Source organism: Streptomyces sp. NPDC096132 (genome assembly GCF_044763345.1).
In the GTDB taxonomy this organism is placed as follows: Bacteria; Actinomycetota; Actinomycetes; order Streptomycetales; family Streptomycetaceae; genus Streptomyces.
The window spans coordinates 37,883-93,502 of record NZ_JBIWGA010000024.1; the positions used below are offsets into that span (position 1 = coordinate 37,883).

Consider the following 55,620-nt stretch of genomic DNA (forward strand, 5'->3'; position numbering starts at 1 on the left):
TCCGGGGCGAGTTCCTTCCGTGCCGTAGGCGGAGGAGCCCGGGCCGGTCGCGGGTCGGCTTCCCTCGGTGGCGTATGCGGAGGAGCCCGGCCCCGACCCAGGACGGGTTCCCTCCGTGCCGTAGGCGGACGAGCCCGGTCCGGGGCGAGTTCCTTCCGTGCCGTAGGCGGAGGAGCCCGGGCCGGTCGCGGGTCGGCTTCCCTCGGTGGCGTATGCGGAGGAGCCCGGCCCCGGTCCGGGACGGGTTCCCTCCGGGCCGTACGTGGGGGCGCCGGTGGCGGTCGTGGGGTTCTGCCCGGGTCCGGTAGCGGCTCCGTGCGTCGGCGCAGGACCGTACCCGGGGGCGGTGGGTGTCTGTGGCCCGCGCGCGGGGTCGGGGGCGGGCCGGCGTACCGGATGGGCGGCGCCGAGCTGCCCCTCCCCCGCACGCCGGTCCAACTCGGCCATGCGGTACCGAAGTTCGGCGCAGCGGGCGACGGCGCGTTCATGGTCGTCGTGGGCCCAGGCGAGATCGAGGCGGATGGCCTCGGCGTCCTCCTGGGTGGCCGCAGCGGCGAGCAGGCGGCCCAGTTCGGCCTGGCGTTCGGCGGCGTAGCGCTGTTCGCGGAGCATGACGTCGAGGCGGTCGCCGAGGGCGTCGCGGCCGCCGGGACGGGCGTCGTAGGCGGTGAGCGCGCCGGCGTGGAGGGACCGCGCGCGGTCCGCCTCCTGGACGGCGGTCGGGGTGCCGTACTCGGCGGCGAGGTCCTGGAGCAGGGCCTCCACGACGTCCCAGGGCGGCACCTCACGCCCGTCGAGGCAGGCCTGCATGCCGTCGGGATCGCGCTGCCAGAACACCGCGCACCATCCGGCGCCCTGATCGAGGCGCGCCAGCAGTCCGTTCAGGTAGTTCGCGAACTCCCGAACCCGGCCCGGGAGTTGATCCACACCCATCGCTCGACTCCCGCCCGACCGGAACACTCCGGTCCGTAGAAAACACCAGCCGTGTTACGGCTGGGCTACGACGAGTTTTCAAAGGGGACGCGGTACGCACCTTGCTCGATCTTGACCTGAAAGCGCCTACCGCCCCCGAGCCCCCGTGGACGGCCTCACACGACGGCCAACGCACACCGCCCGGCCAGCTCGTCCATGGACAGTCCGAGCGCTCCGGCGAGCGCGGCGACGGTGAAGAACGCCGGGGTCGGGGCCCGGCCGGTCTCGATCTTGCGGAGGGTCTCGGCGGAGATGCCCGCGCTCGCCGCGACGTCGGTCATGCTCCGGCCGCCGCGCGCCTCACGGAGCAGCTGCCCGAGCCGCTCGCCGCGCTCACGCTCTTCTGGGGTCAACGGGGTACGCACCATGCCGTCATTCTAATACCGGTATAGTAATTGGCATGGTGGAACTGAAGACGAAGGCGTCGATCGACGCCATGTACGAGGCCGGCCAGGTCGTCGCACGGGCCCTGACGGCGGCACGCAAGGCCGCCGACGTGGGCGTCTCCCTGCTGGAGCTGGACGAGGTGGCGCGGGACGTGCTGCGGGAGGCGGGCGCGGACTCGCCCTTCCTCGGTTACCGGCCGGCGTTCGCGCCGACCCCGTTCCCGGCGGTCATCTGCGCCTCGGTGAACGACGCGATCGTGCACGGCATCCCCACCCGCTACCGGCTGCGCGACGGCGACCTGCTCTCCGTCGACTGCGGCGCGCTGCTGGGCGGCTGGGCCGGCGACTCCGCGATCAGCTTCACCGTGGGCAGGGCGCGCCCGGCGGACGTCCGGCTGATCGAGACGGCGGAGCGTGCCCTGGCGGCCGGCATCGGGGCGGCGACCGTCGGCAACCGCATCGGCGACATCGCCCACGCGATCGGCGCGGTCTGCCGCGCGGCCGGCTACGGCGTCCCCGACGGCTTCGGCGGCCACGGCATCGGCCGCCACATGCACGAGGACCCCCCGGTCCCCAACGAGGGCCGCCCCGGCCGCGGCCTGCGGCTGCGTCCCGGCATGGTGCTGGCGATCGAACCGATGCTGATCGCGAGCGGCAAGGACGGCTACCACGAGGCCCCCGACGGCTGGACCCTCAAGACGAACGACGGCTCGAGGGCGGCCCACGCGGAACACACGGTGGCCGTCACGGAGGAAGGGCCGAGAGTACTGACCGAGCGACGCTAGGGCGGTACCGCCCCCGCAGGACATGCCGCCCCCCAACGAACGTGCAATCGTGGTGTAGCCCGGCACGGACAGGGCACCCGTCGGCACCGGCACCTGCACGTCGATCGATCGGAACGCCATGACCAGCGGCTACACCGGCCCGGAGGGCTACGGCGACCCCTTCGGTGAATTCCTGGCCCGCTTCTTCGGCGGGCCCCGCCCCGGCCCCCGCCAGATCAACATCGGCCAGCTCCTCAGCCAGCCCGCCAGGGAGCTGGTCCAGGGCGCGGCACAGTACGCCGTCGAGCACGGCAGCCGCGACCTGGACACCGAGCACCTGCTGCGCGCGGCCCTCTCGGCGGAGCCGACCCGCAGTCTGCTGAGCCGGGTCGGGGCGGATCCCGACTCCCTGGCGGCGGAGATCGACAAACGGTCGGGCCCGGTCCAGCACCCGCCGGGCGAGGCACCGCCGCCGACCTCGCTGTCCCTCACCCCGGCCGCCAAGCGCGCCCTGCTGGACGCGCACGAGCTGGCCCGCTCCCGCGGGGCGGGGTACATCGGCCCGGAGCACGTGCTCAGCGCCCTCGCCGCGAACCCGGACTCCGCGGCCGGGCACATCCTCAACGCGGCCCGGTTCGCGCCCACCGGCCTCCCGCCCGAGGCCCCGGAGACCGCGCAGGCCCACCCCGAACGGCAGCGCCCCACCGGCACGCCCACCCTGGACAAGTACGGCCGAGACATCACCGAGCTCGCCCGGCAGGGCCGTATCGACCCGGTGATCGGGCGGGACGACGAGATCGAGCAGACCATCGAGGTGCTGTCCCGGCGCGGCAAGAACAACCCGGTGCTGATCGGGGACGCGGGCGTCGGCAAGACCGCCATCGTGGAGGGGCTGGCCCAGCGCATCGCGGACGGTGACGTGCCGGATGTGCTGGACGGCCGCCGGGTGGTCGCCCTGGACCTGCCCGGGGTGGTCGCGGGCACCCGCTACCGCGGCGACTTCGAGGAGCGCCTCAACAGCATCGTGGGCGAGATCCGCGCCCACTCCGACCAGCTGATCGTGTTCATCGACGAGCTGCACACGGTCGTCGGCGCGGGCGGGGGCGGCGAGGGCGGCTCGATGGACGCGGGCAACATCCTCAAGCCGGCCCTGGCGCGCGGCGAGCTGCACATCGTCGGCGCGACGACGCTGGAGGAGTACCGGCGGATCGAGAAGGACGCGGCGCTCGCCCGCCGCTTCCAGCCCATCCTGGTGCCCGAGCCGTCCGTCGCCGACGCGATCGAGATCCTGCGCGGACTGCGCGACCGCTACGAGGCCCATCACCAGGTCCGCTACACCGACGAGGCGCTCGTGGCGGCGGTGGAGCTGTCGGACCGCTATCTCACCGACCGCAGGCTGCCCGACAAGGCGATCGACCTGATCGACCAGGCGGGGGCCCGGGTGCGGCTGGGCGCGCGCACCAAGGGCACGGACGTACGGGCCATGGAGCGCGAGGCCGAGCAGCTCGCCCGGGACAAGGACCAGGCGGTCGCCGACGAGCAGTACGAGCAGGCCACCCAACTACGGGACCGTATCGTCGAGTTGAAGAAGCGCATCGCGGACCAGACCGGCGAGGAGGCGCCCGAGGAGGGGCAGCACCTGGAGGTGACCGCGGAGGCCGTCGCCGAGGTGGTGTCCCGGCAGACCGGCATCCCGGTCGCGAGCCTCACCCAGGAGGAGAAGGACCGGCTGCTGGGTCTGGAGGAGCATCTGCACCAGCGGGTCGTGGGCCAGGAGGAGGCCGTACGGGTCGTCTCGGACGCGGTGCTGCGCTCACGCGCGGGGCTGTCGAGTCCGGACCGGCCGATCGGCAGCTTCCTCTTCCTGGGCCCGACCGGCGTCGGCAAGACCGAGCTGGCCCGCGCGCTCGCGGAGGCCCTGTTCGGCAGCGAGGAGCGCATGGTCCGGCTGGACATGAGCGAGTACCAGGAGCGGCACACGGTCAGCCGGCTGGTGGGCGCCCCGCCCGGGTACGTCGGCCACGAGGATGCCGGGCAGCTCACCGAGGTGGTGCGCCGGCACCCGTATTCGCTGCTGCTGCTCGACGAGGTGGAGAAGGCACATCCGGACGTCTTCAACATCCTGCTGCAGGTCCTCGACGACGGGCGGCTGACCGACTCCCAGGGCCGGACGGTCGACTTCACCAACACGGTGATCGTGATGACCAGCAACCTGGGTTCGGAGGCGATCGTCCGGCGCGGTGCCGGCATCGGCTTCGGGTCGGGCGGTGCGCAGGCGGACGAGGAGGCGCGGCGCGAGCAGATCCTGCGGCCGCTGCGGGACCACTTCCGGCCGGAGTTCCTCAACCGCATCGACGAGATCGTCGTCTTCCACCAGCTCACCGGCGACCAGTTGCGGCAGATCACCGACCTGTTGCTGGAGAAGACGCGGCGGCTGCTGCACGCACAGGGCATCGGTGTCGAGTTCGCGGCCGAGGCGGTCGACTGGCTGGCCGAGCGCGGCTACCAGCCGGAGTACGGCGCCCGTCCGCTGCGCCGCACCATCCAGCGCGAGGTCGACAACCAGCTGTCCCGGCTGCTGCTGGACGGCCGGGTCAAGGACGGTGACCGGGTGCGGGTGGAGGTCGAGGACGGGCGGCTCGCGTTCCGCACGGAGCCGCCCACCCCCGTCGCGGAGCTATGACGCGGGGTACACCACCTGCGCCGAGCCGCCGCCGCGCCGTACGGTCTCGGCGGCGGCCAGCCACTTCCCGCCCGGCAGCCGCTGTACGCCCGTCGCCGCGCCGATCTCGGCGTTCAGCCTGAACGAGTGCCCGATCGCCTCCAGTTGCGACCGCAGGCTGCCGCTGCTCGTGTCGTTGTAGAGGGCGGGTTCCATCTCCGTCTGGGCGGCGTTGCGCTGGCTGACGCGCGGCGCGGCGATCGCGTCGACGAGCGGCAGGTCCCGGTCGAGGAACTCGGTGAGGGTCTGCAGCACGGTGGTGATGATGGTCGCGCCGCCGGGCGAGCCGAGCGCCACCACGGGCTTGTCGTGGCGGTCGAGGACGATCGTCGGGGAGATCGAGGACCGCGGCCGCTTGCCCGGGCCCGGCAGGTTCGGGTCGTGCACGGCCGGGTTGGCCGGGGCGAAGGAGAAGTCCGTCAGCTCGTTGTTGAGGAGGAAGCCACGGCCGGGGACGGTGATGCCGCTGCCGCCGGTCTGCTCGATGGTGAGCGTGTAGGCGACGACGTTGCCCCACTTGTCGGCCACCGTCAGATGCGTGGTGTTCTCGCCCTCGTACGTCGTCGGCGCGGCCGTGCCGCCGGTGGCGCAGGCGGCCGGGTCGCGCGGGTCGCCGGGCGCCACGGGGCTGGTGAGCACCGCGTCGTCCTTGATGAGGCAGGCGCGCGAGTCGGCGTACCTCTGCGACAGCAGTTGCTTCGTCGGTACGTCCTCGAAGGCGGGGTCGCCGACCCAGCGCCCCCGGTCGGCGAACGCGATCCGGCTCGCCTCGATGAAGTGGTGCAGGTACTGCGTCTCGCTCGCCTTCGAAAGGTCCGTGTCCTCAAGGATGTTGAGGGCTTCACCGACCGTCGTGCCGCCGGAGGACGAGGGCGCGATGGAGTAGACGCCGAGGCCCCGGTACGTGGTCTTCGTGGGCGCCTGGAGCTTGGCGCGGTAGGCGGCGAGGTCGTTGGCCGACAGCTTGCCGGGGCGCGCCTTCCAGCCGGAACCCGGGTCGACCGGCGGGTTGTTGACGGTGTCGACGATCTCCTCGCCGAGGTCGCCCCGGTAGATCGCGGAGACGCCCTTCTTCCCCAGTTCCGCGTAGGTCCGCGCGAGGTCGGGGTTCTTGAACGTGGAGCCCACGACGGGGAGTTGGCCGCCGGGCAGGAACAGCTTCGCCGTGTCCGGGAAGTACCGGAAGCGGGTCTCGTTGGCGGCGGTCTGGGAGCGGAAGGTGGTGTCGACGGTGAAGCCGTCGCGGGCGATGCGCTCGGCCGGCGCGAGGACCGTGCCCAGCTTCTTGCTGCCCCACTTGTCGAGGGCTCTCGCCCAGGTGGCGGGGGTGCCCGGGGTGCCGACGCCGAGGCCGCTGCTGACGGCGTCGGCGAAGGCGAGCGGGGAGCCGTTCTCCAGGAAGAGACCCGAGTCGGCGGTCAGCGGGGCCGTCTCACGGCCGTCGATGGTGTGCACCGTACGGGACTTGGCGTCGTAGTAGACGAAGTAGCCGCCTCCGCCGATGCCGGAGGAGTAGGGCTCGGTGACGCCGAGGGCGGCGGCGGTGGCGACGGCCGCGTCGACGGCGTTGCCGCCCTTCCTCAGCACCTCGATGCCGGCGGCGGAGGCGTCCGTGTCGACGCTGGCGACGGCACCGCCGTAGCCGACGGCGACGGGGACCTTCTCAACGGCCGTTCTCTGTGCGGCGGGTGGCGCTGCCGCCCCCACCGTGACCACGGCGGCCGAGACCGCCAGGACCGACAGTTTCCGCGCGACAGGGCGACGCATCCATACCTCCAGTCCAGGACCGTCCGCGCAGCGTAACCACATTCGGGGGGCCTCGACAGGCACCTTCCGGGCACTGTCATACGACTGCCACACCTCGAACACGGGTACGTCAAAGGCGTGCCCGACCGCTACCATGCGCGGCCATGAACGACGACGTGCGCAACATCGTCCTGGGGGTCATCGCGACCGGTCTCAGCGCCGTGCTCGGCTGGGTGGCCCGCACCTATCTGTGGCGGCGGAAACTCCGGCGCAAGCAGGCGTTCTTCGGGCTGCCGGAGAACTCGGAGTGCCTGCTCGTCGTCAACCGCGACGCGGGCAGCCCGGACCTCGCGGTGCACCGCCACGACGTGTTCGCGCTCCTGGAGCTCGCCGCGCTCATCAAGGACTGCGGGGCGGGCGCCGAGGTGGTCACCCAGGACGCGGCCCGGCAGGGGTTCGGGGAGCGGACGGAGTTCTGCGTCGGCGGCCCGGGGTCGAACCGGCGCATGGCGGCGCACCTCCAGGCCATGCTGCCCGGGGTGCGCGTCAACACCGACCGGGAACCGGGCCCGGACCGGCTGGCGTTCCAGATCGGCACCGAGAACTACCGCATGGACACGGGCGTCACCGAGTACGTGCTGCTGGCCCGGCTCACCGCGGGTGCGCGGCGCGCGGGGCGGCCGGTGTTCCTGTTCTGCGGGCAGCGCGCCATCAACAACCAGGCCGCCACCCGCTATCTCGTCCGCAACCACGAGCGGTTGGCGCGCAAGCACGGGAACAACTCCTTCGTCCTGCTCCTGAAGGTGATCAACTCCCAGGCGTACGGCCCCGATGTCGTCGAGCTGGTCGAGGACGTGACGCGGGCCGCGCAGGCGCCCCTGCCGGGCACCACAATCGTTACTGCCACGTAACTTACCGACGGGTTACCTCCGGTAAAGCCACGCGGTTACCGTCGGGTCACTTTGCATTGGCGCACGTCGAGGAGTGACCCGTGGGACTTCAGCACCGCATGGCCCTGCGTACGACCGCCGTCGGCGCCGTCTCCGCGACCCTGATCGCCGGCGGCGTCCTCGGCCTCGCCCCCGCCGCGCGGGCCGCCGGCAACGGCGTCCGGTTCGTCGACATCGCCGGGGACGGCGGCACGGTCCTCAAGGCCAACGTGGTCACCCCCGCCGGCGCCGACGGCACCCGCCGCTACCCGCTGATCGTGCTCCCCACCAGCTGGGGCTTCCCCCAGGTCCAGTACCTCGCACAGGCGCAGCAGCTCGCCGACGACGGCTATGTCGTGCTCAGTTACAACGTGCGCGGCTTCTGGCAGTCGGGCGGCGAGATCGACGTGGCCGGTCCGCACGACGTGGCCGACGCCGCCAAGGTCGTCGACTGGGCACTCGCCAACACCCCTTCCGACGCCCGGCACATCGGCATGGCGGGCGTCTCCTACGGGGCCGGGATCAGCCTGCTGGCCGCCGCGCACGACCCGCGCGTCAAGGCCGTCGCCTCGCTCAGCGGCTGGGGCGACCTGATCGACTCGATCTACTCCGGCCGCACCCAGCACCTCCAGGCAGCCGCCGTGCTGGACACCGTGGGCACGGTCGCCGGGCGGCAGAGCGCCGAGTCGCGGGAGGTGTTCTCCGCCTTCTACTCCTCCGACCTGTCGAAGGAGAAGGACGTCGTCGCCTGGGGGAAGAAACGTTCCCCCGCGACCTACCTGGACCAGCTCAACAAGAACGGCGCGGCCGTGCTGCTCGCGGGCGCCTGGGGCGACACGATCTTCCCGCCCAACCAGTCGGCCGCCTTCTACGAGAAGCTGACCGGCCCCAAGCGGCTGGAGCTGCGCCCCGGCGACCACGCGACCGCCGAGCTGACCGGCCTGTTCGGGCTGCCCAACGACGTGTGGACGGACACACGGCGCTGGATGGACCACTACCTCAAGGGCGTGGACAACGGCATCGACCGCGAGCAGCCCGTCCGGGTCAAGTCCCGTTCCACGGGCGGCTACGAGGGCTACCCGGACTGGAAGTCGGTGGGCGCGACCCGCGAGAAGATCGCCCTCGCCGGTACGGCCACGGTCCACACGAACGTCGACTCGGGCGCCGACGGCGGGATCGTGTTCCTCTCCAGCATCCTCGACCAGATCGCCCAGGCGCCCCCGGTCGCCGCGATCCCGCTGCTCCCCCGGTACTGGGCCGCCGTATGGCAGTCGCAGAAGTACACCACGGCCCAACAGGTGCGCGGCACGGCCCGGTTGCACACCACCGTCACCCCGACCGCGGAGAGCGGCACCCTCGTTGCTTATATGTATGACGTGGGCCCGCTCGGGCTCGGCAAGCTGGTCTCCCACGCGCCGTACACCTTCCACGGACGTACGCCCGGAAAGCCGTTCGGTCTCGACCTGGAGCTGTTCTCGACGGCTTACGACGTCCCGGCGGGGCATCGGCTCGCCCTGGTCGTCGACACGGTCGACCCGCTCTACATCGAGCACAACCCGTCCGGCGCGCGGCTGACCTTCTCCTCGCCGGCGACCGACCCGTCGTACGTGTCGATCCCGCTGCGCGAGCAGTGATCTCCGACCGGCGCCGGCCGGGTAGGGCTCTTCGACTGCCGCCCCCTACGGCCGGGTTGCCGCGGAGGGTCCCCCACCACCTGGCAGCAGCGTCCCCGGTTCTGCCGCGGCGGCGGTCGCGACCCCGGTTTCGGGGGATGAACGGCCCATTCTAGTCGCCCCCTTCAATGCTTGAGAATCTTGGACAGAAAGTCCTTGGCCCGGTCGCTGCGCGGGCTGGTGAAGAACTCGTCGGGGGTGCGGTCCTCGACGACACGGCCGTCGGCCATGAACACCACGCGGTTGGCGGCCGACCGTGCGAAGCCCATCTCATGGGTGACGACGATCATGGTCATGCCGTCCCGGGCGAGTTGCCGCATGACCTCCAGCACCTCGTTGATCATCTCCGGGTCGAGGGCGGAGGTGGGCTCGTCGAACAGCATCGCCTTGGGCTCCATGGCGAGGGCGCGGGCGATCGCCACGCGCTGCTGCTGACCGCCGGAGAGCTGGGCGGGGTACTTGTCGGCCTGGTCGGCCACGCCGACGCGGTCCAGGAGGGCGCGGGCCTTCTCCTCCGCCGCCTTCCTGTCCGTCCTGCGGACCTTGATCTGGCCCAGCGTGACGTTCTCCAGGACGGTCTTGTGCGCGAACAGGTTGAACGACTGGAAGACCATCCCGACGTCGGCACGCAGCCGGGCCAGCTCCTTGCCCTCCTCCGGCAGTGCCTTGCCGTCGAGCAGGATCTCGCCGGACTGGATGGTCTCCAGCCGGTTGATCGCCCTGCACAGCGTCGACTTGCCCGACCCCGAGGGGCCGATGACCACGACCACCTCCCCCCTGCCGACGACGAGATCGATGTCCTGCAGAACGTGCAGCTCACCGAAGTACTTGTTGACGTCTCGCAGCTCGATCAATGGATCGACGGCCATCGGCAGCCCTACTCACTCTCAGCTGTGTCGTGGTTGCCGCAAACTATCCAGCGCGGCCCGAACCCAGGACACGACACGCACCGTTCGGACATAAGCCGTATTTACGTCGAGCTTATGTCCGCTGCGTACGAGGCTCAGGCTTCCGCCACCTCGCCGTACAGCTGGGACAGTTCGGGAACACCGTTCGCCGCCCACTCGTGGCCGGCCGTCACGACGTCGAACTCCCGCCCCGACAACAGCCGGACGACGGGCTGCCCGTCCGCCCGGAAGTCCCACGCGGCGCCGGGCACGGTCCGCACGATGACGGTGCCCAGGTAGAGCCCGGCGTCGTTGCCGAGCCAGGGCAGGACCTCCTCGTCGTCGCGCCAGCGCGGCACGAGCTGGTCCAGCGCCTCCAACGAGGCTGCGGTGTCGTCGAGTCCGATCCCCGCCCGGGCCGCCTGAGAGCGCAGCAGCTCGCATTCGGAGAGGAGATCGGCGACCCCCTCGGGGTCCGCGGCCAGGACCGCTTCGCCGTGCTTCTTGCGCCTGTTGCCCAGGAAAGGGATGTTCATACGTCCAGCGTGTCATTCGCACCGACGTACGCACCACAGGCGCGCTGGCCCGCGCTTACGGTCGAATTCACGCCGCCGCCACGCATGGCGCGTTGACCGGCGCGCGGCCGGTGCCTAGCGTCGCGAGGCGCTGTTGGCTGCCGGTGTGCGGGAGGAGTCGGGACGTGCGCCGACGTGTCCGGGTGTTCCCCCTGGTCCTCGCCCTGTGCGGGCTGTTCCTCGCGCCCGCGCGGGCGGCGGCCCTGCCACCGCCGCCGGTGCCGCTTCCGCTGGAGGCGCTGTACGACGGCACGGCCCTGGCCGACCTCGACGGTACGGGCGCCCATCTGCCGGCGTCGGACCTGGCGGCCGCGGGCTGGACGCCCGGCCGGGCCCTGACCGTCCAGGGCGCCCGGCTGACCTGGCCGAACCGCCCGCCGGGCGCCCCCGACAACGTCCGTGCCGCCGGGCAGAGCGTGCGGGTCGGCGGGCGCGGCGACGCCCTTGCCTTCCTGGTCACGAGCACGGGCGGCCGGGAGGCGGGCGGCGCGGGCAGCGTCACGTACGCCGACGGCTCCCGCTCCCCGTACCGGCTCACCGCCCCCGACTGGCGCACCGGCCCGCTGGCCACCAAGGCGCTCGCCCTGCCGCACATCGGCACCCCCGACGGCCCGCTCGCCGAGCGGGCCCGGCTGTACGTCGTGACGGTCCCGTTGGCGCGGGGGCGCGAGGTCGCCGCGGTGCGGCTGCCGACCGCCCCGCGTCTGCATGTGTTCGCGCTGGCCGTGCGGAACTCCTCGCCGGGCTGGACGGGGACCTGGGCGGCGGCGACGTCCGGGCGGCCGGCGGTGGGGCCGTGGACCGACCGGACCCTGCGGCTGGTGGTGCGCGTCTCGGCGGGCGGCCGGTGGGTGCGGCTGCGCTTCGACAACGCCTTCGCCTCGGCACCGGTGCGCGTCGGGGCGGCGACGGTGGCGGTGCGGTCGGCGGGCGCGGTGGCGCTGACCGCGCCGGTGCGCCTGTCCTTCGGGGGCGCGCGGGACGTCGAGCTGCCCGCGGGGGCGCAGGCGGTCAGCGATCCGCTCGCCTTCGCGGTGCCCGAGGGGGCGGATCTGCTGGTGAGCCTCCATCTTCCGGGCACGGTGGCGTCGGTGCCCTGGCACGGGCTCGCGGTGCAGCGGTCGTACCTGAGCGGGCCCGGTGACCACACGGCGGACCCGGACGGGGCGGCGTACACCTCCACGATCGGCTCCTGGCCGCTGCTGACCGGCGTGGACGTGGGCGGCGGGCCCGGCTCCGTGGTGCTGCTGGGGGACTCGATCACCGACGGCGACCGGTCGACGGTGGGCGCCGACCGGCGCTGGCCGGACGCCCTCGCGGCCCGCCTGCGGCGGCAGCACGCGGTGCCGCGCTACGGCGTGCTCAACGCGGGGATCGCGTCGAACCGCGTCGTGAGCGACCGCTACCCGGGCGACGGGCTCTCGACGGTCGGCGGCGGGGTCAGCGCGCTGCACCGGCTCGACCGGGACGTGTTCGCGCAGACCTCGGTGCGGACGCTGGTCGTGTTCGAGGGCATCAACGACCTGCGCGACGGCACCGCGGCCGTCGAGGTGATCGCCGGACTGCGGGAGATCGCCGACCGTGCGCGGGAGCGCGGGGTGCGGGTGCTCGGGGCGACCCTGCTGCCGTGCGGGGGCTCCGCGCGGTGCACACCGGCCGTCCAGGCCGAGCGGGCCGCGGTGAACGCGTGGATCCGGGACGCTGGAACGTTCGACGGCGTCCTCGACTTCGACCGCGCCCTGCGCGACCCCGCCGCCCCGACGCGCATGCTGCCCGTGTACGACAGCGGGGACCATCTGCATCCCGGGGACGCGGGGTACGCGGCCCTCGCGCAGGCCGTGGACCTCCGGCTGCTGTGAGGGCTCCGCGGGCGGTGCGGGCTCCGGGAACGGTGAGGGCTCCGGGGGCTACACGTCCAGGTCGACGACGACCGGCGCGTGGTCCGAGGCGCCCTTGCCCTTGCGCTCCTCGCGGTCGACGTAGGAGTCCTTGACGGCCTTCGCGAACGGTGCGTTGCCGTAGACCAGGTCGATGCGCATGCCGCGGTTCTTGGGGAAGGCCAGCTGGCGGTAGTCCCAGTACGTGAACGGGTGGTCGTACTTCAGGGGCCGCGGGACGACGTCGGACAGGCCGGCCTCACGCAGGGACGTCAGGGCGGCGCGCTCGGCCGGGGTGACATGGGTGAGGCCCTCGAAGGCGGCCACGTCGAAGACGTCGTCGTCCGTCGGGGCCACGTTGTAGTCGCCGAGGACGGCGAACGGGCGGCTGCCCGCCGCGTCGCCCGCGACGGCCGCCTTCAGCGCCTCGAACCACTGCAGCTTGTAGGCGTAGTGCGGGTGGTCCACCTCCCGGCCGTTCGGCACGTACACCGACCAGACGCGGACCGGGCCGCAGGTCGCCGAGATCGCCCGGGGCTCCTCGGAGCCCTCGTAGCCCGGGTCGCCGGGCAGGCCCTTGACGACGTCCTCGATGCCGACGCGGGAGATCACCGCCACGCCGTTCCACCGCCCGGTGGCGTTGACCGCGGCCTCGTAGCCCAGCTCGCGCAGCTGGTCGAACGGGAACTGCGCCTCGGCCAGCTTGGCCTCCTGCAGGCAGAGCACGTCGGTGCCGCTGCTCTCCAGCCAGGCGAGCAGCCTCGGCAGGCGGGCGGTGATCGAGTTGACGTTCCAGGTCGCGATGCGCATGCCTCACAACCTACCGGGCGCCACTGACACTCACAGTGCCGTGCTCTCCCCCGGCGCCAGCCGCAGGTGCTCGGAGCCGCCGAGGGCGCCGATCTGGCGGTCGTAGATGGGGCGGGCGAGGTCGGTGAGAAGGGCGTCGTGGATGTCGTAGGCCCGCTGCGGCTTCACCTCGCGCACGTAGTCGATGACCTCGGAGATCTTGTTCCAGGGGGCCATGACCGGGAGCATCAGCGTCTCGACGGCGTGGCCGGGGACGGTGAGGGCGTCGCCGGGGTGGAAGACGCGGCCGCCGTCGATCAGGTAGCCGACGTTGGTGATGCGCGGGATGTCCGGGTGGATGACGGCGTGCAGTTCGCCGTGGACCTGGACGTCGAAGCCGGCGGCGGTGAAGGTGTCGCCGTGGCCGACGGTGTGGACGCGGCCCGGGAAGGCGGCCGAGAGCTTCTCCGCGACCGACCTGAGGGTCCAGATCTCGGTGGCCGGGTCGGCGTCCATCGCGACCCGCAGCCGCTCCTCGTCGAAGTGGTCGGGGTGTTCGTGCGTGACCAGGATCGCGTCGGCGCCGGCGGCCGCGTCCTCCTCGCTGAATCCGCCCGGGTCGAGGACGAGCGTGCGCCCGTCCTTCTCGAGACGGACGCACGCGTGCGACTTCTTCGTGAGCTTCATGGTCGTCATGGGATCCATCCTGCCCCCGGGCGACGGGCCGGCGCTCACTCGGTCGGGGTGGTCTCCTCGCGGATGATCCGCTGCGCCACCCGGAAGGCGCTGTTCGCCGCCGGCACACCGCAGTAGACCGCCGCCTGGAGCAGCACCTCCTTGATCTCGTCCGGGGTGAGGCCGTTGCGCAGGGCGGCCCGGGTGTGGAAGGCGAGTTCGTCCAGGTGGCCGCCGGCGACCAGCGCGGTGAGCGTGACGCAGGAGCGGGAACGCCGGTCGAGGCCGGGACGGTCCCAGATCTCCCCCCAGGCGTAGCGGGTGATGAACTCCTGGAAGTCCCCCGAGAAGTCGTCGGCCTGCGACAGCGCCCGGTCCACGTGCGCGTCCCCGAGGACCTCGCGGCGCACCTTCAGTCCGGCGTCGTACGGGTCGGGACGGCCCATGACCTGCGGCGGCTCGACGACGGGCGCGGGCGCGATCTCGGCGATGGGCACCGCCTGCGGGGGCGCGGTCACGACCGCCCGGACGGGGATGCCCGGGACGGCCGTCTGTCCGGTGCTCGACTCGTGGGCGGCCTGCCAGGCCGTGGAGAAGTGCCGCACCAGCAGGTCGGTGACGGCGGCGGGCTGCTCCACCGGGACCAGGTGGGAGGCGCCGGGTACGACGGCCAGGCGGGCGTCCGGGATGCCGGCGACCAGGGTGCGCGCCTCGGCCGGGCCGGTCACCTGGTCGTCGGAGCCGACCAGGACCAGGGTGGGGACGCCGACCTGGCCGAGTTCGGCGCGCACGTCGAACGCGGCGAGCGCCTCGCAGGCCGCGATGTAGCAGCCGGGGTCGGTGGTGCGCACCATCTGCACCGCCCACTCGGTGATCGCGGGCTGTGCCGCCGCGAACCCGCCGGTGAACCAGCGGTCGGGCGAGGTCCGGGCGATGGGGTCGAGCCCGTTCGTCCGGACGATCACCCCGCGCTGACGGAACTCGTCCGCCGTGCCGAACCGCGGCGAGGCGGCGATCAGCGCGAGCGAGGCGACCCGCTCGGGACGGCGCAGCGCCAGCTCCACGCCCACCGCGCCGCCGAGCGCGCAGCCCGCGTAGCCGAAGCGCTGCACGCCGAGGCCGTCGAGCGTGGCCAGCAACCGCTCGGCGAGATCGGCGACGGAGCCCGCCGGGTAGGCCGGAGCGCCGCCGTGGCCGGGCAGGTCGTAGCGGAAGATCCGCCACTGCTGGGCCAGCTCGGGGACCTGACGGTCCCACATGTGCCAGGTGGTGCCGAGCGAGGGGCCCAGGATCAGGACCGGGGCGTCGTCCGGGCCGTCGAAGCGGTACTGGAGGGGGGCGGGGCTCTGCGTCTCACTCACCGCTCCACGCTAACCGTCCTTTCTCACACTCCGGTCACGGGCCCCCGCGTCTGCCCGCGTGGCACCCCGACATCACCGGCGAACTCTCACACCGCCTTCACCGGATGCCGTACCACGGCATCGAACAGATGGCCCTGGGTGTTGTGGACGGTGGTGTAGGGCTGCGTACGGCCCGCGCTGTGGGTCCCCCGCGCCGGCAGGGTGTACGCGCCCGGCGTCGGCGGCCGCCAGTCGGTGGGCCAGCGGACCCGGCCCGGGGAGGGGACCGGGACGCGTACGGGGTGGCCGTGGTCGTACGGCAGCGGCTCGCCGTTCATCCTGCGGCCGGCCCGAGGTAGGCGGTTCGGGTGATCGGAGTTCGCCGCTGGGGCTGATCTGCGTGTGTGATGGACGCTGATCAGAGTTCGTTGTTGCCGCCCAGCCCGGTCAGGGCGCCCACCGGGTCGGGGTCGGGGGTGCCGCGCGGCCACCAGTCGTCGTGGCCGGGCTCCGACTCGTACGCGTACCACAGGCCGTCGCGGCCGAGGCGGAGCTGGACATGGCCCCGGGGGTGGGTGAGGTGGTTGCGCCAGGGGCGGAAGGCGGGGAGGTCGGCGGCGAGGAGCTGCGGGCGGGCCCGGTCGAAGCGGCCCGCCGGGGGATCCCAGGGCTCCTCCAGGACGGTGAGGCCGTCCGGGCCGCCCTGCCGCCAGGCGGCGACCGCGCGCGCCAGCTCGGACGGGGTGCGGCCGGCGGCGGAGGCGAGGGAGGCGTAGAGGGAGCGGGTGCCGGCGGTGAGCCCGGAGCCGGGGCGGGCGGCGGCCAGCCGTACGGCGTCCTGCCAGAGGGTCAGTTCGCCGATCTCGTCCCGGCCGGTGGCGAGCAGGGCGTGGGCGCGGGTGGCGGCGTCGGTGGCGAGCTGGTCCAGGGCGAAGGAGTCGGGGCCGTTCGGCACGGACGGGTAGGCCGGGGGCTGCCCGGGGTGCGGCGGGGCGGGCAACGGGGGCGGCAGCGACGGGAGTCGGGCGTCGCGGCTCAGGGCTACGGCCTCGGAGGCCCGGATGCCCGGCAGGGGTGCCGGTTCCTGCTCCTGGGCGGCGCGGGCCGCGCGGGTGGCGTTGCGGCGGGACAGCGCGTCCAGCAGTTCGCGTTCGCCCCGGCCGCGCAGCAGGAGCAGTACGAACGGGTCGGCGTCCAGCAGACGCGCGGTCTGGTAGCAGAGGGCGGCCGCGTGCTTGCAGGGGTGGCCGCGGTCGGGGCAGCTGCAGTGCGGGTCGAGCTCGCCGGGGCCGGGCAGCAGGGGCACCCCGCAGTCGGCGAGGGACTCCGGCATCTCCTTGTCGAGCAGCGCGGCGATGTGCGCGGGGCGCTCCACCGCGGCGTCCAGGAACCGCTCCCAGTCGTCGTCCTCCAACGTCCGCAGCCGCACCTGCACGCGGTAAGGCCGCGGACGGCTGCCCTGCACGTACGCGAGGACGAGCCCGGGCGTGACGGTGATGGCGTCCACATGCCCCTGCTGGGCATACCCCCGCCCACGCGCCAGCCTCTTGACGTCCAACGCCCCCTCCTCCAGCGCGGCCACCCAGGCATGGCCCCACCAGGTCTCCGCGAACCGGGCGTCCGCGTCGCCGCCCGCACCGGGGAGGGGCGGGAAGGCCGGGAAGGTGCGGCGGTGGTCACCGTCGCGGGAGGGGGCGGCCATGGAGCGGGGGGAGGGGTGGGAGGTGGAGGTGGAGGTGAGCCGTGACTCGTCCGGGAGGGCACGGGCAGGGCTCGGGCCGTCGGGGGCTCGGTCGGCAGCCGGGGCAGGCACGTCTCCGTGCTCTGCGACGGCGTCGGCTGTGGTCGGAGCGGTGGACGCAGGCGCGTCGTCCTCCGAGGGCATGCGGAAGGCACCGGCGAGGAACTCCCGTACGTCGCGAGCGCGTTCGCGGGCGGCGCCCCGGTCCAGCGGGCCGCTGCGGCTCCGGCGCGTGAGGGTGGGGTCGGTGCCGGCGGCGGGGATGCGTCGCCCGGCGGCGCGGGGTGAGGCGCGGCCCGGCCCGGCGTCCGGCCCCGCCGCGTCGGCCTCATCCTGCCGCGCCTTGGCCCGGGCGGCCCGCAGAGCCTCACGAGCGATGTCCGCCGGGCGGGCACCCGGAGCGGGGGGCTTCGGCGCAGGGGGGCTCGACGTGGGGGTGCCGGACGTGGGTGTGCCGGGGGTGGGAGTGTCGGAGGCAGGTGTCCCGGACGTCGGTGTGCTGGACGTGGGTGTGCCGGAGCTGACTGTGCGGGAGGCAACTGTGCCAGACGCCGACGCGCCGGAGACAGGGGAACCGGAGGTGGCGCTGCCCGACGTGAGGGTTCCGGGCGTGGCGCTGCTCGGCGTGGGAGGTCCCGGCGTGGCCCTGCCCTGCGTAGAGGTTCCCGGCGCGGGTTTCTCGGGCCCCGAAGGGGCTGGAGCGGAAGCGGCGGCGCCGAGCGCTCGCCGCAGGGCCGCCCGGGCGGCGTCGGCGGGCCTGGGGGCGGCGCCCTCGCTCGGCTCGGGCCCAGAAGTCCTGAACCCGGGCTCGGCGTGACCGGACGGCTCGGGCCCGGCCTCTGCGTGACCGGACAGCCCGGACACGGTCTCCGCGCGACCGGACAGCCCGGACACGGTCTCCGCGCGACCGGACAGCCCGGACACGGTCTCCGCGCGACCGGACAGCCCGGACACGGTCTCCGCGTCGTCGGGCGAGGCATCGGCGGGCGAGGCATCGGCGCACTCGGCCTCGGAGGCGTCGGAGACGGCTACGTCAGGGACGGCGACGTCGGGGACGCCACCGCCTCGTCCGTGCCCGGCACGCGCCGACCGCCCCGCGGGCACCTCCCCGGCACTCCCCGACACCCCCTCGCTCCGACTCCCCCGCTCCCGCGCCGCCCGCAGGGCACGCCGCACCACGTCGGCAGGACGCTCGCCCTCGTCTCCGCGCCGCGCCCCGGCCGTCTCTTCGCCTTCCCTTCCCTGCGCCCCGGACCGCGGTACGGCCGCTGCCGCCGCCCCGGAGGCCGAGGCGGTCCCGCCCCCCGCGGACTCCTCCTCCCGTGGCACCGGCGTCTCCTCACCTCCGCCGACCGCACGCTCCCCCGCCGAACCAGCCCCCTCAGCCCCACTCACCGCACCCTCCTCACCCCCACCGACCGCGCCCTCCCCCACCCAACCCACCGAACCAGCCCCCTCAGCCCCACCCACCGAAGCCCCTTCAGCACCGCTCGCCGTGCCCTCCCCCGCGCAACTCGCCGCGTCCGTCCCGGCCGACCCCTCCGGCGTCGGGTCCTCGGCCCCGTTCGCCCGTGCCCGCTCTTCCCGCGGAGCGTCCATCACGGCTCCCTCCGCAGGCGCACCAGGTCCGTCAGTTCGCGGTTGGTGAGTTCGGTGAGGGCGGACTCGCCGGAGCCGAGGATCGCGTCGGCCAGGGCGCGCTTGGATTCCAGCATCTCGGCGATGCGATCCTCGACCGTGCCCTCGGTGATGAGGCGGTGGACCTGGACGGGCTGGGTCTGGCCGATGCGGTAGGCGCGGTCGGTGGCCTGTTCCTCCACGGCCGGGTTCCACCAGCGGTCGAAGTGGACGACATGACCCGCTCGGGTGAGGTTCAGGCCGGTGCCGGCGGCCTTGAGGGAGAGGACGAGGACCGGGGTGGCGCCGCTCTGGAAGCGGTCCACCATGCGTTCGCGCTCCGGGACCGGTGTACCGCCGTGCAGGAGGTCCACGGGGATCGCGCGGTGGGCGAGGTGGGCGGCGATCAGGCGGGCCATGCCGACGTACTGGGTGAAGACGAGCGCCGAGCCGTCCTCGGCGAGGAGGGTGTCCAGCAGCTCGTCGAGGAGGGCGAGTTTGCCGGAGCGGGCGGACAGGCGCTCGCCGACGGGGGCGGTGTCCTCCTTCAGGTACAGGGCGGGGTGGTCGCAGATCTGCTTCAGCGCGCCCAGCAGCTTCAGTACCAGGCCCCGGCGGGCGATGCCGTCCGCCGTCTCGATGGCGAGCATCGACTCGCGCACCACCGCCTCGTAGAGGGCGGCCTGTTCCCGGGTGAGCGGCACCGGGTGGTCGGTCTCGGTCTTGGGCGGCAGCTCGGGCACGATCCCGGGGTCGGACTTCTTGCGGCGCAGCAGGAACGGGCGGACCAGGCGGGCGAGGCGCTCGACGGCCTCCGCGTCCTCGCCGTTCTCCACGGCGCGCGCGTGGCGGGCGCGGAAGGACTTCAGGGGGCCGAGGAGGCCGGGTGTCGTCCAGTCCAGCAGGGCCCAGAGCTCGGAGAGGTTGTTCTCGACGGGGGTGCCGGTCAGGGCCACGCGCGCGGGGGACGGGATCGTGCGCAGGGCCTTCGCCGTCGCCGAGTACGGGTTCTTCACGTGCTGGGCCTCGTCCGCGACGACCATGCCCCACGGCTGTCCGGCCAGCGTCGCGGCGGCGGAACGCATCGTGCCGTACGTGGTGAGGACGAAGCCGCCGTCCAGGTCGGCCAGGCTGCGGTCCTGGCCGTGGAAGCGGCGGACGGGGACGCCGGGCGCGAAACGGGCGATCTCGCGCTGCCAGTTGCCCAGGAGGGAGGCCGGGCAGACCACCAGGGTCGGTTCGGTGCGGGCCCGCTCGAGGTGGAGGGCGATGACGGTGATCGTCTTGCCGAGGCCCATGTCGTCGGCGAGGCAGCCGCCGAGGCCGAGGGAGGTCATGAGGTCCAGCCAGGCCAGGCCCCGGAGTTGGTAGTCGCGGAGGGTGGCCCGCAGGCCGGCGGGTGGTGCCGCGGGGCGTAGGCCCGCCGTGAGGCGGTCGCGCAGGGCGGCAAGGGCGCCGACGGGGACCGCCTCGACGGTCTCGCCGTCGACCTCGGCGGTGCCGGTGAGGGCGACGGACAGGGCGTCCACCGGGTCCAGCAGGCCCAGTTCGCGCTTGCGGGCCTTGCGGACCAGGGCCGGGTCGACCAGGACCCATTGGTCGCGCAGGCGTACGACGGGCCGGTGGGCCTCGGCCAGCGCGTCCATCTCGGCCTCGCTGAGCGGGTCGCCGCCGAGCGCCAGCTGCCAGCGGAACCGGAGCAGTTCCTCGCTCTCGAAGAAGCCGGTGCCGTCGGTCGCCGAGCCCGGAGCGGGGCGTACGACGGCGGCGGCGCTGAGGTCCTGTGCGAGGTCCCTCGGCCAGTGCACGGCGACTCCGGCCGCCGCGAGCCGGGTCGCCGCCACTCCGAGCAGATCGCTCAGCTCGTCCTCGGACAGGGCCAGTACGTCGGGCGCGTCCTGTTCGGTGAGCCGGGCCAGCGGCGGCCACACGCGCGCCGCGCGCCGCACGGCGAGGGCCGCGTCCACGCGCGCGCGGGGACCGAAGGCCGCGTCCGCCTCGCCCGCCCACAGGGCCGTCGCGTCGGTGACCAGCGTCGGGTCGGCGAGGCTGTGCGCCTGGACGATCGCGGCACCCGCGCTGCGCACCCGCTCGCCGTCGTCGGACACGTCGAACATGTCGTACGCGGACAGGTCGAGGCGCAGTGAGATCCGCACGCCCGCGTCCATGCCGGCGGCGACCTCCGCCGCCCACTCGTGCGCGCCGGGCAGCCGCTGGGGCCGGCGGTCGGCGAAGGGTTTCCCCGAGGCGTGGGGCGCGGCGGGGGTGCGGGGCAGGGTGTCCGCGACGGCGTCCAGGAAGGCGCGCATCAGGGCCTCGGGCTGCGGCAGCCGGAGCGGGCCGGGGCCGGGCAGGGGGACGGCGTGGCCCTCGTACGGCAGCGCGGCGGCGACGGCGCGCAGGTGGGCGACGTCCTCCGGGTCCAGCGGACCGGCCCGCCAGGCGTCGTGGCCGGCCGGGGTCAGACCGGGCAGGAGGCGGCCGCGGGCGGTGAGCCGCAGCGCGTGCAGCGCGGCCGCTCCCCAGCAGGCCGTGGCGGGGTGGGCGGCGGGGTCGCGGCGGGCGCGCACGAGCAGCGGGAGCGCCCGGTCGAGGGGCAGTGCCAGGGCCGGGGCCTGCCTGCGGCGGACCGAGGCGCCGTGCGGGCGGACGACGGTCAGCTCCGTGGGCTCGGCGGCCGGCGCGGCGGGCAGCGGGGCGTCCTGCGGGTCCCAGAAGGCGATGCGGCCGTCACGCGGGAGGGGGGCGGGCAGGAAGACGGCGGCGAGGCGCACCGGGACGCCCACCTGTTCCACCGGAGCCGTGTCGCTCATACGCCCTGTCCACCTCCCGCCCGCGTGTCGGATCACTCGTCTTCGACTCTACGGGCGGGGTCTGACAATCGGTCCCGGTGCCGCGTCCCGGGCCGTACTCCCGGGCCACGCTCCCGGGACGCGGCCGCCCGGTCAGGGAACCGTGCGCGAGACGACGTAGACGAAGGGGTACGTCGGGTTGCCGTAGTTCACGACGACGTCCAGGGTGGGCGTCGGGTTCTTCTTCTCGCGGACGATGCCGAAGAACTCGCCCGTGCGGGCACCGGGGCCCTTGAACCGCCAGCCCGTGATGTCCTGGTCGCGGGCGCTGATGGTGATGTCGCCCTGCTTCAGGTCGTCCCGGCTGACGCCGATCTCCGCGAGGAACTGGTCCAGGCCGGCGTGCGTGGTCTGGAACTGCACGTAGAGCCGGCTGGTCTTCCAGTTGTTCGTCTCGTAGTAGGCGACCTGGTTGGACGGGTGCGGGACCGGCACCTGGTAGAGGCGGCGCTGGACCTTCGAGGGCCAGCCCTCGGTCAGGCCGGTCGCGGAGTACTTGGCCTCCTTGTCCTTGCCGCTGTCCCGGCTCTGGTTGGCGGAGATCACCAGGTAGCCGGCCGGGACCCCGATGAGCAGCACGATGATCAGCAGGGTGAGCGCCCTGCGCCGGATCACATGGCGGCGGTCCTCCGGCGGCCGGGACGGCTCGTCGGGGGGCGCGGCCTGGCGGGGCAGCGAGGCCGTCATGCGGTGTCCCTGGTCGTACTGGTTGTGCCGGCCGTGCAGGTCGCGCGGGGTGTACGGGTCGTACTGGCCGTACGAGTCGTGCGGGGTGGCCAGGTCGTACGGGTCGTGCCGGGTCGCGCCGGGGTCATGCCGTGTCCTGGGTGCGGCGAGCCGCGTCCGTGAACCGTTCGAAGCGCTCGTACCGCTCGACGCGGCGCCGCTTGGCGCGCCGGAAGCGGCGGGCGACCAGGCGCGCGAGGTCGGCGGCGCCGACCATGCCGGCCTCGGGGCCGAGCTGGGCGCGGACGATCCGGGCCTCGGGGCGGTAGCCGCGGCCGGTGAGCTGGCGCTTGAACGCGTCCCGCGCGGGGGCGATCAGCAGGTCGTCGGCGGCCGACACCCCGCCGCCGATCACGAAGCAGGACGGGTCGAGGGCGGCGGCGAGGTTGGCGATGCCGACGCCGAGCCACTGGCCGATGTCCTGGAGCAGCTCGATGCACATCGCGTCGCCCTCGCGGGCCAGCTCGGTGATCATCGGGCCGCTGATGTCACCGATCTGCCCCTTGACGTGCTCGATGATCCCGTACGCCACCGGGGAGTCGGCGGCGGCCAGCTCCTTGGCCTCTCTGACCAGGGCGTTTCCGGAGCTGTACTGCTCCCAGCAGCCGCGGTTGCCGCACGGGCAGCGGTGGCCGCCGGGCACGACCTGCATATGGCCGAACTCGCCCGCGACGCCGTACTTGCCGCGCTTGACCTGGCCGTCCTCCAGGATCGCGCCGCCGATGCCCGTGCCGAGCGTGATCATGACGAGGTGGTCCTCGCCGCGGCCGGCGCCGAAGCGCCACTCCGCCCAGGCGGCGGTGTTGGCGTCGTTGTCGACGAGGACGGGCACGGAGAGCCTGCCCGAGAGGCGGTCCCGCAGCGGTTCGTTGCGCCAGGACAGGTGGGGCGCGAACAGGACGCGGTTGCGGTCGGCGTCGACCCAGCCGGCCGCGCCGATGCCGACGGCGTGCACGTCGTGCCGGTCGGACAGGTCCAGGACCAGTTCGACGATCGTGTCCTCGACGACCTTCGGGCTCTTGGACTTGTCCGGGGTCTCCGTGCGGACCTTCTCCAGGATGTTGCCGTCGGCGTCGACGACGCCCGCCATCACCTTGGTGCCGCCGATGTCGATGCCCACCGTCGGCACGCGGGGTGCCGTCAGGTGTGAGCGGCGCTCGCGGGTGCCCACTGTCCGCAGGGCGGGGGCACGCCTGGAGCCGATGGGGGCGCTGAAGTTGCCGTAGGTGCTCATCGTCGCCGATTCTGCCTCACGGTTGCGCCGGGTGCCGAGCGGGGCAGAAACGGGGTGGTTCCGGACGCCGGTGGCTGACAGCATGCCGTCGCTTTGTACGGACAATGCGACGCCCGTCCGCACCCCTCAAGGGTGCGCTCAGGACCTCACGAGCAGCTGGAACTCGAACGAATAGCGGGTCGGACGGTAGATGTGGTCGCCGAACTCGACCGCGCGGCCGGTGTCGTCGAAGGTCGTGCGCTGCATGGTGAGCAGGGGGGCGCCCGCCTCCTCGGCGAGGCGCTCGGCCTCGGCGGTGGTGGCGGCGCGGGCGCCGATGGACTGGCGGGCGCTGTGCAGGGTGATGCCGGCGGCTCGCATCAGGCGGTACAGGCCGGTGGCCTCCAGCTGGCCGGTGTCCAGGTCGAGCAGGCCGGAGGGGAGGTGGTTGCACAGGTACGCCATCGGCTCGCCGTGCGCGAGCCGCAGCCGTTCGACCCGGTGCACGTCGCTGCCCTCGGCGACGGCGAGGGCGGCGGCGACCTCGGCGGACGCGGGGACGACCGTGTTGACCAGGACGGTCGTCGCGGGGCGCTGCCCGGCCGCCTCCAGGTCGTCGTAGAGGCTGCTGAGCTCCAGCGGGCGCTTGACCTGGCTGTGCACGACCTGCGTGCCGACGCCCCGGCGGCGCACCAGCAGGCCCTTGTCGACGAGCGACTGGATCGCCTGGCGCACGGTGGGGCGGGACAGGCCGAGCCGTGCGGCGAGCTCGATCTCGTTGCCCAGGAGACTGCCGGGGGTGAGCGAGCCGTGCTCGATCGCGGCCTCGAGCTGCTGGGAGAGCTGGAAGTACAACGGCACCGGAGAGCTGCGGTCCACTCGGAGGTCGAGCTGCACGGTCGGGTCCACTTCTGGTTTCGGCACCCGCCGAGCGTAGCCCCGTGCGCTGTTGACGGGAAGTTGTGTAGTTCGGTTGTCCGGACATACGCATTGACAGCGCCCGTGCTCCGACGCCACTTTGTTTTCATGCGCATCGGGGTCATCGGGACGGGCCGCATAGGCACCATTCATGCGAACACACTGAGCCGTCACCGCGAGGTCGGATCCCTGATCCTCACGGACGCGGAGCCCGCGCGGGCCCAGGAGCTCGCGCTGCGGCTGGGCGAGACGGCCGCCCCCGGCGTGGACGAGATCTTCCGCTGGGGCGTCGACGCGGTGGTGATCACCACGGCGACCTCCGCCCACGCCGAACTGATCGGTCGGGCAGCACGCTCCGGGCTTCCGGTGTTCTGCGAGAAGCCCATCGCCCTCGATCTGGCGGGGACCTTACAGGCGATCGCGGAGGTCGAGGCCGCGGGAACGATCCTGCAGATGGGGTTCCAGCGCCGCTTCGACGCGGGCTACACGGGGGCCCGGGAAGCCGTACGGTCCGGTCGGCTCGGGCGGCTGCACACCGTGCGGGCGCTGACCTCCGACCAGTCGCCGCCGCCCGCCGAGTGGCTGCCGGTGTCCGGCGGGATCTACCGGGACGCCCTCATCCACGACTTCGACTGTCTGCGCTGGGTGACCGGGCGCGAGGTGCGGGAGGTGTACGCCGCCGGGTCCGACGCCGGTCCCGCGATGTTCCGCGCGGCGGGGGACGTCGACACGGCGGCTGCGGTCCTCACCCTCGACGACGGCACCCTCGCCACCGCCACCGCGACCCGGCTGAACGGCGCGGGCTACGACGTCCGCATGGAGCTGGCCGGGGAGCTCGACCAGATCGTGGTCGGCCTGGACGACCGTACGCCGATCGCCTCCACCGAGCCCACCGGTCCGCCGGCCGCGGACAAGCCCTGGGGCGGCTTCCTGGAGCGCTTCGGCCCCGCGTACGAGGCCGAACTGGTCGCCTTCGTGGAAGTGCTCCGGGGCGAGCGCGCCAACCCCTGCGACGGGCGGGAGGCACTGGAGGCCTTCCGGATCGCGGAGGCGTGCGACGTGTCACGCCGGGAGCGCAGGGCGGTGTCGCTGGCGGAGATTCCCCGGGGGTGATGCGCCCGGCCCGCCAACGGCCCCTGCCCTTACCTCCGGCAGCCGTGCTACCAGCGCACCGGCAGGCTGCGCATGCCGCGCATCAGGGTGCCGGGGAGCCATTCGCCGGGTGGGCCGTCGAGGGTCAGGGCGGGGGCGCGGTCCAGGAGGGTTCGTAGCGCGGTGCGGGCCTCCAGGCGGGCCAGCGGGGCGCCCAGGCAGTAGTGGATGCCGTGGCCGAAGGCGAGGTGGCCGCGGGTGTCGCGGCGGATGTCGAAGCGGTCGGGGGCCGGGTAGCGGTCCGCGTCGCGGTCGGCGGCCATGAGGCCGATCATCACCGGCTCGCCCGCGGCGATGGGCGTGCCGCCGATCTCCAGGGGCTCGGCGGCGAAACGGAACGTGGCGTTCTCCACCGGGCCCTCGTAGCGCAGGGCCTCCTCGACCGCGCCGTCCAGGAGGGCCGGGTCGGCGCGCAGGGCGGCGAGCTGGTCGGGATGGGTGAGCAGGGCGTGCACGGCGTTGGTGATGAGGTTGACCGTCGTCTCGTGGCCGGCGATGAGCAGGACGAAGGCCATGCCGCGCAGCTCGCCGGGCGAGAGCCGGTCGCCGTCCTCGGCGGTGGTGCGGATCAGGTCGCTCAGCAGGTCGCCGCCGGGGCCCGCGCACCGCTTGTCCTCGATCAGCTCGGTGAGGTACTCGGCGAGCCGCACGAACGCGTCGTACTCGCTCTCCGCACTGGTCGGCGCGACGGCCTCGGTGGACAACTTGCGGAACTCGGCGCGGTCCAGCTCGGGGACGCCGAGCAGCTCGCAGATGACCGTGATGGGCAGCGGGTAGGCGAGCGACTCCACCAGGTCGGCGCGGCCCTGCGGCAGCATCGCGTCGAGCAGGTCGTCGGTGATGCGCTGGATCCTCGGCCGCAGTTCCTCCACCCGGCGCATGGTGAAGGCGCGCGAGACCAGCGCGCGCAGGCGCGTGTGCTGCGGCGGGTCGGCGGTCAGCAGGTACTTGCCGATCAGTTCCTCGTCGAGGAACGTGAACCCGATCCGGCTGCCGTCCTTGGACAGCCGGGGATCGGCGAGGGCGGCGCGTGCCTCCGCGTACCCCACCACGAGCCAGGTCTCGTGGTACCCGTCGGGCACGGGCAGCCGTACCCGGTGCACCGGGCCGCGCTCACGCAGCCGCGCGTACACCGTGTGCGGGTCGCTCCGGAACCCGTCGCCGAACTCCCCCAGGTCGATGACCGTCGTCATGGAATTCCCCTCCCCGTCACCGCGACAACGCACGGGGGCCGCGGCTAGTGCCCGTCTTCGTCGAGGAGGCCGGCGTCGTACGCCAGGAGGGCGATCTGCACGCGGTTGTTGAGGCCGAGCCGGGCCAGGACGCGCGAGACGTGGGCCTTGACGGTGGCGACGCTCATGAAGAGCGCGGCGGCGATCTCGGCGTTGGACAGACCCCGGCCGACCGCGACGGCGACCTCGCGTTCGCGCTCCCCCAGGGCGGCGAGCCGCTCACGCGCGCGTGCGCGGCGGGTGTCGGCGGCCGAGCCGGCCGCGTGGTCCATCAGCTGCCGGGTGACGGTGGGCGACAGCACGGGGTCGCCGGCCGCGACCCGGCGCACCGCGTCCAGGATCTCGGCGGGCGGGGTGTCCTTGAGGACGAACCCGGCGGCGCCGGCGCGCAGCGCGCGCAGCACCTGTTCGTCGGCGTGGAAGGTGGTGAGGACCACGACCTGCGGGGCGTCGGGGCGGCCGCGCAGCCGCTCCGTGGCGGTCAGACCGTCCACGGCCGGCATCCGGATGTCCATGAGGACGACGTCGGGGCGGGTGCGGTCGACGAGCTCCTCGGCCTGAGCGCCGTCGGCGGCCTCGCCGACGATGTCGATGTCGTCGGCGCCGCCCAGCATGAGGGACAGACCGGCGCGCACCAGGGGATCGTCGTCGACGAGGAGGAGTCTGATCGCAGTCATGGCCCTTACGTAATCACGGTTCGCGGCACGGGAGTTGTCCGGACGTCACACGGTCGGCGGCCGTCAGAGGGCCCCCGGCCACGGCAGCCATCCCCGTACCTCGAACCCGCCGTCCGCCCGGGGCCCGTGCTCCAGTCGTCCGCCGGCCAGGGACGCCCGTTCGGCCAGGCCGATGAGGCCCTGGCCGGAGCCGGGGACGTGCGGGACGTCGCCCTCGGGGGCGGGGTTGCGCACCATCACGGTGAGGCCCTCGCCGGGTCCGCCGCAGACGGTCACCGCGGCCTCCGTGCCGGGGGCGTGCTTGCGGGCGTTGGTGAGGCACTCCTGGGCGATGCGGTAGGCGGTGCGGCCCACGGAGGCGGGCACCGCGCCGGCGTCGGTGACGCGCTGGTCGAGGGTGACCTTCATACCGGCCTCACGGGACTCGGCGACCAGCGCGTCCAGGGCGGCCAGCGTCGGCTGCGGACGGCCGCCGTCGTCGGGTTCGCCGGCCCGCAGGACGCCGATGATCTCGCGCAGGTCCTGGAGTGCCTCGTGGGCACTCTCCCGGATGACCCCGGCCGCCCGCACGATCTCCTCGCGGGGTGCGTCCGGGCGGAACTCCAGCGCGCCCGCGTGCACGCTGAGCAGCGTCAGCCGGTGCGCGAGCACGTCGTGCATCTCGCGCGCGATGGCCTCACGGGCCAGCCGCTGCGCCTGCTCGGCCCGCAGGTGCGCCTCCGTCTCGGCGCGCCGCGCCCGGTCGCGCAGGCTCAGCATGAGCTGCCGCTTGGACCGTACGAACATGCCCCAGCCGATGACCGCGAGGGTGAGGAGCGCGGTGAACAGCACGGCGGCCGGGTACGCCAGGTCGGGTTCCGGGCGCAGCCAGAAGAACACGGGCATCAGCGCGAGGCCGGCGCCGCCGACGCAGGCCACGTACCGGAAGGGCCGGTGCACGGCGAGGGTGAACAGAGCGACCAGGCCGGCGCCGCCCGCGGTGTTCGACACGAAGCCGACGGGGATCATCGCCACGGCGAGCCCGAGCGGCCACCGGCGGCGCAGCCAGACGGCGGCGCAGGCGAGCGCGCCCACGAGCTGGTCGGCGACGGCGAGGGCGTGCGGGAGGTCCGGGTCGTCGCCCAGGCTGTCGGCGGCCAGCAGGCCGGTGACGACGGCCAGCAGGAAGCAGGTGAAGTCGACGGCCCAGTCGCGCGCGGTACGCCGGGGCCGCCGCCCGGACCCCTCGGTGTCCGGGTCGAGCTCGGCGGCCAGCGCGGACGGCAGCAGCCACCGGCGCCGCACGAGCCCCGCGGGTGTCCGTACCGCGACGTCGTCAGCCCTCATGGCCGACCAATCTACGCAGCGCGTGGCGGCCTTACCTCCCTGCCGACGGGACTCCCTACGAAGGTCGCGCCACCGTCTACTTTCGGCGCGGCCGGCCCGGCGGTTGCGCTCCTTCCGTCGGTCGCGCCTCGCCCCGCGGCCGATGCGGGCAGCGTTGCGGCGGGGCGAGGGTCGTCATCATGAAGGAACTCCTGGAGGTACTCGGTTTCCTCGCCCTCGTGCAGGGCGTGCTGGGCCTGGTGCACGAGTTCGCGCACTGGCGGATCGGACTCGTGCAGCGGATCGGCTTCCTCGACGGCTACGAGGTCTACGCGAGCGTCGCGCTGGTCGTGCTGGCGTTCGCGCTGTTCGCCGCCGCGGAGAGCCGGAAGCCGGGGTGAGCGGCGCAGGCGCGCGCCGGCTCGAACGGCCTGATGGAGACGCCGTTCGCCAGGTTAACTTCCCGAAAACTCATCGGACTTGACGGGAAAATCTCCGGAGTTGTCATTGACATGCCACACTCTACGCGCGTCATCATGAGGTCATGAGATTCCCCCCACGTGCAACACGCATCGGCGCCGCGGCAGCCCTTGTGTCCGCCCTCCTGGTGGGCGGCACCGTGGCCGCGACCCCGGCGGCCGCCGCGGTCGGCAGCATCTGCTACAGCGATCTGCCCTCCCAGGCGTACGACACGCTCGAACTGATCGAGGAGGGTGGCCCCTTCCCGTACTCGCAGGACGGCTCCGTCTTCCAGAACCGGGAAGGCGTCCTGCCGAGTCAGCCCACCGGCTATTACCACGAGTACACCGTGAAAACGCCGGGCTCCTCCACGCGCGGTGCACGTCGCATCGTGACTGGCGAGGAGTACGAGGAGGACTACTACACCTCCGATCACTACGCGTCGTTCGACCTGATCGACTACGACTGCTGATCCCCCCACGGATCAGTCCGAGGAACAGCGCAACCCACTGACCGGGTCCAGCCGCAGAGCCCCTTGCCCCGCGTACCCCCCACTTCGTTCCTGGACGCGGGGCAAGGCGCATTCCGCCTCACGGCAGCGTCCTCGGTTGCCCGCTAGTCGTTGTTCGGGAGTACGTACGAGCCGTAGCGGGGCCGGCCCTCCAGGTCGTACGTCTGGATGGAGACGCCGGCGGCGGTGACGCGGCCGCCGGTGTGGCGGAAGGCGGTCGGTACGGCGCCGTCGGCGAAGAAGCGGCGGCCGGTGCCGAGCACGACCGGGAAGCTCAGCAGGTGGAGCGTGTCGACGAGGTCGAGGGCCAGCAGGGACTGGACGAGGGCGCCGCTGCCGTGCACCTGGAGCTCGCCGTCGGTGCTCTCCTTGAGGGCGGTGACCTCCTTGCCGAGGTCGCCGCCGATGACCGTGGTGCCGGCCCACGCGGGGTCGGTGAGGGTCGACGAGGCGACGTACTTCGGCAGCGCGTTCAGCTTGCCGGCGACCGGGTCGCCCGGGTCGGTCACCTTCGGCCAGAACGAGGCGAAGATGTCGTAGGTCCGGCGGCCGAGGAGGAACGCGCCGACCTTGCCGAAGACCTCGTTGATGAAGCCGCCGAAGTCGTCGTCGCCGTACGGAAAGCTCCAGCCGCCGTGCTCGAAGCCGTCGCGCGTGTCCTCCTGGGGGCCGCCGGGCGCCTGGTAGACGCCGTCGAGGGTGACGAAGATGGTGGAGACGAGCTTGCCCATGGCGGGTGCCTGCTTTCTTGAGCGGGGTCCGTTGTCATCAGCTCAGACCCCGCAGGCGCCCGCAACTCATCGGTGCGGCGGCCTCAGCCGACGTTCGTCGAGAACAGTCCGCCCGTCGGGCCTTGCTTGTCGCCGCCCTGGGCCTTCTTCAGGGCGTTGGCGAGACTCTCGATGGTGAGGGACTGCAGGATGACCCGGCCGTTGCCCTCCAGGGTGGCCAGGGACAGGCCCTCGCCGCCGAACACCGCGTTCATGATCCCCTGGCGGTTGAGGCCGCCGACGCGCTGGACGCCGTACTGGATGCCCTCCTCGAAGGCGACCACGCAGCCGGTGTCGACCTCGATGCGGCCGCCGAAGTCGGCCGGGTTCAGGTCGATGAAGTTGCCCGCGCCGGCGATGATCACGGTGCCGTACCCGGTGAACTTCTCGAGGACGAAGCCCTCGCCGCCCTTCATGCCGGTGCGGCCGCCCTGGAAGGCGATGCCGAAGTCGACGGTGGACTCCGCGGCCACGAAAGCGTCCTTCTCGGCGAACCACGCGCGGGTGCCGTCCAGCTCCAGGGCGCGCATCTCGCCCGGGAGCACGCCCGCGAAGCCGACCGTGCCCTCGCCGCCCTGCGCGGTGAAGTACTGGAACGCCAGCGACTCGCCCGCCAGGGCGCGCTGGCCGACCTGCATGGCGGTGCCCATGGCCTGGCGCAGCATGCCGCCCATGCCGCCGCCGGCGCCGCCGCCGCTCTGGGGCTGTTGGCCACCGCTCGACGGGCCGCTCAGCCGGGTCTCCATGGTCACGTTCGTCGTCTTGAACAGGAACTTCCCGGCCTCGCAGTACACGGTCTGGCCGGGGCCCAGGTTGACGACCGCCATCTGCATGGCGTTGCCGACGATCTCTTGCTTAAGGGTCACAGGGGGAGAACGCGGGAGGTGGAGCGAAGAGTTCCGCCTCCTTCGCGCGGGTCCGAGGTCGGTGTCCGTCGGCCGCCGGCACGCGCGTGTGCCGGCAGGTGGGATGGAGCCATGACAACGACCCATGGACCCATGACAACGACCCGCGGAACCCTGGACGGCAAGGTGGCCCTGGTGACCGGCGGCGGCCGCGGCATCGGCGCCGCGACGGCCCTGCGGCTGGCCCGGGAGGGCGCGGACGTGGCGGTGACCTACGTGAACGGCAAGGAGGCGGCCGCGGACGTCGTACGGGCCGTGGAGGCCCTCGGACGGCGGGCGGTGGCGCTGCGCGCCGACTCCGGGGACGCGGCGGAGGCGGCGGGCGCCGTGGAGCGCACGGCGGAGGCGCTCGGCGGTCTCGACGTGCTGGTGAACAACGCGGGCGTGGGCGTGCTGGGGCCGCTGGAGGGCCTCGGGCCCGCCGATGTCGACCGGGTGCTGGCCGTGAACGTGCGCGGGGTGTTCCTCGCCTCACGGGCGGCGGCCGGGCGGATGGGGGCCGGGGGCCGGATCATCACGATCGGCTCGTGCATGGCGCAGCGGGTGCCGGGGCCCGGGGGGACGCTGTACGCGATGAGCAAGGCGGCCCTGGTGGGGCTGACGAAGGCCCTCGCCCGGGAGCTGGGGCCCCGGGGGATCACGGCGAACCTCGTCCACCCCGGTCCGATCGACACGGACATGAACCCGGCCGACGGGCCGTACGCGGGCGCGCAGGCGGCGATGACGGCGCTGGGGCGGTTCGGGGCGGCGGACGAGGTGGCGTCGACGGTGGCGTATCTGGCGGGGGCGGACTACGTCACGGGTGCGGAGTTCGCGGTGGACGGCGGACACGCGGCATGAGCCGTCCCTGGGCGAGCCGAGCCCCGATGTCAGCAGGCGAGCCGGGCCCCTCTGTCAGCCGCCCAGTTCCTGGTGGTGGGCCGCCAGACTCCTCGCCCCCTCCTCCGTCAGGGAGCCGAACAGGCGCAGGCGCGAGATGCCGCCGTCCGGATAGATGTCCACGCGCGCGTGCGTGCCGACGGCCGGGGCCGGGAGGACGAAGCGGTGGTTGGTGTCGGGCTGGAGGCGGGTGCGCGGGAGGATCTCCGTCCACGTGCCCTCCTCGCCGTCCCGTACGGAGACCGACGCCCAGCCGGCGCTGTTGCCCTTGAGGTACGCGGTGTCGATCTCCAGGGCGCGGATGTGGGACTGGGCCACCAGCCGGTAGCGGATCCAGTCGTTCCCCTGGTCGCGGCGCCGGCGGGTCTCCCAGCCGTCGTCCATCTTGCGGGAGCGGCCGGGCTGGATGGTGTTCGACGGCGGTGAGTAGAAGCGGTTCGACGCGTCCTCGGCACGGCCGCCGTTCTCCAGGGCGACCACGTCGAAGGTGCCGAGCACGGCCAGCCAGGCCGGGTCCGGTACGACCTCGCCGTACACGCGCAGGCGGGCGATGCCTCCGTCGGGGTGCTGGTTGACCCGCAGGTGGGTGAAGCGCTGTTCGACCGCTATGGAGAAACCATTCTCCGCGTGGCCGCCGACCGGGGTGCGCGGGACCAGGGTCGTCCACTTGACGTCGTCGCCCAGCAGTTCCTCGGGGGACGGGGAGCCGGGGACCGAGGCGCCCTCGACCGAGACGGCCTGCGGGTAGTTGCCCCGGAAGTGGGCCGTGTCGACCACGATCCCGCGGATCACGCCGGGGGCGCCGAGGCGGACGAGCGCCCAGTCGTGGTCGTCGGCGGCCGGCCAGGGGTGCTCGGCCCGGACGCCGCGACGGCGGCGGGTCTCCCAGCCGTCCATGATCTTGCCCTTGTGCCCGAAGTGCTCGGGGTCGAACTCGGCGCGATGGGGCAGCAGCAGGTTCTCGCGCTGGGCGAAGAACTCGTCGTTGGCGGCGATGACGGCGGCGCCGAGCCGCCGGTCGGCGAGGTTGGCGTGGTGCGTGAAGGGCAGGTCGGCGGAGCGGTAGTCCGCGTACGGGTCGCCGCCGCCGTAGGGGTTCGCGTCGCCGGTGAAACGAGCCGGGGACGAGTGCTGCTGCGCTGCCACGAGGTGTGCCTTTCGTGAGTCGGCCGGTGCGGGTGGTCTCAGGGGGTACGGGTGAGCAGTTCGCCCTTCGGTGCGGTGAACTCGCCGTCCGCGACGATGCGTTGGCCGCGCAGCCAGGTGGACTTCACGACGCCGTAGAGGGTCCGGCCGGCGTACGCCGTGACGCGGTTGCGGTGCTGGAGGGCCGCCGGGTCGACGGTGAAGGTCTCGTCGGGGGCGAGGACGGCGAAGTCGGCGTCCCGGCCCGCCTCGATGGCGCCCTTGCGGCCGTCGAGCCCGACCAGTTCCGCGGTGCGCGTCGACATCCAGCGGACCACGTCCTCCAGGCCGTGGCCGCGTCTGCGGGCCTCCGTCCAGACCGCCGCGAGGCTCAGCTGGAGGCCGGAGATGCCGCCCCAGGCGGTGGCGAAGTCGCCGGTCTTGAGGTCGGCCGTCGACGGGGAGTGGTCCGTCACCACGCAGTCGACGGTGCCGTCGGCCAGGGCCTGCCAGAGCAGGTCCTGGTTGGCGGCCTCGCGGATGGGCGGACAGCACTTGAACTCGCTGGCGCCGTCCGGGACCTCCTCGGCGGTGAGGGTGAGGTAGTGGGGGCAGGTCTCGACGGTGATGCGGACGCCGTCCGCCTTGGCCTCGGCGATCAGCGGCAGCGCGTCACTGGAGGAGAGGTGCAGGACGTGCACGCGCGCGTGGAGCCGCTTCGCCCGGGCGATGAGCGACACGATGGCGCTGTCCTCCGCCTGGCGCGGGCGGCTGGCCAGGAAGTCGGCGTAGCGGGGGCCGCCCTGCTGCGGGGCGGTGTCGAGGTGGCGCGGGTCCTCGGCGTGCACGATCAGCAGACCGCCGAAGCCGGCGATCTCCACCAGCGAGCGGGCCAGTCCGTCCTGGTCCAGGTGCGGGAACTCGTCGACGCCGGACGGGGACAGGAACGCCTTGAAGCCGAAGACCCCGGCGTCGTGCAGCGGGCGCAGGTCCTTGACGTTGTCGGGCAGGGCGCCGCCCCAGAAGCCGACGTCGATGTGCGCCTTGTCGACGGCGACCTCCCGCTTCGTCCGCAGGTGCTCGGCGGTCGTGGTCGGTGGGAGGGAGTTGAGGGGCATGTCGACGAGGGTGGTGATGCCGCCGGCCGCCGCCGCGCGCGTGGCGGTCCAGAAGCCCTCCCAGTGGGTGCGGCCGGGGTCGTTGACGTGGACATGGGTGTCGACCAGGCCGGGCAGCAGGACGTCGTCGCCGAGGTCCTCCAGGCGGGCCCCTTCGGGGACGGGGGCGTCGTACGGCAGGACGGCGGTGATCTTCCCGGCGGACACGGCGACCGAGGCGGCGCGTGTCCCTTCGGGAGTGATGACCCGCGTCGAGCGCAGCACCAGTTCAGCGTCGGACACCCGGACCCCTCTCTCTGCCGCCGTTCACTTCCGCGCAACGGGATTCGCTGCCGTGAAACTTCCACGTAACGGAATTCAACGTTCTGTTGAAGGAGTCTCACCCTCCCGGCGCACGCCGTCAAGGGCACACTCCCTCAGGATGCGCCCACACCCGGCACTCTGGACGTTTCCACGAAGCGGAATTAGCCTTCCAGCAAGCAGAACGTAGCTACGCACAAGCGGGGAGTCAACCGACCGCCGGGTAGGCTTCAGCTCTTCCCGCCAGTCTCTTCCCGCCAGTTTCGAAAGGAACGCGCCGTGCCGACGTCGAGCGCCAGCACCCCCGACTCCGCCAAGTCCGCCGGCGGCGGGGTCCAGTCCCTCGAGCGCGCCTTCGACCTGCTCGAGCGGATGGCGGACGCGGGCGGCGAGGTCGGCCTGAGCGAGCTGTCGGCGAGCAGCGGGCTGCCGCTGCCGACCATCCACCGTCTGATGCGCACCCTCGTCGTCTGCGGATACGTCCGTCAGCAGCCCAACCGCCGTTACGCGCTGGGCCCGCGGCTGATCCGGCTCGGCGAGTCCGCGTCCCGGCTGCTGGGCACCTGGGCACGGCCGTACCTGGCGCGGCTGGTCGAGGAGACCGGCGAGACGGCGAACATGGCGCTGCTCGACGGGGACGAGATCGTGTACGTGGCACAGGTGCCGTCGAAGCACTCGATGCGGATGTTCACCGAGGTGGGCCGACGGGTGCTGCCGCACTCCACGGGCGTGGGCAAGGCACTCCTCGCGGGCTTCCCGGACGCGGAGGTGCGCGCGCTGCTGGCCCGCACGGGCATGCCGGCCGCCACCGAGAAGACCATCACCACGCCGGAGGGTTTCCTCGCGGCACTGGCGGACGTGCGGCGCGCGGGCTACGCGGTCGACGACAACGAGCAGGAGATCGGCGTGCGCTGCCTCGCGGTGTCCGTCCCCGACTCCCCCACCGCGGCGGCCATCTCCATCTCCGGCCCCGCCGGCCGGGTCACGGAGGCGGCGACGGAGAAGATCGTGCCGGTGCTGCAGCAGGTGGCGGGCGAGCTGTCGGAGGCGCTGGCCAGTACCGGGGCGACGGCCTGACACCTAGCCTGGGAGCAGGGGATCGCAAGCACAGCGAGGTGGTCGCCATGCTGCAGGAGAGCACGCACTGGTCCTCGGGGAACTGGCAGGTCAAAGAGGGACACGCCGATGAGTTCGTCGAACTCTGGCAGGAGTTCCTGACCTGGACGAAGGACGCGAGCGAAGGGTTCCTCGGAGCCCGTCTGATCCGGGACCTCCGCAGCCCGGATCACTTCGTCTCCTTCGCCGCCTGGCAGGATCTCGACTCGATGCGCGCCTGGCAGGGCTCTCCCGAGTTCGCCGAGCGTTTCAAGGCCGTCCACGCCCTGTGCGACGACATGCAGAGCGGAGGCTACGAGGTGGCCTGCGAGATCTGAGCGGCCGGCGCTTCAGCGGCGCGGCGGTTCGCCGAACAGGTCCACCGCCTCCCGCACCTGGGACAGCCCGCGCGCCAGCGCGCTGACCGAGCCGATCGCGCCCGCGATCAGCAGCAGGGAGCGGCGCAGGTGGGGTATCTCGGGCGCGCCCCCGGCGGCCATGGCGTCCAGGGCGGCGAGTTCCTCCTCCGCGATGTCCCGGTCCGGGAACTCCGCGGGATGTGCGGCGAGTTCCCGGCGCAGACGGGACACGGCGGAGCGCAGCTCCACCACCCGCGGGTCCTTGTCGCTGCCGGTCACAGGCCTCTGCTCCACGCTCCGCAACACAGTCCTCCCCCCTCGCACCCCGTTGTGCGCGTGCATGTTCCCGCGCCGGGCGTCGGTCGGGCGCCCGGTCGGTGCGGGCGCCCAGTTAACGCCACCTCGGCCCATGGGCGCCAGTCCGTTGCGTCACCAACTTGCTGCACAGCGTGATCCAGTCGGTGTCGGCGGCGTGCGGTATGCAGGATCCATGACGCACACACAGGACGAGGTCGCCGGTCTGCTGCTCGCGGCCGGTGGCGGGCGGCGGCTCGGCGGGCGCCCGAAGGCGCTGCTCACGCACCGGGGACGGCCGCTGGTGGAGCACGCGGTGGGGGTGCTGCGCGCGGCCGGCTGCGCGCGCGTCCACGTGGTCCTGGGGGCCGCCGCCGACGCCGTACGGGAGCGGGCGCGGCTCGAGGGGTGCGTGGTGGTGGAGAACGCGGCGTGGGCGGAGGGCATGGGCACCTCACTGCAGGCCGGGCTCGCCTCGCTCGCCGGGACGGGCGCGCGGGCGGCGCTGGTGTCGCTCGTCGACCAGCCGGGCATCGGCCCGGAGGCGGCGGCCCGGATACGCGCCGCCTTCGAGGACGAGGAGTCACTCGTGGCGGCCTCCTACGACGGCGTACGCGGCCATCCGGTCCTGTTCGGCGCCGCCCACTGGGCGGGCGTCGCGGCGAGCGCGAGCGGCGACCAAGGGGCGCGCGCCTATCTGAAGTCGCACGCGGCCGCGCTCACGCTCGTCGAGTGCGGGGACGTGGCCCGGCCTCAGGACATCGACACGCCGGAGGATCTCGCGCACCTCGAGTGACGGCGCCGGCATCTGGCGTCGACGTCCCTCGACCCGGAGAATCTCGACATCAACAAACCATTGAACTTCCACGATGAGGAAACTAGTATCCACTTTTGCAAGGGCACCCGGTGCCACGCTCGCTGAAGGAAGTGACAGCTGATGTCCGCACCAGCGCCGTCCCCGCTGGCCATCGTCGACGCCGAGCCCCTGCCGCGGCAGGAGGAGGTCCTCACCGAGGCGGCTCTCGCCTTCGTGGCCGAGCTGCACCGGCGGTTCACGCCGCGCCGTGACGAACTCCTCGCCCGCCGCGCGGAGCGCCGCGCCGAGATCGCCCGCACCTCCACGCTCGACTTCCTCCCGGAGACCGCCGCGATCCGCGCGGACGACTCCTGGAAGGTGGCCCCCTCCCCCGCCGCCCTGGACGACCGCCGGGTGGAGATCACCGGTCCCACCGACCGCAAGATGACCATCAACGCCCTCAACTCGGGTGCGCGGATCTGGCTCGCGGACTTCGAGGACGCCTCCGCGCCGACCTGGGAGAACGTCGTCCTCGGTCAGATCAACCTCGCCGACGCCTACACCCGGAACATCGACTTCACCGACCCGGGGTCCGGCAAGTCGTACGCCTTGCGGCCGGACGAGGAGCTCGCGACGGTCGTCATGCGCCCGCGCGGCTGGCACCTCGACGAGCGGCACCTGGTCGACGCCGACGGCACCAAGGTGCCCGGCGCCTTCGTCGACTTCGGGCTGTACTTCTTCCACAACGCGCAGCGGCTGCTCGACCTGGGCAAGGGCCCGTACTTCTACCTGCCGAAGACGGAGTCGCACCTCGAGGCCCGCCTGTGGAATGACGTGTTCGTCTTCGCGCAGGACTACGTCGGCATCCCCCAGGGCACCGTCCGCGCGACCGTCCTGATCGAGACGATCACGGCCGCGTACGAGATGGAGGAGATCCTCTACGAACTCCGCGACCACGCCTCCGGGCTGAACGCCGGCCGCTGGGACTATCTGTTCTCCATCGTGAAGAACTTCCGCGACGGCGGTCCGAAGTTCGTCCTCCCGGACCGCAACCAGGTCACGATGACCGCCCCGTTCATGCGCGCCTACACCGAACTCCTCGTGCGCACCTGCCACAAGCGCGGCGCGCACGCCATCGGCGGCATGGCGGCCTTCATCCCCTCCCGGCGCGACGAGGAGGTCAACAAGGTCGCCTTCGAGAAGGTCCGCGCCGACAAGGACCGCGAGGCGAACGACGGTTTCGACGGATCCTGGGTCGCCCACCCCGACCTGGTTCCGATCGCCATGGAGTCCTTCGACAAGGTCCTCGGCGACCGGCCGAACCAGAAGGACCGCCTCCGCGAGGACGTCCACGTCGAGGCCGCCGACCTGATCGCGATCGACTCGCTGGACGCCGCGCCGACCTGGGCGGGTCTGGTCAACGCCGTCCAGGTGGGCATCCGTTACATCGAGGCCTGGCTGCGGGGCCTCGGCGCGGTCGCCATCTTCAACCTCATGGAGGACGCGGCGACCGCCGAGATCTCCCGCTCCCAGATCTGGCAGTGGATCAACGCGGGCGTCGGGCTCGACCACGACGGGAAGACCGTGCCGGTGACGCCGGACGTGGTCCGCGCGATGGCCTCCGGGGAACTCGCCGCGATCCGCGCGGAGATCGGCGAGCAGGCCTTCGCGGCCGGCCACTGGCAGCAGGCCCACGACCTGCTCCTGGAGGTCGCGCTCGACGAGGACTACGCCGACTTCCTCACCCTGCCCGCCTACGAGCAGCTCAGGGGCTGAGTCTCACTCGGGTCGGTCCGAGTGGCCCAGGGGCTTCCCCGGGGCCACTCGGTCGCGTACCAGCCGCTTGACCGCCGTCGGCTCCGGGAAGCCCTGCTCGCGGCGGTCCCAGACCACCTCGTCGTTCACCCGGACGACGAAGACCCCGCCCTTGCCGGGCTTCAGCACCAGCTCCGTCAGCTCGGCCTCGAAGGTCGTCAGCAGTTCCTGCGCCAGCCAGGCGGCACGCGGCAGCCAGCGACACCGGGTGCAGTACTCGATCTCCACGCGCCGGATGTCGCTCATCCCAGGTGCACCGACCAATCCTGTTCCGCGGCCGGCTTGCCGTGCAGGTCGGGGACCCGCTTGAGCCAGCTCGGCCGTCCTTGTTCCGTCCTCGCCGCGCGCAGGGCCTCCTCGGCGGCCAGTTCCTCCCGGCTGGGGAAGTCCGTGGGCAGCCAGGCCGCGGAGGCCCGCACGCGCGTGTGGAGGAAGTCCACGTACGCCTCCCGGGCCGCGTCCGGTGTCGCGAAGCCCTCCTCGGCGGCCAGCCAGGCGTCCGGGACCTCCGCCACGATGTCCCGCAGCAGTTCCCGCGTCACCTTCGGCGCCAGCTCGGCGTCGGCCGCGCGCACGTCGGGGCCGTAGTGGCCGAGGGCATGGTGGCGGAAGTCGTAGGCCTTGGCCGGGTCCGCGCCGTCCCAGCGGTGGTGGAAGACGAGGGCGGCGCCGTGGTCGATGAGCCACAGCCGCGGGGGCACGGTCCCGAAGGTGGGCCAGACCATCAGGTTGGAGCTGTGGACCGTACGGTCGACGTTCACGGTCAGGGCGTCCAGCCAGACGATCCGCCCGGCCTCCAGCGGGTCCACCCGGAAGGACCTGGCCACCTCGGGCGTGAAGTCCTTCGCTCCCGGCAGGTAGTCCATGCCGAGGTTGAGGCCCGCGCTCGCGCTGTGCAGGTCCCGCACCTCCTGGTGCGGCTCGTGGTCGGCGACGGCCGGGTCGAAGTGCACGAACACCAGTTCCGGGAACCGCAGCCCGAGCGCGCGCGCCAGCTCACCGACGATCACCTCGGCAACCAGCGCCTTGCGGCCCTGCGCGGAACCCGTGAACTTCACGACGTACGTGCCCAGGTCGTCGGCCTCGACGACCCCGGGAACGGAGCCGCCGGACCTCAGCGGGTTCACGTATCGAACAGCAGTCACATCGCGCAGCACACCGGCCAGGGTAGATCAGATCATCCACCGGACAGCGGGTTCGGCAGCGGCAGGTAGCGGGCGTCCGCGCCGTCCGCGCCGGTCCAGCGCAGCAGCAGGTTCGTCTTGCCGGGCAGGGTGGGCGCGGTGAGCAGGGCGTGCGCCTCGGGCAGGTCGTGGCGGGCCAGCTCACGGCGGGCGGCCGGCCAGGGGTCGAAGCCGGGGTGCCGCTCGGCGAGCGCGGCGGCGATCTCGGTGAGGTGGTTGACGACCAGGCAGTACACCAGCCGCTCCCAGCCCGCGGCCCGCTCCACGTCCGGCAGCAGCTTCACGCCCTCGGCGTCCCGGAACAGCGCCTGCACCGGCGTGCCCGACGCGTCGACGGCGATCAGCGTGTTCTGCGCGTGCGCCTCGAGGACGACGCCGTGGTCGGCGAAGACCGCGAGCGCCGGGGGGACGACAGCCGTGAGGTACGCCTCCCACCAGGCTCCCGGACGGGTCGTGGCGGCGAGCGGGCTGCCCGGGAAACCCTCCGCCAGGCCGGCGGCGAGCAGCGGGGTGGCGCCGGGCAGGACGGGACCGCGCAGACCGTCGCGAACGAGGACGGCGAGCTCCTCGAAGGCGAAGGACGCGGTGCGGTAGCCGCGGTCGCTCAGCCAGGCCGCCGAGCCGCCGACCGCCTCGAAGGCCTTGGCCGCCGCGTCGTCGGTGCGACGGAGTTTCAGCAGGTCGTGGCGCCACAGCCGGCGGATGTCGTTGGTGATGCGGACGTCGAGGCTGAACTTCAGGCACAGGTCGCGCTCGGGCGCGTACAGCGTGCGCACGGCTGCCGTCGGCCAGACCTCGAACGCGGTGGTGCCGAGCCGCAGCAGCCGGCCGTCGGCGAAGGCAGGGGCCAGGGCGGGGCCGGTCAGGTCGAGCTGCCAGGGGTGGGCGGGCAGCAGGCGGTAGCCGGGCGGGGCCGTGCCGAGCGCGTCCAGCGCGGAGGTGTCGCCCTCCTCGACGACCAGGTCCTCGCGCACGGCCAGCAGGGTCAGCGGGAAGCGGGCGCAGGCCTCCGGGGCGTACGGCAGCCAGCTCGCCGCCGGGCCGCCGCCGCGTGTCTTGGGGGCGGGGTGGTGGGGGTGGCCGGTGATCAGGGACTGCTCGGAGCGCAGGTAGAGGCCCGTGGGCGGGGTGGCCCGCGCGCGTGCGGCGAGCAGCGCGGCGACGACGTCCCGGCTGTCGGTCATCTCGGCGGGCAGCGCGTCGTTGGCGCGGCCGGTGTGCCGGCGCGCCTCCTGCGCGACGAGGCCGACCAGTTCGCCGTACCCCAGCCGGTGCCAGGCCCCGTCCGCCCGCGCCTCGGGCTCGGCGGGCCGCCGGGTGCCGCGCACCCGCAGCAGCCGCCCGGTGCCGAGCAGCCGGTACACGCGGTGCCCGTCCGGCGGGGCAGGCGATCCGTGCGGTTCGGACAGTGGCTCGGCCAGCTCGCGCAGGAGACAGTTGAGCAGGGGCGCGGCCGCGTAGGCGTCGGCCGTGCCGACGGCCGCGGGGCCGTCGGCGGGCCCCACGGCCTCGGTGGGCGGGGGGATGAGGTCCAAGCGATCCACTCGTTCTCTACGGTTCTTCCGGCTCTACGGTTCTTCCGGGCGCGGACGATCAGTATCGCTGGCGTCGCGCCCCCTTCGTGACCGACGTACCCGCACCCCGAGGAGCCCATCCGTGCAGTGTCCCCCCACCGTCGAGACCGAGGTGGCGGCCGAACTGGCCGCCGTGCGCCCCGCCCTCGGCCCGCGGTTCACCGCCGCCCTGCCCGGCGCCCGGGCGGCCGTGCTGACCCGGCTGTGGCGGGCCCTGGTCCACGATCCGCTGCCCTGGATCACCCGGCGTGAGCCCGGCCGGGAAGGCATCACCCTGCACCTTCGGGACGGCCGCCGGCTGCACGGCCCCCACGCGGACCCCTACGCGACCGCCGGGTACGTGACCGAGGTACGGCTGGACGGGACGGCCCACGACGATCCCGCGCGGCTGATGACCCTGCTCGGCGTGCCGCACGGCATCGACTTCGCCGCCGAACTCGCCCACAGCGCCGCCTCGTTGGCGCTCTCGCGGGCCGCGCAGGAGCCGACCGCCTCGGACAAGTGGCCGACGCAGGACTGGGAGTGGGAGCAGCGGGTGGTCGACGGGCATCCGTTCCATCCCAACTGCCGTTCCCGGCCCGGCTTCTCGGTGGCCGAGCAGCTGGCGTACGGCCCGGAGCACCGGCCCTCGGTCACGCTGCGGCTGCTGCCGGTGCCGGCCGGCGAGTGCCTGGTGTCGGGTGAGTGGCCGACGGAACTGCGAGACGGGTCAAGGCTGTTGATCCCGGTGCATCCGTGGCAGGCGGAGCACGTCCTCAAGCGGTCCGGCCCGGCGGGACCCGAGGCGCATCCGCTGATGTCATTGCGCACGCTCGCACTGTCCGGCGACACGCACGTCAAGACCGCGCTGAGCGCCCGGCTGACCTCCTCGGTGCGGGACATCTCCGTCGGGTCCGTCGCCGCGTCCGCCGCCCTGTCGGACTTCGCCCAGACGCTGGCCGGGCACACCGGCGGACTGCTGCACTTCACCCGCACGTTCGGTGCGGCCACCGCCGACTCCCCCGATCTCGCGGCGGTGTTGCGCGAGTCGCCGGCGGTGTACGCGGGTCCGGGTGAGCACGTCGTCCCGGTGGCCGCCCTCGCCACCATCGAGCCGGCCACATCCCCCTCTTGGCGGGCGGAGTTCGCACGGCTGGCGCTCACGGTCGGGCTGCGCCTGCTGGAGGCGGGCGTGGCCCTGGAGGCGCACGGCCAGAACCTCCTCGTCGTGCTGTCGGCGTCGGGCGCGCCGCTGCGGCTGGTCTACCGCGACCTCGCCGACATCCGCGTCGGCCCCTCCCGGCTGGCCCGGCACGGCGTCCCGCTGCCGGAGGACCTGCCCGCGCGCATCCTCACGGACGACGTGAGGGCCCTGCGGCGCAAGCTGTACGGCTCGCTGGTGGCGGGGTCGCTGGCGACGGCGACGGGGAGCCGTACGGCGCTGCGGGCGGCGCTGGAGACGGCCGTACGGGACCTGCCGCGCACCCCCGACCTGGTGGCGCTGTGCGAGGAGCCGGTGCCGGCGAAGGCGCTGACGCTGATGCGGCTGTCACCGGAGGTGTCCGGGGACCAGTGGGCCGAGCTGCCCAACCCGATGGCGACGCACGGGGACCGACCCCGGTTCCGGCGCTGTTCGCGATCCGTTGCCCACCCCGTTTTGTGGCGGGACACCCCTGATCAATAAGATCCGCCGATGATCAGAACACAACGGCTGGCGGCGGGCGTCTGCGCCCTGCTCGCCGCGCTCACGGCCGGGCTCGCGTTCCCGGCCGGAGCGGTGGCCGACGAGACCACCGCCCTCGCGCCCAAGGTCGACCTGGTCCTCGACGTCAGCGGCTCGATGCGGACGAAGGACATCGACGGCGGGACGCGCATGGCCGCGGCCAAGCAGGCGTTCAACGAGGTGCTGGACGCGACCCCGGAGACCGTCCTCCTCGGCATCCGCACTCTGGGCGCCAACTACCCGGGCGACGACCAGAAGACGGGCTGCAAGGACACCGCGCAGCTCTACCCGGTCGGCCAGGTGGACCGCACCGAGGCCAAGGCGGCGGTGGCCACCCTGTCCCCCACGGGCTGGACGCCGATCGGCCCCGCGCTGCTGAAGGCGGCCGACGACCTCGACGGCGGCACCGGCTCCAAGCGGATCGTGCTGATCAGCGACGGCGAGGACACCTGCGCGCCGCTCGACCCGTGCGAGGTGGCCCGGGAGATCGCGGCCAAGGGCATCGGCCTCACCATCGACACCCTGGGCCTGGTGCCCAACACGAAGATGCGCCAACAGCTCAGCTGCATCGCCGAGGCCACCGGCGGCACGTACACCTCGGTCGAGCACACCGAAGAACTCACCGACAAGGTCAACCAGCTGGTGGACCGCGCGGCCGACCCGGTGGTCACGCCGGTGGCCACGGAGGGCGCGGACTCCTGCTCGGCGGCGCCCACGCTCAAGTCGGGCCTGTACACCGACCGTGAGGAGTTCGGCCAGGAGCGCTGGTACCGGGTGGACGTCGAGCCCGGCCAGGAGCTGCGGGCCTCGGTGAGCGTGGCGTCGGACCGGGCGATGAACCCCGACTACGGGGTGCTGCTGCGGGCGGTCACGGTGCACGGCCGGGAGATCGTGCGCGGCGAGGCGGCGGGCAACGGCCGTACCGACGTCGTCTCGACCGGTCTGCGCTACCCGAAGGCGGAGAGCGACGACGACGAGGCTCCCCCAGAGGGGGCACCCCCAGCGGAGACGGTCTGCCTCCAGGTGACGAACTCCTTCTCGGCGGCCTCCGGGGTGAAGACCACGCCCGGTATGCCGGTGGAGCTGACCGTGGACGTGGTGGACGGCCCGTCGCAGGCGGGCGACGTGGCCTCCTTCGGCCTCGGGCGCGGCTGGTGGCTGCTCGGCCTGCTGGTGCTGGTCGGCTTCCTCGCGGGTCTGGTCTGGGGCTGGGTGTCGCGCTGGCGTGTCGCGGTCTGGAGGACCAACTGATGCGGATCACACGAGTGTTGAGCGGCGCCCTGCTGGCGCTCGGTCTGGCGGCCGGCCCGGCCGCCGCCGACTCCTCGCCCTCGGCGAGTCCCTCCGACGACGCCTCCGCGCCCACCTCGGCGGGCACGTCGTTCCGTACGGCGGTGGAGGTCGAGCAGGGGCAGACGGCCACCGCGAGCGCCTCCACGGGCGACTACCTGTACTGGTCGTTCCCGGCGGACACGGGCCAGCGGCCCACGGTGAAGGCCACGGTGAAGCTGCCCGACGCGCACGCGGCGCAGACCTGGCAGATCGACGTGTACGACGGTCTGCGGCGCCGCCAGGCCTGCCAGTACGGCGCCCAGACCCGCACCGCGGCCCAGGGCGCCACGTCCGTGGAACTGGCCTGTGTGCTGCGCACGGTGCGCGCCTGGTCGGAGCCGTGGGCGAACGACCCGCTGCCGGGCACGTACTACGTCCGGCTCACGGCCACCGGCCTGAAGGCGGCCGACCTGGGTCTGCCGGTCGACGCCGAACTGCGGGTGGACTCCAAGGACATCGGCGGCGCGGCGGCCGTGGACGGCTCGCTGGCGAAGCCGCTCGTCCCCGGCATCGCGGTCACGTCCGAGGCGGAGGAGGACGATTCGTCGGCGTCCGCGGTGCTGTCGAGCATCGAGCCGGACGACGGCTGGGCGTCCGGCTGGTGGTCCGACCGCTGGGTGTGGACCGCGATCGGCGCGGTGCTGGCCGCGCTGGCCGGCATCGGCGGCTACGCGCTGACGCGGGGGACGGGACGGCCGCGGCAGGTACCGCCGGGCGTCTGAGCACCTCCTGACGGATCATCGGAAGGCCTGTCGCGGCGCCGCGACAGGCCTTCCGCGCGTCACGCCTCCCGCAGGGCCTTGGCGAGGGTCCCGTCCCCGCCGACGTCGACCCGTCCGGCGCGCACCGCGTCCACCAGGCTCAACTCGCCCCGGGAGACGGCCTCGCAGGTGCCGGCGTCCAACGAGAGCCGGGCGTCGGGCTCCCGGGGTGCGGGTCCGTCGCCGTAGACCGGGCCGTCCTCCGCCCCGACGAACAGGTGGAAGTCCCCTTCCTCCAGCGAGACCTGGACGAGTCCCTCGCCCTCCAGGGTGCGCAGCAGCGGCAGCGCGAACCAGTGGGCGCGGACGGCGTCGGTGGGGCGGCGGTCACCGAGTTCGCCCTCGCCCCATGTGCCCAGCGCCTGCAGCACCGGCAGCAACTCCCGGCCTCGTGCGGTGAGTTCGTAGACGTAGGCCGCGCCCGGCGGAGGCAGCCGCCGCCTCGTGGCGAGCCCGTCCCGCTCCATGTCCCGCAGCCGCCCGGCGAGTACGTCCGTGCTGACGCCCGGCAGGTCGGCGTGCAGGTCCGTGTAGCGGCGCGGGCCGGCCAGCAGTTCCCGGACGATCAGCAGGGTCCAGCGGTCCCCGACGGCGTCGAGCGCGCGGGCGGCGGAGCAGTACTGGTCGTAGCTTCGGCGACGTGACATGGCACGCAGTCTAGACATGTCGTTGGACTTTCCAAGCTGGAACTTGGTAAAACCAAGCAACACACGAAACCGGAGGGGCGAGCGCGCATGGAGTTCCGGCAGTCGAACAAGCTCAGCGAGGTCTGCTACGAGATCCGCGGCCCGGTGGTCGAGCACGCCAACGCGCTCGAGGAGGCGGGCCACAGTGTGCTGCGTCTGAACACCGGCAACCCGGCACTCTTCGACTTCGAGGCGCCGGAGGAGATCCTCCAGGACATGATCCGGATGCTGCCGCAGGCGCACGGCTACACCGACTCGCGCGGCGTCCTCTCCGCCCGCCGGGCCGTGGCCCAGCGCTACCAGACCCTGGGCCTGCCGGTCGGCGTCGACGACGTCTTCCTCGGCAACGGCATCTCCGAGCTGATCTCGATGGCCGTACAGGCGCTGGTCGAGGACGGCGACGAGATCCTGATCCCGGCCCCCGACTTCCCCCTCTGGACGGCGGTGACCACCCTCGCGGGCGGCAAGGCGGTCCACTACCTCTGCGACGAGCAGGCCGACTGGTACCCGGACCTGGACGACATGGCGTCGAAGATCACCGACCGCACCAAGGCCGTCGTGATCATCAACCCGAACAACCCGACGGGCGCGGTCTACCCCAAGGAGATCATCGAGGGCATCCTCGACCTGGCCCGCCGGCACGGTCTGATGGTCTTCGCCGACGAGATCTACGACCAGATCCTGTACGACGACGCCGTGCACCACTCGGCCGCCGCGCTCGCCCCCGACCTGGTGGTCCTGACCTTCTGCGGGCTGTCGAAGACGTACCGGGTGGCGGGCTTCCGCTCGGGCTGGCTCGTCGTGACGGGCCCCAGGCAGCACGCGAAGGACTACCTGGAGGGCCTCACCATGCTGGCCTCCATGCGGCTGTGCGCCAACGCGCCCGCCCAGTACGCCATCCAGGCCGCGCTCGGTGGCCGGCAGTCCATCCGTGACCTCACCATGCCGGGCGGCAGGCTCCACGAGCAGCGGAACGTGGCCTGGGAGAAGCTCAACGAGATCCCGGGCGTGTCCTGCGTGAAGCCCAAGGGCGCGCTGTACGCCTTCCCCCGCATCGACCCCAAGGTGCACCCGATCCACGACGACGAGAAGTTCGTCCTGGACCTGTTGCTGCGGGAGAAGATCCAGGTCGTCCAGGGCACCGGCTTCAACTGGCCCACCCCCGACCACTTCCGCATCCTCACCCTCCCCCACGCGGACGACCTGGAGGCGGCGATCGGGCGGATCGGGCGGTTCCTGAGCGGATACCGGCAGTAGGGACTTCTAGCCTGACCGCATGGGTGATCTCTTCCTCGTCCGGCACGGTGAGACCGAGTGGTCGCGCTCCGGGCGGCACACCGGGTGGACGGACGTCCCGCTCACCGAGAACGGCCGGGCGCAGGCGCGGCGGCTGGTGCCGCTGATCCGGTCGCACCGGGTCGGGGCCGCCTTCGTCAGTCCGCTGCAGCGGGCGCGGGAAACGGCGGAGCTGATCGGGCTGCACGACCTTCGGGTCGACGCCGACCTGCGGGAATGGGACTACGGCGGCTACGAGGGCGTCACGACGGTCGAGATCCGGCGCACCCGGCCCGGGTGGTTCCTGTTCTCCGACGGGGTGGCCCCCGGGCCGCCGGACCATCCCGGGGAGACGCCCGAGCAGGTCGGGGAGCGTGCCGACCGGGTGCTGGCCAGGGTCCACGCGGCGCACGCCGAGACCGAGGGGTGTGTGGTGCTCGTGGCGCACGGTCATGTCCTGCGGGTGCTGACGGCCCGGTGGCTGGGGCTGGCCCCCTCGGCCGGCGCGCTGTTCCAGCTGGCCACGGGCACGCTGTGCCGACTGGGCACGGAGCACGGGCGGCCGGTGATCGCCGCCTGGAATGTCAGACCCGGGTCGTAGCCTTCGAGTGGGCCGGCACCACTCGGAGGGAGCACGTCGTGACACGACCGCCCACGGCCGCGCAGCGGCGTGTGATCGACGCCGCCGATCCCGTCACGGGACGGCTCAGGGGTACTCAGGCGCAGCTCACGGCGCTGGTGAAGCGGGGGCTCGCCTTCCGTCATCCGCGGCCGCCGCACGACCACTTTCTGACACCGGCGGGACACCGGATACGGGAGGCGGAGCCGGAGGTCGCGCCCGCTCCCGCACCGCCGAAGGGGCAGGGCGACGCCGGTGTGTTCGCGGCGCGGGTCGGCGGCGAGGAGGACGCCGGTACGGGCGGGCCCGCCCGCACGCGTGAGGTGCACAGCGCCTGGCAGGGGCTGCTGGAGCTGCGCCGGATGACCAATCCGGACGGGGCCGTGGACCGGCCGTGCGGCTGGGAGCGCACCCATCTCGTCCGGGCCGCCGCGCTCGCCCTGGAGGCGGCCGGACACCGCCCCGCCGGACCGGATCCCGCCGGTTCCGGGGGTTACCGGGTGCGGGCGACCCCGCAGCCGGAGGCCGTGGCCGTACGGGGGCCGGACGACGCGACGCTGAAGGCCTGTGCGGCGACACTGGAGAAGGCGGGCTGGCAGGTCGGCGAGCACACCGACCCCCGGACCAGAGCGCGCTATCTGCTGGCTTCCCCCCGCAGGGTGTGAGGGACATGCCAAGATCGGTGCCCGGGGCATCGATCCCCCGTCGTCGAGAAGGGGAAGCAGTGAGCGAGCCGTTTTCCGTCCGGATCACCGTCCGCGGGTACGAGACGGACGTACAGGGCCACGTCAACCAGAGCGTGTACATCAACTACGCGGAACACGCCCGCTGGTCCCTGTTGCAGGCCGCGGGCATCAGCCAGAACGGCCTGACCGGCAGAGGTGTGGGGCCGGTCGCCCTGGAGACGACCATCCGCTACAGGCGTGAGCTTCTCGCCGGTGACGAGATCGACGTGACCTGCGTGTTCGAGTGGGGCGGCGGCAAGACCTTCCGGATCGTGCAGACCATCACCAAGACCGACGGCACGGTCGCCGCCGAACTCACCGCGGTGGGCGGACTGCTGGACCTCAAGGAGCGGCGGATGGTCGCGAACCCGCAGGACTGGTTCAAGGAACTGGCCTCGGATCCCAGCCTGTTCGGACTGTAGGTCACACCGCCGCCTTCCGCTCCTCCTTCTCGTCGTAGGCCGCGCGGGACTCGGCGATGTAGACCCTGTTGCGCTCGGCCCAGTCGGTCAGGCGTTGCAGGGTCTCGTGCAACTCGCGGGCCACCTGGGTGAGTTCGTACTCGACCTTGGGCGGCACCGTCGGGTGCACGGTGCGGGTGAGGAGTCCGTCGCGCTCCAGATTGCGCAACGTCAGGGTCAGCATGCGGCGGCTGATGCCCTCGATGCTGCGCTCCAGTTCCGTGAAGCGGATGGGGCCGTGGGCGGCGGCGACCAGGATCTGCACGCTCCATTTGCCGGAGACCCTGTCAAGAACTTCCCGGACCGGGCAGGCGTGCGCGTTCACGACCTGGGCGGTAACACCGCTGTTCCTCTGGGACATCCGACTGCCTCCTTACGACGGCCTCCATGGTCACCCACGATGTTCTCCGTTACAAGTCGTGCACCTTTGGAGAACACGGAGGCCAAGCCGCCATGACGGCCATCGCCCAGTCACCGAACCGAACCACGCGACGAACGTACTCCCGGTGGGCGTCCCTCGTCGTCCTGTGCGCGGGAACGCTGATGACGATCCTGGACGGCAACATCGTCACGGTGGCGATGCCCGCGATCCAGAGCGACCTCGGCTTCAGCGGCCCGGGGCTGGCCTGGGTCGTCAACGCCTATCTGATCCCCTTCGGCGGTCTGCTCCTGCTGGCCGGCCGGCTCGGCGACCTGGTGGGCCGCAAGCGGATGTTCACGGCCGGGCTGGCGCTGTTCACCGCGGCGTCGGTGCTGTGCGGGGTCGCCACCGGCCAGGAGGTGCTCGTCGCGGCACGCGCCGTGCAGGGCGTGGGCGGGGCGATGACCTCGGCGGTGGTGCTGGGGATGCTGGTCGCGCTGTTCCCCGAGCCGCGCGAACAGGCCCGTGCCATCGCGGTGTTCAGCGCGGTCGGCGCGGCAGGCGGCGCCCTCGGCACGTTCCTCGGCGGGGCGCTGACCCAACTCCTGTCCTGGCACTGGATCTTCCTCATCAACCTGCCGATCGGCGTCGCCGCCTGGCTCGCCGCCGTCCGCGTCCTCGCGCCCGACCGCGGCGCCGGGCTCGGCAGGGGCGCCGACTACCCCGGCGCGGCCCTGGTCACCGGCGCGCTGATGCTCACGGTGTACGTCATCGTCGGCGCCGGCGACCGCGACGGCACCGCCACCGCGCTCCTGGCCCTGCTCGCGGCGGCCCTGTTCACCGGGTTCGTCCTGCGCCAGGCGCGGGCCGCCCGCCCGCTGCTGCGGCTGCGCCTGTTCGGCTCCCGGCTGCTGAGCGGGGCGAACGCCGTGCAGGTCCTGATGATCGCGACGATGTACGGCTTCCAGTTCATCGGCGCGCTGTACGTGCAACGAGTACTGGGCTACGGGGAGTTGGCGACCGGTACGGCCTTCCTGCCGGCGCCCGTCGCGATCGGGCTGCTGATGCTGGGGCTGTCCGCGCGCACCGTCGGCCGGTTCGGGCCGTACCGGGTGCTGCTGGCCGGGCTGGCGCTGATCACGCTGGGCATGGCGCTGCTGAGCCGCGCCCCGGCCGACGGTTCCTACGCGGCCGACTTCCTGCCGCCCATGCTGCTGATGGCCGCCGGGTTCGCCGCCGCGATGCCCGCGCTGACCGGGCTCGCCATGGCGGGGGCCCGCGAGGAGGACGGCGGACTGGCCTCCGGCCTCTTCAACACCACGCAGGTGGTGGGCGGTTCCCTGGGCCTGGCGGTCCTGTCGACCCTGGCCGCGACCCGCACCGACGAACTGCTCGGCCGCGGCACGGAGTTGCTCCCCGCCACCGCCGAGGGCCACCAGCTCGCCTTCCGGGTGGCGACGGCGATCGCCGGGACGGCCCTGATCCTGGCGGCGGTCGCCCTGCGCGACCGCCGGGAGCGGGAGAACGCCGGCTGAGGCCGACGCCTCCACCTGGGGCCTGTCGCCCCGGTACGTTCTCGGTGACGACCGCGTCGCCGCCCCGGCGGACGTACCGGGAACCGGCCGCGACGCCGTGGGCGACGCCCTCGCCCCGCGCCTTGCGTCACCGGCCGGCTGCCTCGGGCCGGCCCCCGCCGGGCGGGACGGAGAGGCTGAATTCGGATGCGGGCCGCGCCGCCGCCCTGCGATGCTGCGGCCTCATGACCGCACGACGCACCAAGCCCAGCCTGTACATCTCCGTGGACGTCGAGGCCGACGGGCCGATCCCGGGGCCGTACTCCCTGCTGAGCCTGGGCGCGGCGGTCGCGGGCCGGCAGGACTCCGACGGGTTCACCGCGGCCGACCCCGCCCGGCAGACCTTCTACCGTGAACTGCGCCCGATCAGCGAGGAGTTCGTGCCCGAGGCGCTCGCCGTGAGCGGGCTCGACCGGCGGCGGCTGGCCCGGGAGGGGCTCGAACCCGCCCTGGCGCTGGCACAGTTCAGCCGTTGGGTGCGCGAGGTGAGCGGTGACGCCCAGCCGGTGATGTGCGGCTATCCGGCGTCGTACGACTGGATGTTCCTGTACTGGTACCTGATCCGCTTCACCGGCGAGAGCCCGTTCGGCCACTCGGGCTGCCTGGACATGAAGACGCTGTACGCCGCCAAGGCGGACGTGCCGCTGCGCTCGGTCGGGAAGCGGTCGATGCCGGCGGAACTGCTGCCCGGCCGACGGCACACGCACCACGCGCTGGACGACGCCGTGGAGCAGGCGGAGCTGTTCGCGAACCTCATGGCGTGGCACCCGCGAAGGTGACCCCCGGAGAGGAACCCTGCGGGGAACCCGAGGGGTGCGTCCGAAGCGGGGCGCGGACCGTACCGGGGCACGCGTGACAGGTGCGTGCCCCGGTCACGGCCGCCACGGACCCCGGTTCGGGGCCGTGGCTCCGGACGAGGGCCGTCCCCCTCGACCGGAGTCCTGGGTGGGGCCGGTGTCCCGACCGGTCAGCCCCGCGCGGCGATCCGGGCCAGCCGCTGGGCCTGCTCCCGTGTCGAGCGCGCGATCGCGTCCTCGTCGGCGGTCAGCAGACGGCCGTCCTCCACGATCTGACGGCCGTTCACGAAGGAGGCGGTGACCGGGGCGGCCGCGCCGAAGACCAGCGCCGTGACCGGGTCGGCGATGGAGGCGTGGGCGAGGGTGTCCAGCCGCCACAGCACCAGGTCGGCGAGCTTGCCCGGCTCCAGCGAGCCGGTCTCCCGGGCCCGGCCCAGGACCTGGGCGCCGCCGTAGGTGCCCAGCCGCAGGGCCTGACGGGCGTTCAGGGCGGCCTCGCGATGGGCGCCGAGGCGGTTGATGAGCAGGGCGTTGCGCAGTTCCGTGTGCAGTTCGCCGGACTCGTTGGACGCCGTGCCGTCGACGCCGAGGCCGACCGGGACGCCGGCCGCCAGCATGTCGGGGACGCGGGCGATCCCGGCCGCCAGACGGGCGTTGGAGGACGGGCAGTGCGCGACACCCGTCCTGGTGCGGGCGAAGGCGTCGATGTCGGAGTCGTTCATGTGGACGCAGTGCGCCATCCACACGTCCTCGCCGAGCCAGCCGGTGGACTCGAAGTAGTCGGTCGGGCCCATGCCGAACAACTCGTGGCAGAACTTCTCCTCCTCCACCGTCTCCGAGCCGTGGGTGTGCAGGCGCACTCCCAGTCGGCGCGCCAACTCGGCGCCTTCGCGGAGGAGTCCGGTGGAGACGGAGAACGGTGAGCACGGGGCGACGGCGACCTGCGTCATCGCGTCGAAGGAGGCGTCGTGGTGCTTCTTGACGGTCTCCTCGGTGGCGGCGAGGGCGCCTTCGAGGGTCTCGACGGCGAAGTCCGGGGGCAGACCGCCGTCCTTCTCGCTGCGGTCCATCGAGCCACGGGCCAGGGTGAAGCGGACGCCCATGTCGCGGGCGGCGCCGATGATCGCTCCGGAGAGGTCGCCGGATCCCTCGGGGAAGACGTAGTGGTGGTCCATGGCGGTGGTGACTCCGCCCCGGGCCATCATCGCGAGCGAGCCCTGGGCGGCCGCGCGGACCATCGGCTCGTCGATGCGCGCCCAGGTCGGGTAGAGCGCGACCAGCCAGTTGAAGAGATTGTGGTCGGTGGCCAGGCCCCGGGTGATCCACTGGTAGAAGTGGTGGTGGGTGTTGACCAGGCCGGGGGTGACCAGGTGCCCGGTGGCGTCCACGCGCCGGACGACGTTCTGAAGTCCCTGCGGTGCCGGGCCCGCGCCGACCGCCTCGATACGGTTGCCGCCCAGGACGACGTACCCGGAGGCGTACTCGGTGTCCTGCGCGTCCACGGTCGCGATCGCCGCGTTCTCGATGACGATGCGCTGGGTCATGGTGAGTCCTTCGCTTTCGTGTCCGCGTCAGAGGTTGCTGAGGTCGACCGGGATCCGCGCCTCGCAGCCGTCCCGCAGGATCGTGGCCTCGATCAGGCCGTACGGGCGGTCGGCGGCGAAGTACACCTCGTTGTCGTTCTTCAATCCGAAGGGCGCCAGGTCCACCAGGAAGTGGTGCTTGTTGGGGAGCGAGAAGCGGACCTCGTCGATCTCCCCGCGGTGGTCGATGATCCGCGCGCCCATCTGGTACAGGGTCTGCTGGAGCGACAGCGAGTACGTCTCGGCGAACGCCTGGAGCATGTGCCTCTTCGTCTGCTCGTAGGACTCGTCCCAGTCGGGCATCTCCTGGGCGTCGTCGGACCAGTTGAAGCGCCAGCGGCCGGAGACCTGCGTGGCCAGGATGCGGTCGTACGCCTCGGGGAGCGTCGTGTACTTGTCCTTGACGTAGCCCCAGAACTCGGAGTCGGTCGTGTTCATCACGACGAGGTCCTTGAGACCGGAGACCACCTCCCACGACGTACCGTCGAAGGTGATCTGGGTGAGGCGGGTCTCCTGTCCCTGCCGGACGAACGAGTGCGCGCCCTTCCCGGAGTGCTCGATGCGCTCCCAGGCGTACTCCTCGATGCGGATGCGGGCCCGGTGGATGGCGTCCTGGCCGGTGACGAAGTGCCGGGCGAGGTGGATGCCGAACTGCTCGGCGGACTCGATGCCGTGCTCCTTGGCGAACGCGTACACCGTGTTCTTGGTGGTGTCGGTCGGCAGGACGTTGGCGTTGGAGCCCGAGTAGTGGACCTCGTCCATGTCGCCGGACAGCGACACGGAGACGTTCAGGTCCTTGATGTGATGGGTGGCGCCGTCCCGCGTGATCTTGACGACTCGGTTCTCGGCCTTGCCGTACTGGTTCGGTCCCAGGATGGGCATCTAGCTAGCTCCCTCGGTATACGGAGTAGCCGAACGGGTTGAGCAGCAGCGGTACGTGGTAGTGCTCGCCGGGCTCCACCGCGAAGGTGACGACGACCTCGGGGAAGAACACGGCACCGCTGTCCCGGTTCGCGGGGGCGTCCTGCTGCGCATCGGCTTGCTTCTGGGTGAGGTACGGCTCCACGACGAAGTCGAGCCGTACGTGGGTGATCCCCTCCGGCAGGGCCGGGAGGTCCTTGCACCGGCCGTCCGCGTCGGTCGCGGAGCCGCCGAGCGCCTGCCATGCGGCATCCCGGCCCGCACGTGCGGAGAGCCGGACGGCGACGCCCGGGGCGGGGCGGCCGACGCTGGTGTCCAGGATGTGCGTGGACACGGAGGCGGTGCTGCTGGTGCTCATGGTGCGCTCAGTCCTCTTCGACGAGTCGGGCCAGACGGATGCGGTTGATCTTGCCCAGCTCGGTGCGGACGATCTCGCGTTCCCGCTCCGGCGTGTTGCCGAGGCGCTCCTTCACCGCGTCGCGCATCTGTTCGCCGGTGCGGCCGGTGGCGCAGATCAGGAAGACATGGCCGAACTTCTCCTGGTAGGCCAGGTTGAGTTCGAGCATCTCCGCCCTGAGCGCGTCGGAGGCGCCGGCCATGCCGCGCTGTTCGCGGGCCGAGGTCGGATCGCCCGGCTTGGGCCGGCCGATCGGCGGGTGTCCGGCCATCGCCTCGGCCAGGTCGGCCGCGGTCAGCCCGGCCATGGCGGTGTCGCTGGCGGCGTACAACGCGTCGGCGGTGGCGTAGGGGCGGGCCGCGAGCAGCCGGTCCGCCCAGGCCGTGGCGGCGCAGGCCTCCAGGAGGACGGCACGGGCCGTGGACTCCTCAAGGCCGTTGAACCGGGCCGGCCCGGGGGGCGTGGAAGTCGAAG

Annotated in this window: 52 protein-coding genes and 1 pseudogene (1 of these 53 running past the window's edge); 22 read left to right on the top strand and 31 right to left on the bottom strand. The window is 72.9% G+C overall.

The window, feature by feature from the left end; genetic code table 11:
* Positions 1–933, bottom strand: a pseudogene (locus ACIRF9_RS39925) (hypothetical protein); the annotation flags it as partial.
* A gap of 155 nt (positions 934–1,088) precedes the next feature.
* Positions 1,089–1,340, bottom strand: coding sequence for a helix-turn-helix domain-containing protein (locus tag ACIRF9_RS39930; RefSeq protein WP_403832851.1), 252 nt, complete (start codon positions 1,338–1,340; stop codon positions 1,089–1,091).
* 32 nt (positions 1,341–1,372) lie between these two features.
* Between ACIRF9_RS39930 and map the strand changes: the two genes are divergently transcribed.
* Positions 1,373–2,143, top strand: coding sequence for a type I methionyl aminopeptidase (map, locus tag ACIRF9_RS39935; protein ID WP_403832853.1), 771 nt, complete (start codon positions 1,373–1,375; stop codon positions 2,141–2,143).
* Positions 2,144–2,261: 118 nt separating this feature from the next.
* Complete coding sequence (locus ACIRF9_RS39940) at positions 2,262–4,805, top strand: ATP-dependent Clp protease ATP-binding subunit (protein ID WP_403832855.1); 2,544 nt, start codon at positions 2,262–2,264, stop codon at positions 4,803–4,805.
* Here ACIRF9_RS39940 and ggt read toward each other — a convergent pair.
* The gene (gene ggt / locus ACIRF9_RS39945) at positions 4,800–6,611 is read right to left on the bottom strand and encodes a gamma-glutamyltransferase (protein WP_403832857.1); all 1,812 of its coding nucleotides are present in this window, start codon (positions 6,609–6,611) and stop codon (positions 4,800–4,802) included. The two genes, ACIRF9_RS39940 and ggt, sit on opposite strands and share 6 nt — an antisense overlap.
* A gap of 143 nt (positions 6,612–6,754) precedes the next feature.
* On the opposite strand from ggt, the gene ACIRF9_RS39950 reads away from it, so the two are divergent.
* Both ACIRF9_RS39950 and ACIRF9_RS39955 read left to right on the top strand, forming a co-directional pair.
* Positions 6,755–7,501 carry a hypothetical protein gene (locus tag ACIRF9_RS39950; protein WP_403832859.1) on the top strand — a complete coding sequence of 249 codons (747 nt, stop codon included), beginning with the start codon at positions 6,755–6,757 and terminating at the stop codon, positions 7,499–7,501.
* Between the two features lie 98 nt (positions 7,502–7,599).
* On the top strand, positions 7,600–9,153 hold the full coding sequence (locus ACIRF9_RS39955; protein ID WP_403833068.1) for an alpha/beta fold hydrolase: 1,554 nt from the start codon (positions 7,600–7,602) through the stop codon (positions 9,151–9,153).
* A gap of 164 nt (positions 9,154–9,317) precedes the next feature.
* Here ACIRF9_RS39955 and ACIRF9_RS39960 read toward each other — a convergent pair whose 3' ends face one another.
* Both ACIRF9_RS39960 and ACIRF9_RS39965 read right to left on the bottom strand, forming a co-directional pair.
* Positions 9,318–10,061: an amino acid ABC transporter ATP-binding protein gene (locus ACIRF9_RS39960; RefSeq protein ID WP_403832862.1), complete on the bottom strand. Its 744-nt coding sequence runs from the start codon at positions 10,059–10,061 to the stop codon at positions 9,318–9,320.
* Between the two features lie 134 nt (positions 10,062–10,195).
* Positions 10,196–10,615: a DUF6278 family protein gene (locus tag ACIRF9_RS39965; protein WP_403832864.1), complete on the bottom strand. Its 420-nt coding sequence runs from the start codon at positions 10,613–10,615 to the stop codon at positions 10,196–10,198.
* Positions 10,616–10,779: 164 nt separating this feature from the next.
* On the opposite strand from ACIRF9_RS39965, the gene ACIRF9_RS39970 reads away from it, so the two are divergent.
* Positions 10,780–12,513 (top strand): SGNH/GDSL hydrolase family protein, encoded by a 1,734-nt coding sequence (locus ACIRF9_RS39970; protein ID WP_403832866.1) that lies wholly within the window; start codon positions 10,780–10,782, stop codon positions 12,511–12,513.
* Positions 12,514–12,561: 48 nt separating this feature from the next.
* On the opposite strand, the gene ACIRF9_RS39975 is transcribed toward ACIRF9_RS39970, so the two are convergent.
* The 9 genes from ACIRF9_RS39975 to ACIRF9_RS40015 form a co-directional block, all read right to left on the bottom strand.
* The gene (locus ACIRF9_RS39975) at positions 12,562–13,341 is read right to left on the bottom strand and encodes an exodeoxyribonuclease III (RefSeq protein ID WP_403832869.1); all 780 of its coding nucleotides are present in this window, start codon (positions 13,339–13,341) and stop codon (positions 12,562–12,564) included.
* Positions 13,342–13,371: 30 nt separating this feature from the next.
* Complete coding sequence (locus tag ACIRF9_RS39980; protein WP_403833071.1) at positions 13,372–14,007, bottom strand: MBL fold metallo-hydrolase; 636 nt, start codon at positions 14,005–14,007, stop codon at positions 13,372–13,374.
* A 44-nt stretch (positions 14,008–14,051) separates the two neighbouring features.
* Positions 14,052–15,356 (bottom strand): 4-carboxymuconolactone decarboxylase, encoded by a 1,305-nt coding sequence (pcaC, locus tag ACIRF9_RS39985; RefSeq protein ID WP_403832872.1) that lies wholly within the window; start codon positions 15,354–15,356, stop codon positions 14,052–14,054.
* An 86-nt stretch (positions 15,357–15,442) separates the two neighbouring features.
* Positions 15,443–15,673, bottom strand: coding sequence for a hypothetical protein (locus tag ACIRF9_RS39990; protein WP_403832874.1), 231 nt, complete (start codon positions 15,671–15,673; stop codon positions 15,443–15,445).
* 80 nt (positions 15,674–15,753) lie between these two features.
* Positions 15,754–17,808, bottom strand: a complete 2,055-nt coding sequence (locus ACIRF9_RS39995; RefSeq protein ID WP_403833075.1) for an SWIM zinc finger family protein — start codon at positions 17,806–17,808, stop codon at positions 15,754–15,756.
* An 866-nt stretch (positions 17,809–18,674) separates the two neighbouring features.
* Complete coding sequence (locus ACIRF9_RS40000) at positions 18,675–21,506, bottom strand: SNF2-related protein (protein ID WP_403832877.1); 2,832 nt, start codon at positions 21,504–21,506, stop codon at positions 18,675–18,677.
* A gap of 132 nt (positions 21,507–21,638) precedes the next feature.
* Positions 21,639–22,232: a sugar kinase gene (locus tag ACIRF9_RS40005; protein WP_403832879.1), complete on the bottom strand. Its 594-nt coding sequence runs from the start codon at positions 22,230–22,232 to the stop codon at positions 21,639–21,641.
* Positions 22,233–22,356: 124 nt separating this feature from the next.
* Entirely contained in the window at positions 22,357–23,505 is a 1,149-nt protein-coding gene (locus ACIRF9_RS40010) for an ROK family glucokinase (RefSeq protein ID WP_403833078.1), read from the bottom strand.
* A gap of 138 nt (positions 23,506–23,643) precedes the next feature.
* Positions 23,644–24,381 (bottom strand): GntR family transcriptional regulator, encoded by a 738-nt coding sequence (locus ACIRF9_RS40015; protein WP_403833081.1) that lies wholly within the window; start codon positions 24,379–24,381, stop codon positions 23,644–23,646.
* A gap of 129 nt (positions 24,382–24,510) precedes the next feature.
* On the opposite strand from ACIRF9_RS40015, the gene ACIRF9_RS40020 reads away from it, so the two are divergent.
* On the top strand, positions 24,511–25,515 hold the full coding sequence (locus ACIRF9_RS40020) for a Gfo/Idh/MocA family oxidoreductase (RefSeq protein ID WP_403832882.1): 1,005 nt from the start codon (positions 24,511–24,513) through the stop codon (positions 25,513–25,515).
* A 47-nt stretch (positions 25,516–25,562) separates the two neighbouring features.
* Here the strand turns inward: ACIRF9_RS40020 and ACIRF9_RS40025 are convergent, their stop codons facing one another.
* The 3 genes from ACIRF9_RS40025 to ACIRF9_RS40035 form a co-directional block, all read right to left on the bottom strand.
* Positions 25,563–26,747, bottom strand: a complete 1,185-nt coding sequence (locus ACIRF9_RS40025; RefSeq protein ID WP_403832885.1) for a cytochrome P450 — start codon at positions 26,745–26,747, stop codon at positions 25,563–25,565.
* A 44-nt stretch (positions 26,748–26,791) separates the two neighbouring features.
* Positions 26,792–27,463: a response regulator gene (locus ACIRF9_RS40030; RefSeq protein WP_403832887.1), complete on the bottom strand. Its 672-nt coding sequence runs from the start codon at positions 27,461–27,463 to the stop codon at positions 26,792–26,794.
* Positions 27,464–27,526: 63 nt separating this feature from the next.
* Positions 27,527–28,789, bottom strand: coding sequence for a sensor histidine kinase (locus ACIRF9_RS40035; RefSeq protein WP_403832890.1), 1,263 nt, complete (start codon positions 28,787–28,789; stop codon positions 27,527–27,529).
* A gap of 179 nt (positions 28,790–28,968) precedes the next feature.
* Between ACIRF9_RS40035 and ACIRF9_RS40040 the strand changes: the two genes are divergently transcribed.
* Both ACIRF9_RS40040 and ACIRF9_RS40045 read left to right on the top strand, forming a co-directional pair.
* Positions 28,969–29,169 (top strand): hypothetical protein, encoded by a 201-nt coding sequence (locus ACIRF9_RS40040; protein ID WP_403832892.1) that lies wholly within the window; start codon positions 28,969–28,971, stop codon positions 29,167–29,169.
* Positions 29,170–29,312: 143 nt separating this feature from the next.
* Positions 29,313–29,699 (top strand): ribonuclease domain-containing protein, encoded by a 387-nt coding sequence (locus tag ACIRF9_RS40045; protein ID WP_403832894.1) that lies wholly within the window; start codon positions 29,313–29,315, stop codon positions 29,697–29,699.
* A gap of 143 nt (positions 29,700–29,842) precedes the next feature.
* Here ACIRF9_RS40045 and ACIRF9_RS40050 read toward each other — a convergent pair whose 3' ends face one another.
* Entirely contained in the window at positions 29,843–30,469 is a 627-nt protein-coding gene (locus ACIRF9_RS40050) for a dihydrofolate reductase family protein (protein ID WP_403832896.1), read from the bottom strand.
* 83 nt (positions 30,470–30,552) lie between these two features.
* The gene (locus ACIRF9_RS40055) at positions 30,553–31,374 is read right to left on the bottom strand and encodes an AIM24 family protein (RefSeq protein WP_403832898.1); all 822 of its coding nucleotides are present in this window, start codon (positions 31,372–31,374) and stop codon (positions 30,553–30,555) included.
* A 132-nt stretch (positions 31,375–31,506) separates the two neighbouring features.
* On the opposite strand from ACIRF9_RS40055, the gene ACIRF9_RS40060 reads away from it, so the two are divergent.
* Complete coding sequence (locus tag ACIRF9_RS40060) at positions 31,507–32,253, top strand: SDR family oxidoreductase (RefSeq protein ID WP_403832900.1); 747 nt, start codon at positions 31,507–31,509, stop codon at positions 32,251–32,253.
* Between the two features lie 54 nt (positions 32,254–32,307).
* Here the strand turns inward: ACIRF9_RS40060 and alc are convergent, their stop codons facing one another.
* A complete protein-coding gene (gene alc, locus ACIRF9_RS40065) occupies positions 32,308–33,438 on the bottom strand; it encodes an allantoicase (protein ID WP_403832902.1) in 1,131 nt (376 codons plus the stop codon).
* 38 nt (positions 33,439–33,476) lie between these two features.
* Positions 33,477–34,817, bottom strand: coding sequence for an allantoinase AllB (gene allB / locus ACIRF9_RS40070; protein ID WP_403832905.1), 1,341 nt, complete (start codon positions 34,815–34,817; stop codon positions 33,477–33,479).
* A gap of 297 nt (positions 34,818–35,114) precedes the next feature.
* Here allB and ACIRF9_RS40075 point away from each other — a divergent pair, with 297 nt between their 5' ends.
* The gene (locus tag ACIRF9_RS40075) at positions 35,115–35,912 is read left to right on the top strand and encodes an IclR family transcriptional regulator (RefSeq protein ID WP_403832908.1); all 798 of its coding nucleotides are present in this window, start codon (positions 35,115–35,117) and stop codon (positions 35,910–35,912) included.
* A gap of 47 nt (positions 35,913–35,959) precedes the next feature.
* A complete protein-coding gene (locus ACIRF9_RS40080) occupies positions 35,960–36,268 on the top strand; it encodes an antibiotic biosynthesis monooxygenase family protein (protein WP_403832910.1) in 309 nt (102 codons plus the stop codon).
* A 12-nt stretch (positions 36,269–36,280) separates the two neighbouring features.
* Here the strand turns inward: ACIRF9_RS40080 and ACIRF9_RS40085 are convergent, their stop codons facing one another.
* A complete protein-coding gene (locus tag ACIRF9_RS40085; RefSeq protein WP_403832913.1) occupies positions 36,281–36,595 on the bottom strand; it encodes a DUF5955 family protein in 315 nt (104 codons plus the stop codon).
* Positions 36,596–36,779: 184 nt separating this feature from the next.
* On the opposite strand from ACIRF9_RS40085, the gene ACIRF9_RS40090 reads away from it, so the two are divergent.
* Positions 36,780–37,379 carry an NTP transferase domain-containing protein gene (locus ACIRF9_RS40090; RefSeq protein ID WP_403832915.1) on the top strand — a complete coding sequence of 200 codons (600 nt, stop codon included), beginning with the start codon at positions 36,780–36,782 and terminating at the stop codon, positions 37,377–37,379.
* 141 nt (positions 37,380–37,520) lie between these two features.
* Entirely contained in the window at positions 37,521–39,155 is a 1,635-nt protein-coding gene (gene aceB, locus ACIRF9_RS40095; RefSeq protein WP_403832918.1) for a malate synthase A, read from the top strand.
* Between the two features lie 3 nt (positions 39,156–39,158).
* On the opposite strand, the gene ACIRF9_RS40100 is transcribed toward aceB, so the two are convergent.
* The 3 genes from ACIRF9_RS40100 to ACIRF9_RS40110 are packed head-to-tail and all read right to left on the bottom strand — an operon-like array spanning position 39,159 to position 41,922.
* Positions 39,159–39,440: a SelT/SelW/SelH family protein gene (locus ACIRF9_RS40100; protein WP_403832920.1), complete on the bottom strand. Its 282-nt coding sequence runs from the start codon at positions 39,438–39,440 to the stop codon at positions 39,159–39,161.
* Positions 39,437–40,351, bottom strand: a complete 915-nt coding sequence (locus ACIRF9_RS40105; RefSeq protein WP_403832922.1) for a HipA family kinase — start codon at positions 40,349–40,351, stop codon at positions 39,437–39,439. Before ACIRF9_RS40105 ends, ACIRF9_RS40100 begins: the two co-directional genes overlap by 4 nt.
* A gap of 20 nt (positions 40,352–40,371) precedes the next feature.
* Positions 40,372–41,922, bottom strand: a complete 1,551-nt coding sequence (locus tag ACIRF9_RS40110; RefSeq protein ID WP_403832925.1) for an IucA/IucC family protein — start codon at positions 41,920–41,922, stop codon at positions 40,372–40,374.
* 112 nt (positions 41,923–42,034) lie between these two features.
* Between ACIRF9_RS40110 and ACIRF9_RS40115 the strand changes: the two genes are divergently transcribed.
* Genes ACIRF9_RS40115 through ACIRF9_RS40125 form a run of 3 tightly spaced genes read left to right on the top strand, consistent with a single transcriptional unit; the run spans position 42,035 to position 45,708 of the window.
* A complete protein-coding gene (locus ACIRF9_RS40115) occupies positions 42,035–43,615 on the top strand; it encodes an IucA/IucC family protein (protein ID WP_403832928.1) in 1,581 nt (526 codons plus the stop codon).
* Positions 43,616–43,624: 9 nt separating this feature from the next.
* Positions 43,625–44,905 (top strand): VWA domain-containing protein, encoded by a 1,281-nt coding sequence (locus tag ACIRF9_RS40120; protein ID WP_403832931.1) that lies wholly within the window; start codon positions 43,625–43,627, stop codon positions 44,903–44,905.
* A complete protein-coding gene (locus ACIRF9_RS40125; protein WP_403832933.1) occupies positions 44,905–45,708 on the top strand; it encodes a hypothetical protein in 804 nt (267 codons plus the stop codon). Before ACIRF9_RS40120 ends, ACIRF9_RS40125 begins: the two co-directional genes overlap by 1 nt.
* A gap of 59 nt (positions 45,709–45,767) precedes the next feature.
* Here ACIRF9_RS40125 and ACIRF9_RS40130 read toward each other — a convergent pair whose 3' ends face one another.
* Positions 45,768–46,394, bottom strand: a complete 627-nt coding sequence (locus tag ACIRF9_RS40130; RefSeq protein ID WP_403832935.1) for a winged helix-turn-helix transcriptional regulator — start codon at positions 46,392–46,394, stop codon at positions 45,768–45,770.
* An 87-nt stretch (positions 46,395–46,481) separates the two neighbouring features.
* Between ACIRF9_RS40130 and ACIRF9_RS40135 the strand changes: the two genes are divergently transcribed.
* From ACIRF9_RS40135 to ACIRF9_RS40150, 4 genes are read left to right on the top strand one after another with little or no spacing between them, the layout of a single operon-like run.
* Positions 46,482–47,690 carry a pyridoxal phosphate-dependent aminotransferase gene (locus ACIRF9_RS40135; RefSeq protein ID WP_403832936.1) on the top strand — a complete coding sequence of 403 codons (1,209 nt, stop codon included), beginning with the start codon at positions 46,482–46,484 and terminating at the stop codon, positions 47,688–47,690.
* A gap of 19 nt (positions 47,691–47,709) precedes the next feature.
* The gene (locus tag ACIRF9_RS40140; protein WP_403832938.1) at positions 47,710–48,309 is read left to right on the top strand and encodes a histidine phosphatase family protein; all 600 of its coding nucleotides are present in this window, start codon (positions 47,710–47,712) and stop codon (positions 48,307–48,309) included.
* 38 nt (positions 48,310–48,347) lie between these two features.
* Positions 48,348–48,992, top strand: a complete 645-nt coding sequence (locus ACIRF9_RS40145; protein ID WP_403832941.1) for a hypothetical protein — start codon at positions 48,348–48,350, stop codon at positions 48,990–48,992.
* A 59-nt stretch (positions 48,993–49,051) separates the two neighbouring features.
* Complete coding sequence (locus tag ACIRF9_RS40150) at positions 49,052–49,474, top strand: acyl-CoA thioesterase (RefSeq protein WP_403832944.1); 423 nt, start codon at positions 49,052–49,054, stop codon at positions 49,472–49,474.
* Position 49,475: 1 nt separating this feature from the next.
* Here the strand turns inward: ACIRF9_RS40150 and ACIRF9_RS40155 are convergent, their stop codons facing one another.
* A complete protein-coding gene (locus tag ACIRF9_RS40155; RefSeq protein WP_403832946.1) occupies positions 49,476–49,874 on the bottom strand; it encodes a winged helix-turn-helix transcriptional regulator in 399 nt (132 codons plus the stop codon).
* Positions 49,875–49,966: 92 nt separating this feature from the next.
* Here ACIRF9_RS40155 and ACIRF9_RS40160 point away from each other — a divergent pair, with 92 nt between their 5' ends.
* Both ACIRF9_RS40160 and ACIRF9_RS40165 read left to right on the top strand, forming a co-directional pair.
* Positions 49,967–51,409 carry an MFS transporter gene (locus tag ACIRF9_RS40160; protein WP_403832949.1) on the top strand — a complete coding sequence of 481 codons (1,443 nt, stop codon included), beginning with the start codon at positions 49,967–49,969 and terminating at the stop codon, positions 51,407–51,409.
* A 224-nt stretch (positions 51,410–51,633) separates the two neighbouring features.
* Positions 51,634–52,227: a 3'-5' exoribonuclease domain-containing protein gene (locus ACIRF9_RS40165; protein WP_403832952.1), complete on the top strand. Its 594-nt coding sequence runs from the start codon at positions 51,634–51,636 to the stop codon at positions 52,225–52,227.
* A gap of 188 nt (positions 52,228–52,415) precedes the next feature.
* Here ACIRF9_RS40165 and ACIRF9_RS40170 read toward each other — a convergent pair whose 3' ends face one another.
* The 4 genes in view from ACIRF9_RS40170 to uraD are tightly spaced (at most 27 nt apart) and all read right to left on the bottom strand, a layout consistent with a single transcriptional unit that may run on beyond the window.
* Complete coding sequence (locus ACIRF9_RS40170) at positions 52,416–53,789, bottom strand: 8-oxoguanine deaminase (RefSeq protein WP_403832954.1); 1,374 nt, start codon at positions 53,787–53,789, stop codon at positions 52,416–52,418.
* Between the two features lie 27 nt (positions 53,790–53,816).
* Positions 53,817–54,710 (bottom strand): factor-independent urate hydroxylase, encoded by an 894-nt coding sequence (gene pucL, locus ACIRF9_RS40175; protein WP_403832957.1) that lies wholly within the window; start codon positions 54,708–54,710, stop codon positions 53,817–53,819.
* A 4-nt stretch (positions 54,711–54,714) separates the two neighbouring features.
* Positions 54,715–55,107 (bottom strand): hydroxyisourate hydrolase, encoded by a 393-nt coding sequence (uraH, locus tag ACIRF9_RS40180; protein ID WP_403832960.1) that lies wholly within the window; start codon positions 55,105–55,107, stop codon positions 54,715–54,717.
* A 7-nt stretch (positions 55,108–55,114) separates the two neighbouring features.
* Positions 55,115–55,620: the 3' portion of a 2-oxo-4-hydroxy-4-carboxy-5-ureidoimidazoline decarboxylase gene (uraD, locus tag ACIRF9_RS40185; protein WP_403832962.1), read on the bottom strand. Its footprint extends 4 nt past the window's final position; the window shows 506 of its 510 coding nt (coding positions 5–510); its start codon lies beyond the right edge, outside the window; it ends in the stop codon at positions 55,115–55,117.

Bases quoted from the DNA above. Each gene is read 5' to 3' on its own strand.
- ACIRF9_RS39930 (WP_403832851.1), bottom strand. From the start codon at position 1,340: ATGGTGCGTACCCCGTTGACCCCAGAAGAGCGTGAGCGCGGCGAGCGG.
- map (WP_403832853.1), top strand. From the start codon at position 1,373: ATGGTGGAACTGAAGACGAAGGCGTCGATCGACGCCATGTACGAGGCC.
- ACIRF9_RS39940 (WP_403832855.1), top strand. From the start codon at position 2,262: ATGACCAGCGGCTACACCGGCCCGGAGGGCTACGGCGACCCCTTCGGT.
- ggt (WP_403832857.1), bottom strand. From the start codon at position 6,611: ATGCGTCGCCCTGTCGCGCGGAAACTGTCGGTCCTGGCGGTCTCGGCC.
- ACIRF9_RS39950 (WP_403832859.1), top strand. From the start codon at position 6,755: ATGAACGACGACGTGCGCAACATCGTCCTGGGGGTCATCGCGACCGGT.
- ACIRF9_RS39955 (WP_403833068.1), top strand. From the start codon at position 7,600: ATGGCCCTGCGTACGACCGCCGTCGGCGCCGTCTCCGCGACCCTGATC.
- ACIRF9_RS39960 (WP_403832862.1), bottom strand. From the start codon at position 10,061: ATGGCCGTCGATCCATTGATCGAGCTGCGAGACGTCAACAAGTACTTC.
- ACIRF9_RS39965 (WP_403832864.1), bottom strand. From the start codon at position 10,615: ATGAACATCCCTTTCCTGGGCAACAGGCGCAAGAAGCACGGCGAAGCG.
- ACIRF9_RS39975 (WP_403832869.1), bottom strand. From the start codon at position 13,341: ATGCGCATCGCGACCTGGAACGTCAACTCGATCACCGCCCGCCTGCCG.
- ACIRF9_RS39980 (WP_403833071.1), bottom strand. From the start codon at position 14,007: ATGAAGCTCACGAAGAAGTCGCACGCGTGCGTCCGTCTCGAGAAGGAC.
- ACIRF9_RS39990 (WP_403832874.1), bottom strand. From the start codon at position 15,673: ATGAACGGCGAGCCGCTGCCGTACGACCACGGCCACCCCGTACGCGTC.
- ACIRF9_RS40000 (WP_403832877.1), bottom strand. From the start codon at position 21,506: ATGAGCGACACGGCTCCGGTGGAACAGGTGGGCGTCCCGGTGCGCCTC.
- ACIRF9_RS40005 (WP_403832879.1), bottom strand. From the start codon at position 22,232: ATGACGGCCTCGCTGCCCCGCCAGGCCGCGCCCCCCGACGAGCCGTCC.
- ACIRF9_RS40010 (WP_403833078.1), bottom strand. From the start codon at position 23,505: ATGAGCACCTACGGCAACTTCAGCGCCCCCATCGGCTCCAGGCGTGCC.
- ACIRF9_RS40020 (WP_403832882.1), top strand. From the start codon at position 24,511: ATGCGCATCGGGGTCATCGGGACGGGCCGCATAGGCACCATTCATGCG.
- ACIRF9_RS40025 (WP_403832885.1), bottom strand. From the start codon at position 26,747: ATGACGACGGTCATCGACCTGGGGGAGTTCGGCGACGGGTTCCGGAGC.
- ACIRF9_RS40030 (WP_403832887.1), bottom strand. From the start codon at position 27,463: ATGACTGCGATCAGACTCCTCCTCGTCGACGACGATCCCCTGGTGCGC.
- ACIRF9_RS40035 (WP_403832890.1), bottom strand. From the start codon at position 28,789: ATGAGGGCTGACGACGTCGCGGTACGGACACCCGCGGGGCTCGTGCGG.
- ACIRF9_RS40040 (WP_403832892.1), top strand. From the start codon at position 28,969: ATGAAGGAACTCCTGGAGGTACTCGGTTTCCTCGCCCTCGTGCAGGGC.
- ACIRF9_RS40045 (WP_403832894.1), top strand. From the start codon at position 29,313: ATGAGATTCCCCCCACGTGCAACACGCATCGGCGCCGCGGCAGCCCTT.
- ACIRF9_RS40050 (WP_403832896.1), bottom strand. From the start codon at position 30,469: ATGGGCAAGCTCGTCTCCACCATCTTCGTCACCCTCGACGGCGTCTAC.
- ACIRF9_RS40060 (WP_403832900.1), top strand. From the start codon at position 31,507: ATGACAACGACCCGCGGAACCCTGGACGGCAAGGTGGCCCTGGTGACC.
- ACIRF9_RS40080 (WP_403832910.1), top strand. From the start codon at position 35,960: ATGCTGCAGGAGAGCACGCACTGGTCCTCGGGGAACTGGCAGGTCAAA.
- ACIRF9_RS40090 (WP_403832915.1), top strand. From the start codon at position 36,780: ATGACGCACACACAGGACGAGGTCGCCGGTCTGCTGCTCGCGGCCGGT.
- aceB (WP_403832918.1), top strand. From the start codon at position 37,521: ATGTCCGCACCAGCGCCGTCCCCGCTGGCCATCGTCGACGCCGAGCCC.
- ACIRF9_RS40100 (WP_403832920.1), bottom strand. From the start codon at position 39,440: ATGAGCGACATCCGGCGCGTGGAGATCGAGTACTGCACCCGGTGTCGC.
- ACIRF9_RS40120 (WP_403832931.1), top strand. From the start codon at position 43,625: ATGATCAGAACACAACGGCTGGCGGCGGGCGTCTGCGCCCTGCTCGCC.
- ACIRF9_RS40125 (WP_403832933.1), top strand. From the start codon at position 44,905: ATGCGGATCACACGAGTGTTGAGCGGCGCCCTGCTGGCGCTCGGTCTG.
- ACIRF9_RS40130 (WP_403832935.1), bottom strand. From the start codon at position 46,394: ATGTCACGTCGCCGAAGCTACGACCAGTACTGCTCCGCCGCCCGCGCG.
- ACIRF9_RS40135 (WP_403832936.1), top strand. From the start codon at position 46,482: ATGGAGTTCCGGCAGTCGAACAAGCTCAGCGAGGTCTGCTACGAGATC.
- ACIRF9_RS40140 (WP_403832938.1), top strand. From the start codon at position 47,710: ATGGGTGATCTCTTCCTCGTCCGGCACGGTGAGACCGAGTGGTCGCGC.
- ACIRF9_RS40155 (WP_403832946.1), bottom strand. From the start codon at position 49,874: ATGTCCCAGAGGAACAGCGGTGTTACCGCCCAGGTCGTGAACGCGCAC.
- ACIRF9_RS40160 (WP_403832949.1), top strand. From the start codon at position 49,967: ATGACGGCCATCGCCCAGTCACCGAACCGAACCACGCGACGAACGTAC.
- ACIRF9_RS40165 (WP_403832952.1), top strand. From the start codon at position 51,634: ATGACCGCACGACGCACCAAGCCCAGCCTGTACATCTCCGTGGACGTC.
- ACIRF9_RS40170 (WP_403832954.1), bottom strand. From the start codon at position 53,789: ATGACCCAGCGCATCGTCATCGAGAACGCGGCGATCGCGACCGTGGAC.
- pucL (WP_403832957.1), bottom strand. From the start codon at position 54,710: ATGCCCATCCTGGGACCGAACCAGTACGGCAAGGCCGAGAACCGAGTC.
- uraH (WP_403832960.1), bottom strand. From the start codon at position 55,107: ATGAGCACCAGCAGCACCGCCTCCGTGTCCACGCACATCCTGGACACC.